General features: G+C 73.1%; 47 protein-coding genes, 1 tRNA gene, 2 pseudogenes and 1 riboswitch (2 of these 51 running past the window's edge). Of the genes and pseudogenes, 18 read left to right on the top strand and 32 right to left on the bottom strand.

Annotated elements, in window-relative coordinates:
- On the bottom strand, window positions 1–103 hold the 5' end (the start) of the coding sequence (locus ACIQVT_RS16060; protein WP_356817472.1) for an STAS domain-containing protein. Its footprint begins 275 nt before the window's first position; only the first 103 of its 378 coding nucleotides appear in the window; the start codon lies at window positions 101–103; its stop codon lies off the left edge, out of view.
- A 248-nt stretch (window positions 104–351) separates the two neighbouring features.
- Between ACIQVT_RS16060 and ACIQVT_RS16055 the strand changes: the two genes are divergently transcribed.
- Entirely contained in the window at window positions 352–1,248 is an 897-nt protein-coding gene (locus ACIQVT_RS16055) for an RNA polymerase sigma factor SigF (protein ID WP_403752836.1), read from the top strand.
- 168 nt (window positions 1,249–1,416) lie between these two features.
- Entirely contained in the window at window positions 1,417–2,382 is a 966-nt protein-coding gene (locus tag ACIQVT_RS16050) for a DMT family transporter (protein ID WP_403752833.1), read from the top strand.
- Window positions 2,383–2,411: 29 nt separating this feature from the next.
- Here ACIQVT_RS16050 and hutI read toward each other — a convergent pair whose 3' ends face one another.
- Genes hutI through hutU form a run of 4 tightly spaced genes read right to left on the bottom strand, consistent with a single transcriptional unit; the run spans window position 2,412 to window position 7,859 of the window.
- On the bottom strand, window positions 2,412–3,584 hold the full coding sequence (hutI, locus tag ACIQVT_RS16045) for an imidazolonepropionase (RefSeq protein ID WP_403752830.1): 1,173 nt from the start codon (window positions 3,582–3,584) through the stop codon (window positions 2,412–2,414).
- A gap of 29 nt (window positions 3,585–3,613) precedes the next feature.
- The gene (locus ACIQVT_RS16040; protein ID WP_403752827.1) at window positions 3,614–4,951 is read right to left on the bottom strand and encodes a formimidoylglutamate deiminase; all 1,338 of its coding nucleotides are present in this window, start codon (window positions 4,949–4,951) and stop codon (window positions 3,614–3,616) included.
- Entirely contained in the window at window positions 4,948–6,150 is a 1,203-nt protein-coding gene (locus tag ACIQVT_RS16035) for an allantoate amidohydrolase (RefSeq protein WP_403753004.1), read from the bottom strand. Before ACIQVT_RS16035 ends, ACIQVT_RS16040 begins: the two co-directional genes overlap by 4 nt.
- A 44-nt stretch (window positions 6,151–6,194) precedes the next feature.
- Window positions 6,195–7,859: a urocanate hydratase gene (gene hutU, locus ACIQVT_RS16030; RefSeq protein WP_403752824.1), complete on the bottom strand. Its 1,665-nt coding sequence runs from the start codon at window positions 7,857–7,859 to the stop codon at window positions 6,195–6,197.
- Between the two features lie 326 nt (window positions 7,860–8,185).
- Here hutU and ACIQVT_RS16025 point away from each other — a divergent pair, with 326 nt between their 5' ends.
- The 4 genes from ACIQVT_RS16025 to ACIQVT_RS16010 are packed head-to-tail and all read left to right on the top strand — an operon-like array spanning window position 8,186 to window position 10,299.
- The gene (locus tag ACIQVT_RS16025; RefSeq protein ID WP_121788415.1) at window positions 8,186–8,569 is read left to right on the top strand and encodes a hypothetical protein; all 384 of its coding nucleotides are present in this window, start codon (window positions 8,186–8,188) and stop codon (window positions 8,567–8,569) included.
- Window positions 8,566–9,366, top strand: coding sequence for a transcriptional regulator (locus tag ACIQVT_RS16020; protein WP_403752820.1), 801 nt, complete (start codon window positions 8,566–8,568; stop codon window positions 9,364–9,366). The genes ACIQVT_RS16025 and ACIQVT_RS16020 overlap by 4 nt, the downstream gene beginning before the upstream one ends.
- 31 nt (window positions 9,367–9,397) lie before the next feature.
- Window positions 9,398–9,904: a roadblock/LC7 domain-containing protein gene (locus tag ACIQVT_RS16015; RefSeq protein WP_403752817.1), complete on the top strand. Its 507-nt coding sequence runs from the start codon at window positions 9,398–9,400 to the stop codon at window positions 9,902–9,904.
- 20 nt (window positions 9,905–9,924) lie between these two features.
- Window positions 9,925–10,299, top strand: coding sequence for a hypothetical protein (locus ACIQVT_RS16010; protein WP_121788412.1), 375 nt, complete (start codon window positions 9,925–9,927; stop codon window positions 10,297–10,299).
- Between the two features lie 7 nt (window positions 10,300–10,306).
- Here ACIQVT_RS16010 and ACIQVT_RS16005 read toward each other — a convergent pair whose 3' ends face one another.
- The gene (locus ACIQVT_RS16005; protein ID WP_403752813.1) at window positions 10,307–10,891 is read right to left on the bottom strand and encodes a hypothetical protein; all 585 of its coding nucleotides are present in this window, start codon (window positions 10,889–10,891) and stop codon (window positions 10,307–10,309) included.
- Between the two features lie 97 nt (window positions 10,892–10,988).
- Entirely contained in the window at window positions 10,989–11,831 is an 843-nt protein-coding gene (locus tag ACIQVT_RS16000) for a MurR/RpiR family transcriptional regulator (protein ID WP_403752810.1), read from the bottom strand.
- Window positions 11,832–12,007: 176 nt separating this feature from the next.
- Between ACIQVT_RS16000 and ACIQVT_RS15995 the strand changes: the two genes are divergently transcribed.
- Window positions 12,008–12,430 (top strand): hypothetical protein, encoded by a 423-nt coding sequence (locus tag ACIQVT_RS15995; protein WP_403752807.1) that lies wholly within the window; start codon window positions 12,008–12,010, stop codon window positions 12,428–12,430.
- Window positions 12,431–12,801: 371 nt separating this feature from the next.
- Here ACIQVT_RS15995 and ACIQVT_RS15990 read toward each other — a convergent pair whose 3' ends face one another.
- Window positions 12,802–14,193, bottom strand: coding sequence for a cystathionine beta-synthase (locus tag ACIQVT_RS15990; RefSeq protein WP_403752804.1), 1,392 nt, complete (start codon window positions 14,191–14,193; stop codon window positions 12,802–12,804).
- A gap of 161 nt (window positions 14,194–14,354) precedes the next feature.
- Between ACIQVT_RS15990 and ACIQVT_RS15985 the strand changes: the two genes are divergently transcribed.
- The 3 genes from ACIQVT_RS15985 to ACIQVT_RS15975 all read left to right on the top strand — a co-directional run bounded on the left by ACIQVT_RS15985 (window position 14,355) and on the right by ACIQVT_RS15975 (window position 17,863).
- Window positions 14,355–15,374: an SGNH/GDSL hydrolase family protein gene (locus tag ACIQVT_RS15985; protein ID WP_403752800.1), complete on the top strand. Its 1,020-nt coding sequence runs from the start codon at window positions 14,355–14,357 to the stop codon at window positions 15,372–15,374.
- 195 nt (window positions 15,375–15,569) lie between these two features.
- Window positions 15,570–16,787: an acetyl-CoA C-acetyltransferase gene (locus ACIQVT_RS15980; protein WP_403752797.1), complete on the top strand. Its 1,218-nt coding sequence runs from the start codon at window positions 15,570–15,572 to the stop codon at window positions 16,785–16,787.
- A gap of 293 nt (window positions 16,788–17,080) precedes the next feature.
- Window positions 17,081–17,863, top strand: coding sequence for a hypothetical protein (locus tag ACIQVT_RS15975; RefSeq protein ID WP_403753001.1), 783 nt, complete (start codon window positions 17,081–17,083; stop codon window positions 17,861–17,863).
- 6 nt (window positions 17,864–17,869) lie between these two features.
- Here the strand turns inward: ACIQVT_RS15975 and ACIQVT_RS15970 are convergent, their stop codons facing one another.
- A complete protein-coding gene (locus tag ACIQVT_RS15970; protein WP_403752794.1) occupies window positions 17,870–18,181 on the bottom strand; it encodes a hypothetical protein in 312 nt (103 codons plus the stop codon).
- Window positions 18,182–18,280: 99 nt separating this feature from the next.
- Between ACIQVT_RS15970 and ACIQVT_RS15965 the strand changes: the two genes are divergently transcribed.
- A complete protein-coding gene (locus ACIQVT_RS15965) occupies window positions 18,281–18,511 on the top strand; it encodes a DUF4287 domain-containing protein (protein ID WP_356817497.1) in 231 nt (76 codons plus the stop codon).
- 112 nt (window positions 18,512–18,623) lie between these two features.
- Here ACIQVT_RS15965 and ACIQVT_RS15960 read toward each other — a convergent pair whose 3' ends face one another.
- On the bottom strand, window positions 18,624–19,481 hold the full coding sequence (locus ACIQVT_RS15960; RefSeq protein ID WP_403752790.1) for a Bax inhibitor-1/YccA family protein: 858 nt from the start codon (window positions 19,479–19,481) through the stop codon (window positions 18,624–18,626).
- A gap of 297 nt (window positions 19,482–19,778) precedes the next feature.
- Window positions 19,779–19,862, bottom strand: a tRNA-Leu gene (locus ACIQVT_RS15955).
- Between the two features lie 416 nt (window positions 19,863–20,278).
- Here ACIQVT_RS15955 and ACIQVT_RS15950 point away from each other — a divergent pair.
- Entirely contained in the window at window positions 20,279–21,079 is an 801-nt protein-coding gene (locus tag ACIQVT_RS15950; RefSeq protein ID WP_403752787.1) for an ABC transporter ATP-binding protein, read from the top strand.
- Window positions 21,079–23,607 (top strand): ABC transporter permease, encoded by a 2,529-nt coding sequence (locus tag ACIQVT_RS15945; protein WP_403752784.1) that lies wholly within the window; start codon window positions 21,079–21,081, stop codon window positions 23,605–23,607. The genes ACIQVT_RS15950 and ACIQVT_RS15945 overlap by 1 nt, the downstream gene beginning before the upstream one ends.
- A gap of 59 nt (window positions 23,608–23,666) precedes the next feature.
- On the opposite strand, the gene ACIQVT_RS15940 is transcribed toward ACIQVT_RS15945, so the two are convergent.
- Both ACIQVT_RS15940 and ACIQVT_RS15935 read right to left on the bottom strand, forming a co-directional pair.
- On the bottom strand, window positions 23,667–24,965 hold the full coding sequence (locus tag ACIQVT_RS15940) for a class I SAM-dependent methyltransferase (RefSeq protein ID WP_403752780.1): 1,299 nt from the start codon (window positions 24,963–24,965) through the stop codon (window positions 23,667–23,669).
- A gap of 1,098 nt (window positions 24,966–26,063) precedes the next feature.
- Window positions 26,064–27,443, bottom strand: coding sequence for an NAD(P)/FAD-dependent oxidoreductase (locus ACIQVT_RS15935; RefSeq protein ID WP_403752777.1), 1,380 nt, complete (start codon window positions 27,441–27,443; stop codon window positions 26,064–26,066).
- 492 nt (window positions 27,444–27,935) lie between these two features.
- On the opposite strand from ACIQVT_RS15935, the pseudogene ACIQVT_RS15930 reads away from it, so the two are divergent.
- Window positions 27,936–28,001, top strand: a pseudogene (locus tag ACIQVT_RS15930) (prevent-host-death protein); the annotation flags it as partial.
- Between the two features lie 21 nt (window positions 28,002–28,022).
- Window positions 28,023–28,169 (top strand): annotated as a pseudogene (locus ACIQVT_RS15925) (type II toxin-antitoxin system RelE/ParE family toxin); the annotation flags it as partial.
- A gap of 2 nt (window positions 28,170–28,171) precedes the next feature.
- Here the strand turns inward: ACIQVT_RS15925 and ACIQVT_RS15920 are convergent.
- From ACIQVT_RS15920 to ACIQVT_RS15860, 13 genes are all read right to left on the bottom strand, one after another.
- Window positions 28,172–29,140, bottom strand: a complete 969-nt coding sequence (locus ACIQVT_RS15920; protein WP_403752774.1) for an exopolyphosphatase — start codon at window positions 29,138–29,140, stop codon at window positions 28,172–28,174.
- Window positions 29,137–29,673, bottom strand: a complete 537-nt coding sequence (locus ACIQVT_RS15915) for a DUF501 domain-containing protein (protein WP_403752771.1) — start codon at window positions 29,671–29,673, stop codon at window positions 29,137–29,139. Before ACIQVT_RS15915 ends, ACIQVT_RS15920 begins: the two co-directional genes overlap by 4 nt.
- 50 nt (window positions 29,674–29,723) lie before the next feature.
- The gene (locus ACIQVT_RS15910) at window positions 29,724–30,200 is read right to left on the bottom strand and encodes a septum formation initiator family protein (protein WP_403752768.1); all 477 of its coding nucleotides are present in this window, start codon (window positions 30,198–30,200) and stop codon (window positions 29,724–29,726) included.
- Between the two features lie 117 nt (window positions 30,201–30,317).
- Window positions 30,318–31,607 (bottom strand): phosphopyruvate hydratase, encoded by a 1,290-nt coding sequence (gene eno / locus ACIQVT_RS15905; RefSeq protein WP_403752765.1) that lies wholly within the window; start codon window positions 31,605–31,607, stop codon window positions 30,318–30,320.
- 362 nt (window positions 31,608–31,969) lie between these two features.
- Entirely contained in the window at window positions 31,970–32,707 is a 738-nt protein-coding gene (locus tag ACIQVT_RS15900; protein ID WP_403752762.1) for a transglycosylase family protein, read from the bottom strand.
- Window positions 32,708–32,711: 4 nt separating this feature from the next.
- A riboswitch (cyclic di-AMP (ydaO/yuaA leader) is annotated at window positions 32,712–32,887 on the bottom strand.
- A 182-nt stretch (window positions 32,888–33,069) separates the two neighbouring features.
- On the bottom strand, window positions 33,070–34,167 hold the full coding sequence (locus ACIQVT_RS15895) for a transglycosylase family protein (RefSeq protein WP_403752759.1): 1,098 nt from the start codon (window positions 34,165–34,167) through the stop codon (window positions 33,070–33,072).
- 173 nt (window positions 34,168–34,340) lie between these two features.
- A complete protein-coding gene (locus tag ACIQVT_RS15890) occupies window positions 34,341–35,612 on the bottom strand; it encodes a cytochrome P450 (RefSeq protein WP_403752756.1) in 1,272 nt (423 codons plus the stop codon).
- 873 nt (window positions 35,613–36,485) lie between these two features.
- Window positions 36,486–37,469: a nucleoside triphosphate pyrophosphohydrolase gene (locus ACIQVT_RS15885; protein WP_403752753.1), complete on the bottom strand. Its 984-nt coding sequence runs from the start codon at window positions 37,467–37,469 to the stop codon at window positions 36,486–36,488.
- 148 nt (window positions 37,470–37,617) lie between these two features.
- On the bottom strand, window positions 37,618–38,268 hold the full coding sequence (locus ACIQVT_RS15880) for a SurA N-terminal domain-containing protein (RefSeq protein ID WP_403752750.1): 651 nt from the start codon (window positions 38,266–38,268) through the stop codon (window positions 37,618–37,620).
- A 182-nt stretch (window positions 38,269–38,450) separates the two neighbouring features.
- Window positions 38,451–39,278 carry a glycoside hydrolase domain-containing protein gene (locus ACIQVT_RS15875; protein ID WP_403752747.1) on the bottom strand — a complete coding sequence of 276 codons (828 nt, stop codon included), beginning with the start codon at window positions 39,276–39,278 and terminating at the stop codon, window positions 38,451–38,453.
- A 142-nt stretch (window positions 39,279–39,420) separates the two neighbouring features.
- Window positions 39,421–40,914, bottom strand: a complete 1,494-nt coding sequence (locus ACIQVT_RS15870) for a protein kinase (protein ID WP_403752998.1) — start codon at window positions 40,912–40,914, stop codon at window positions 39,421–39,423.
- 38 nt (window positions 40,915–40,952) lie between these two features.
- A complete protein-coding gene (locus ACIQVT_RS15865; RefSeq protein WP_403752744.1) occupies window positions 40,953–41,603 on the bottom strand; it encodes a hypothetical protein in 651 nt (216 codons plus the stop codon).
- Window positions 41,604–41,763: 160 nt separating this feature from the next.
- Window positions 41,764–44,295, bottom strand: coding sequence for an N-6 DNA methylase (locus tag ACIQVT_RS15860; protein ID WP_403752741.1), 2,532 nt, complete (start codon window positions 44,293–44,295; stop codon window positions 41,764–41,766).
- Between the two features lie 222 nt (window positions 44,296–44,517).
- Between ACIQVT_RS15860 and ACIQVT_RS15855 the strand changes: the two genes are divergently transcribed.
- A complete protein-coding gene (locus tag ACIQVT_RS15855) occupies window positions 44,518–45,231 on the top strand; it encodes a hypothetical protein (RefSeq protein ID WP_403752738.1) in 714 nt (237 codons plus the stop codon).
- 175 nt (window positions 45,232–45,406) lie between these two features.
- Here ACIQVT_RS15855 and ACIQVT_RS15850 read toward each other — a convergent pair whose 3' ends face one another.
- Both ACIQVT_RS15850 and mfd read right to left on the bottom strand, forming a co-directional pair.
- Window positions 45,407–46,123 (bottom strand): HNH endonuclease family protein, encoded by a 717-nt coding sequence (locus ACIQVT_RS15850; RefSeq protein ID WP_403752735.1) that lies wholly within the window; start codon window positions 46,121–46,123, stop codon window positions 45,407–45,409.
- Window positions 46,124–46,293: 170 nt separating this feature from the next.
- Window positions 46,294–49,824, bottom strand: coding sequence for a transcription-repair coupling factor (gene mfd / locus ACIQVT_RS15845; protein ID WP_403752732.1), 3,531 nt, complete (start codon window positions 49,822–49,824; stop codon window positions 46,294–46,296).
- 145 nt (window positions 49,825–49,969) lie between these two features.
- On the opposite strand from mfd, the gene ACIQVT_RS15840 reads away from it, so the two are divergent.
- On the top strand, window positions 49,970–50,242 hold the full coding sequence (locus ACIQVT_RS15840; RefSeq protein WP_403752729.1) for a hypothetical protein: 273 nt from the start codon (window positions 49,970–49,972) through the stop codon (window positions 50,240–50,242).
- A gap of 95 nt (window positions 50,243–50,337) precedes the next feature.
- Here ACIQVT_RS15840 and ACIQVT_RS15835 read toward each other — a convergent pair whose 3' ends face one another.
- Both ACIQVT_RS15835 and ACIQVT_RS15830 read right to left on the bottom strand, forming a co-directional pair.
- Entirely contained in the window at window positions 50,338–52,923 is a 2,586-nt protein-coding gene (locus tag ACIQVT_RS15835; RefSeq protein ID WP_403752726.1) for an ABC transporter permease, read from the bottom strand.
- Window positions 52,920–53,708: an ABC transporter ATP-binding protein gene (locus ACIQVT_RS15830; protein WP_403752723.1), complete on the bottom strand. Its 789-nt coding sequence runs from the start codon at window positions 53,706–53,708 to the stop codon at window positions 52,920–52,922. Before ACIQVT_RS15830 ends, ACIQVT_RS15835 begins: the two co-directional genes overlap by 4 nt.
- Window positions 53,709–54,151: 443 nt before the next feature.
- On the opposite strand from ACIQVT_RS15830, the gene ACIQVT_RS15825 reads away from it, so the two are divergent.
- Entirely contained in the window at window positions 54,152–55,648 is a 1,497-nt protein-coding gene (locus ACIQVT_RS15825; protein ID WP_403752720.1) for an MFS transporter, read from the top strand.
- Between the two features lie 40 nt (window positions 55,649–55,688).
- Here the strand turns inward: ACIQVT_RS15825 and ACIQVT_RS15820 are convergent, their stop codons facing one another.
- Both ACIQVT_RS15820 and ACIQVT_RS15815 read right to left on the bottom strand, forming a co-directional pair.
- Window positions 55,689–56,576, bottom strand: a complete 888-nt coding sequence (locus ACIQVT_RS15820) for a cellulose-binding protein (RefSeq protein ID WP_403752717.1) — start codon at window positions 56,574–56,576, stop codon at window positions 55,689–55,691.
- Window positions 56,577–56,789: 213 nt separating this feature from the next.
- Window positions 56,790–56,794: the 3' end of an SUKH-4 family immunity protein gene (locus ACIQVT_RS15815; protein ID WP_403752714.1), read on the bottom strand. Its footprint extends 2,605 nt past the window's final position; 5 of the gene's 2,610 nt are visible here — the last part of the coding sequence; the start codon falls outside the window, past its right edge — the gene reads right to left on this strand; its stop codon occupies window positions 56,790–56,792.

Here is a 56,794-nt window from a genome sequence, read left to right as displayed (position 1 = left end):
GGTCCAGCTCGCCGGCCGGTGTCACTACGGCGCTGGAGCCCTCTTCCCGCACCTCCACCAGAAGCCGGCCCGACTGTGCGCTGCCGACCGTCCCGTGGTCCATGCCGTCTCTCTCTCCCGAGGTCGTGGCTGCTGATGCCCTCGAACATTACGCCTTCCCCGCGCACTCCGACACCCGAACAACCGCGCACAAACGGACATATCACAACAGAAGACACTTGCGACTCGCTCGGTGCACCGGGTAGGGCTAGTAAGGACACACATCCCTACACGCCGGCTTCGGAGGCGCCGCACACCGTAGTGCACGCACTGGCTTCGGCAGCCTTATGCCGAGAACGATGGAGGACACCCATGTCACCCCGGCTCGACGCATCGCATACCCCCATGGCGACGTCGACACCCCCACCGGAACAACTGGATCATCCCATCGGCACCCCCGGCCTTCCCGAGGGTTTCCCCGAGATCCCCCCGTACGACGAGATCGGCCCGGTCGACGCGCGGGCACTGTCCAAGACCCTCTTCGAGCGCCTGGAATCGCTGGAGGAAGGGACGCGGGAGCACGCGTACGTCCGCAACACGCTCGTCGAGCTGAACCTCGCGCTGGTGAAGTTCGCCGCCTCCCGCTTCCGCTCCCGCAGCGAGCCGATGGAGGACATCGTCCAGGTCGGCACGATCGGTCTGATCAAGGCGATCGACCGCTTCGAGCTGGCCCGCGGTGTGGAATTTCCCACATTCGCGATGCCGACCATCATCGGCGAGATCAAGCGCTTCTTCCGCGACACCTCGTGGTCCGTGCGCGTCCCGCGCCGGCTCCAGGAGCTGCGGCTCGACCTCGCCAAGGCGGGGGACGAGCTGGCGCAGAAGCTGGACCGCGCGCCGACGGTCGCGGAGCTCGCCGAGCGCCTCGGCCTGACCGCCGAGGAGGTCGTCGAGGGCATGGCCGCCTCGAACGCCTACACCGCCTCCTCGCTGGACGCGCAGCCCGACGAGGACGACTCCGAGGGCGCGCTCGCGGACCGCATCGGGTACGAGGACCACGGGCTGGAGGGCATCGAGTACATCGAGTCGCTGAAGCCACTGATCGCCGGGCTGCCCTCGCGCGACCGGACGATCCTGTCGCTGCGGTTCGTGGCGAACATGACGCAGTCGGAGATCGGTGAGGAACTCGGCATCTCGCAGATGCACGTGTCCCGGCTGCTGTCGCGCACGCTGGTCCGGCTGCGCAGGGGACTGACCGCGGAGGAGTGACCTCCGAGTGACCTCCGCGCACCGCGGGAGCGGCCCGGCCGACGCGCCGGGCCGCTCGCGTGTCCGGCTCCGGACGGCCTTCTCCGGGTGCGGGGTACCCGGCCGGGCGGTCGTCATGCCGCCGGGGTACGTACTGTCGTCGGGCCACGTCCCTACGTCCCCCGGAGGATGCCCATGCCCGTCACCGCGGCCCGCGGCGGCCGGCTGACCGATCTGCCCGTCCTGCTGATCGCGGTGGTGTGGGGTTCCAGCTACCTGGCCGCCAAGGGCGTCACCACACAACGGACGGTGCTCGCCGTGCTGGTGCTGCGGTTCGCCGTGGCCGTGCCGGTGCTCGTCGTGGCCGGCCGGCGGCGGCTGCGCGCGCTGAGCGCGGCCCAGGTGCGCGGTGGGGCGCTGCTGGGGCTGCTCCTCGCCGTGATCTTCCTGCTGGAGACGTACGGGGTGGTGCGCACCTCGGCGACCAACGCGGGTCTGATCATCAGCCTCACCATGGTCCTCACCCCGCTCGCGGAGAGCGCGGTGCGCGGGGTCCGGCTGCCCGGGTCCTTCCTGGCGGCGGCCGGGCTGTCGGTGCTCGGGGTGGCCCTGCTGACCGTGGGCGCGGGGTTCACCGCCCCGAACGGCGGCGACCTGCTGATGCTCGGGGCCGCCGCGGCCCGTACCGCGCACGTCCTGGCCATGTCCCGCCTGGAGTCGGTGCGCGGGGCGGACGCGCTGTCGCTGACGACGGTTCAGCTGGGCGGCGCGCTCGTGGTGTTCGCCGTGCTGACGGCGGTGCCGGGCACCGGTGCCCCGCCCTGGTCGGCCGCGGCCGCTTTCGACGGCGGGGACTGGCTGGGGCTGCTGTACCTGTCCGCGTTCTGCACGCTGCTCGCGTTCTTCGTGCAGATGTGGGCGGTCCGGCGGACGTCCCCGTCGCGGGTCAGCCTGCTGCTCGGCACCGAGCCGGTGTGGGCCGCGGCCGTCGGCATCGCCCTGGGCGGGGACCGGCCGGGCCCGCTCGGGTACCTCGGCGCGGTGCTGGTGCTCGCGGGTACGGCGTGGGGCCGCCTGCCGGCCGGGCGGGGGGAACGCGCCGGCACGGGCGCGCCCGGCGTCGTCGCGGACGCCGCCGCGACGGAGCCCGCCTGACGGGTCCGCGGGGTCACCGCGGACCCCGGTCAGACGACGCGTACGCCTCCGCGCCACACCCCGCTGACCAGCGGCACGCCCGGACGGTAGGCCAGGTGGACGTGGCTCGGGGCGTCCAGGAGGGTCAGGTCGGCGCGGGCGCCGGGGGTGAGCCGGCCGATGTCGGTGCGGCGCAGGGCCGCGGCACCGCCCGCCGTGGCCGACCAGACCGCCTCGTCGGGGGTCATCCCCATGTCGCGGACGGCGAGGGCGACGCAGAACGGCACCGACGAGGTGAACGACGAGCCGGGGTTGCAGTCCGTGGACAGGGCGACGGTGACGCCCGCGTCCAGCAGGCGGCGGGCGTCGGGCCACTCCGCTCGGGTGGAGAACTCGGCGCCGGGCAGCAGGGTGGCGACCGTGTTCCCCTGGGCCAGCGCGTCCACGTCCGCGTCGGTGAGGTGGGTGCAGTGGTCGGCGCTGGCCGCGTCCAGTTCGACGGCCAGCTGGACGCCTGGGCCGTGGGAGAGCTGGTTGGCGTGGATCCGCGGGTGCAGACCCCTGGCCCGGCCCGCCGTGAGGATCGCGCGGGCCTGGTCGCCGTCGAAGGCGCCCTGCTCGCAGAACACGTCGATCCAGCGGGCGTGCGGGGCGCAGGCGTCCAGCATCTCGCCGGTGACCAGGGCGACGTAGGCCGCCGGGTCGTCGGCGTGGTCCGGGGGGACGATGTGCGCGCCGAGGTAGGTGACCTCGTCGGTGTGCCCGGCCGCGATGCGCAGGGCGCGCGATTCGTCCTCGACGGTCAGGCCGTAGCCCGACTTGGTCTCCAGGGTGGTGGTGCCCTGGCGGAGAGCCTCCGCCAGGTAGCGGGTCAGGTTCGCCTCCAGCTCCGCGTCGGTCGCGGCCCGGGTGGCGGCGACCGTGGTGCGGATGCCGCCCGCGGTGTAGGAGCGGCCGGACATGCGGGCGTTGAACTCCTGCGTGCGGTCGCCGGCGAAGACCAGGTGGGAGTGGGAGTCCACGAACCCCGGCAGCACCGCCCGGCCGCCGGCGTCGACCCGGTTGTCGGCGGCGGGTGCTTCGCCCGCCGCACCGGTCCACGCGACGCGGTCGCCGTCGATGACGACGGCCGCGTCCCGGACCAGGCCCAGGGGGGAGCCGTCCAGGGAGGGGTCGTTGGTGACGAGCGTGGCGATGTTGGTGATGACGGTGCTGCTGCTCATGGTGTCGTCCTCGTAAGGGTCGGCGGTCCTCAGCCGCGCAGGGCTTCGACGGCGGCGGCCAGCGCCCGCGGCACGTCCGGTACGAGCGTGTGCGCGCCGTTGCGTACGACGTGCCGGCCGCCCACGACCGTGTGCCGTACGTCCGCCGCGCCCGCCGCGAAGACGGCCGTCTCGGCGCCGAGCCTGGGCGGCGGTCCGGCCGTCCTGACCGAGTCCAGGGCGATCGTCGTCAGGTCGGCGAGCGCGCCGGGCTCGATGGTGCCGGCGTCGGCCCAGCCCAGGGCGGCGTGGCCGTCGGCGGTGGCGGCCCGCAGCAGTGCCGCGGCGGTCCAGTGGCCCCGGGTGCGGGTGCGCAGCCGCTCGTCCAGCTCCATCGCGCGCGCCTCTTCGAGCAGGTCGATGACGGCGTGGCTGTCGGAGCCGAGGGAGAGCGGGGAGCCGGCCCGCTGGAGCGCGGCGGCCGGGCCGATGCCGTCGGCCAGGTCGCGTTCGGTGGTGGGGCACATGCAGGTGCCGGTGCCCGAGCCGCCGAGCAGGGCGATGTCCTCGTCGGTGAGGTGGGTGTTGTGCACGCCGGTGGTGCGCGGCCCGAGCACGCCGTGGTCGGCGAGCAGCCGGGTGGGCGTGCGGCCGTGGGCGGCCAGACAGGCGTCGTTCTCGGCGGTCTGCTCCGACAGGTGCACGTGCAGCGGGGAGCGGCGCTCCTCGGCCCACCGTGCCACGGTCGCCAGCTGCCCGGCGGGCACGGCCCGTACGGAGTGGACCGCCGCCCCGATCCGGGCGTGGTCGCGCTCCCGGAGCTCCGCGCAGCGCGCCGCCCAGGCCTCCGCGTCACCGTCGGAGAAGCGCAGCTGGTGGTGGCCGGGCGGCTGCCCGAAACCGGCGGAGAGGTAGCAGGTGTCGAGGAGGGTGATGCGGATGCCGGCCTCGCCGGCGGCGGCGATCAGCGCCTCGCCCATGGCGTTGGGGTCGGCGTAGGGGGTGCCGCCGGGCGCGTGGTGCACGTAGTGGAACTCGCCGACGCAGGTGATGCCGGCGAGGGCCATCTCGGCGTACACCGCGCGGGCCAGGGCGTGGTAGGTGTCCGGGGTCAACCGGTCGGCGACGGAGTACATCACCTCGCGCCACGTCCAGAAGGTGCCGCTGCCGACCTGGACGGTGCCGCGCAGGGCCCGGTGGAATGCGTGGCTGTGGGCGTTGGCCAGGCCGGGCAGGGTCAGCCCGCGCAGCACCTCGGCGCCGGGCGGCGGGGCGGGGGTCGCGGTGCGGACGGCGGTGACGCGGCCCCGCGCCACCTCGACCGTCACGCCCGGTTCGACCCGGTCGCCCAGCCAGGCGTGCTCCAGCCAGTAGGTTCCCTCGGTCACCGGCAGGCCAGTCCTTCCAGTACGTCGGCGAGTGCGCGCACCCCGGCCACGCAGTCGTCCTCGGCCGCGTTCTCGGCCGGGGAGTGCGAGACACCGGTGGGGTTGCGCACGAACAGCATGGCGGTCGGGATGCTCCCGGACAGGATTCCGGCGTCGTGTCCGGCGCCGGTTCCGAGGACGGGCACCGTCAGGCCGGTGTCCCGGCCCAGGATGCGGCCGAGCTCGTCCCGCAGGGCGTGGTCGAACTCGACGACCGGGGTGAAGGACTCCCGGACGACGTCGAGGTCGACGCCGTGCGCGGCGGCGTACTCGCGGGCGGCCTTCTCCACTCCCCCGACGACCGTGTCCAGGGTCTCCTGGTCGGCGGCGCGGGAGTCGAGCCAGCCGCGCACCAGCGAGGGGATGGCGTTGACGCCGTTCGGTTCGACGGAGATCTTGCCGAAGGTGGCGACGGCGCCGGCGAGTTCCGCCTCGCGGCGGGCGGCGAGCACGGTCTCGGCGTAGGACTGCATCGGGTCGCGGCGGTCGGCCAGCCGGGTGGTGCCGGCGTGGTTGGCCTCACCGCGGAAGTCGAACCGCCAGCGGCCGTGCGGCCAGATGGCGCTGGCGATGCCGACCGGGTCGCCGGACAGGTCCAGCGCGCGGCCCTGTTCGACGTGGAGTTCGACGAAGGCGCCGATGCGGGCCAGCCGCTCGGGGTCGGCGCCGATGGCGTCGGGGTCGTACCCGGCGGCCTCCATGGCGCGCGGCAGGCTGACCCCGTCGCCGTCGGTGAGCCGGTGGGCCTGCTCGACGGTCAGTTGCCCGGCGGTCAGCCGGGAGCCGACGCAGGCGAGCCCGAACCGGGCGCCCTCCTCGTCCCCGAAGTTGACGACGGCCAGCGGCCGGGTGAACTCGACGCCCTTGCGGCGCAGTTCGTCCAGGGCGGCGAAGGAGGACACCACGCCGAGGGGCCCGTCGAAGGCGCCGCCGTCCGGTACCGAGTCCAGGTGCGAGCCGGTGACGACGGCGTCCCCGGCTGCCGGATCGCCCAGCCAGGCCCACTGGTTGCCGTTCCGGTCGACCTCGTGGGTCAGCCCCCGGGCGCGGGCCTGCTCCTGGAACCAGGCCCGGCAGTCGGCGTCGGCGCCGGTCCAGGCGTAGCGGCGGTAGCCCCGGGAGCCGGGGTCTCGGCCGACGGGGAGCAGCTCCGCCCACATCTCGTGGAAGGAGCTGCCCACGACCGGCTCGGCAGAGCGCTGGGTCACGCCTCGTCACCCTCGCGCATCGGCACCCGGACGCCGCGCTCGGCGGCCACCGACTCGGCGATGTCGTACCCGGCGTCCACGTGCCGGATGACGCCCATGCCCGGGTCGTTGGTGAGGACGCGGCGGATCTTCTCGCCGCCCAGCTTCGTGCCGTCGGCCACGGTGACCTGCCCGGCGTGGATGGACCGGCCCATGCCCACGCCGCCGCCGTGGTGGAGGGAGACCCAGGAGGCGCCCGAGGCGACGTTGACCATGGCGTTCAGCAGCGGCCAGTCGGCGATGGCGTCGGAGCCGTCGAGCATGGCCTCGGTCTCGCGGTAGGGGGAGGCGACGGAGCCGCAGTCCAGGTGGTCGCGGCCGATGGCCAGCGGGGCGGCCAGTTCGCCGCTCGCCACCATGTCGTTGAAGCGCTCGCCGGCCTTGTCGCGCTCGCCGTAGCCGAGCCAGCAGATACGGGCGGGCAGGCCCTGGAAGTGGACGCGCTCGCCGGCCATCTTGATCCAGCGGGCCAGGGACTCGTTCTCCGGGAACAGCTCCAGGAGCGCCTTGTCGGTCTTGGCGATGTCGGCGGGGTCGCCGGAGAGGGCGGCCCAGCGGAAGGGGCCCTTGCCCTCGCAGAACAGGGGCCGGATGTAGGCGGGGACGAAGCCGGGGAAGGCGAAGGCGCGGTCGTAGCCGGCGAGCCGGGCCTCGCCGCGGATGGAGTTGCCGTAGTCGAAGACCTCGGCGCCGGCGTCCATGAAGCCGACCATGGCCTCGACGTGGCGGGCCATCGACTCGCGGGCCCGGGTGGTGAAGCCGGCCGGGTCCTTGGCGGCGGCGTCGGCCATGTCCTCGAAGGCGATGCCGGCGGGCAGGTAGGCCAGCGGGTCGTGGGCGGAGGTCTGGTCGGTGACGATGTCGATGGGCGCGTCCATGGCGAGGAGCTGCGGGACCAGTTCGGCCGCGTTGCCGAGGACGCCGATGGACAGCGGGCGGCGGGCGTCACGGGCCTCGACGGCCAGCTGGAGCGCGTGGTCGAGGCTGTCGGCCCGGACGTCGAGGTAGCGGTGCTCGATGCGGCGCTCGATGGCGCGCGGGTCGCAGTCGACGCAGATCGCGACGCCGTCGTTCATGGTCACGGCGAGGGGCTGGGCGCCGCCCATGCCGCCGAGACCGGCCGTGAGGGTGATGGTCCCGGCGAGGGTGCCGCCGAACTTCTTCGCGGCGACGGCGGCGAAGGTCTCGTAGGTGCCCTGGAGGATGCCCTGGGTGCCGATGTAGATCCAGGAGCCGGCGGTCATCTGGCCGTACATGGTCAGGCCGAGGGCCTCCAGGCGGCGGAACTCCTCCCAGTTGGCCCAGTCGCCGACGAGGTTGGAGTTGGCGATGAGGACGCGCGGGGCCCACTCGTGGGTCTGCATCACGCCGACCGGGCGGCCGGACTGGACCAGCATGGTCTCGTCCTGCTTGAGCGTGCGCAGGGTGCGCACCATGGCGTCGAAGGAGCGCCAGTCGCGGGCGGCCTTGCCGGTGCCGCCGTAGACGACGAGCTTGTCGGGGTGCTCGGCGACCTCGGGGTCGAGGTTGTTCTGGAGCATGCGCAGGGCGGCCTCCTGCTGCCATCCCAGCGTGCTCAGTTCCGTGCCGCGCGGTGCTCGTACGGGGCGGGGTCCCGACATCGTCTGCCTCCTCCGGTGCCTACGTCTATTCACATCCTGTCTGCCTGAATAGAGCTAGTCAATACATCGGGGGCGCCGGCTCCCCGGGGTGGCGGAGTCGCCGTGGGGGCGCACGCCTTCGCCCGCACCACCTTCCGAGCGCCCGTGCGCCGTTGACAGGCCCCCCACCGCCGGTGATCGACTCCTGCGTCACAGAGGTCAACCGACCCACGCTAGTGCGCCCCGCGCATGTTCCAGCGGAAAATGCCAAACGCATCACCTCCCGCACACACGTTGCGTAGTGTCTCTGTCACTCAGCCGGAGTCACAGGCGGGAGGGGAGCCACGGTGCCCGGAATCGACGAGTGCCTGCTGGAAGCGATGCGGTTACCGGGTGCCCGGGGAGCCGCGCTGGTGGACTGGACCAGCGGACTGGCCCTAGGGACCGTCGGGGAGGCACCCGGCGGCGACCACGAGACGACCGCCGCCGAGGCCGCCGAACTGGCCCGCATGGCCACCGAGCACGGCACCTTCGCGGCGCGCGGGGACGACCTGCTCCCCGTGGAGGACGTGATCATCAGCAACGGTGACAGCTACCACCTGCTGCGCTTCCTGGACACGTCCTTCGACAGCAGCGTCTTCCTGCACCTGTGGCTCGGCCGGGAGGAGGGCAACCTCGCGCTCGCCCGGATCAGGCTCGGCGAGATGGCCGCCCGGCTGGTGCTCGGATGACCATGGTCCGGACACCACCCCCGCCCCTGCCGGTGCGGGACACCACCGGCCCGCGCGCGCTGTCGCCGATGCTGACCCGGCTGGCCGAGGAGCGCGCCACCGGCGTCCTGCTCCGCGAGTACGGGACCCTGTACCTCGCCGAGGGCCGGGTGGTGCACGCCGAGAGCCCCCTCGCCCCCGGTCTCGACGTGCTCCTCACCGCCCACGGCACCCTCGCCACCACCGCCTGGCAGTGGGCCGCCGCCCGCACCCCGGGTCCCCCGCAGGCCGCCGGACTCCTGCTCGAATCCGGGCTGCTGCCCGCGGGCGCGCTGGAACTGTGCCACCTGGACGCCCTGTACGACGCCGGGTACTTCGCGCTGGCCCCGAGCGGCACCCCCGGCCGGTTCCGCTACGAAAGCACCCCCAGACCCGGCCCGCTGCCCTCCGTCCCGGTCGTCGCGCTGGAACGCGAGACGCTGCGCCGCCGCCTGCTGCTGCACCGCCTCTGGCCCGACCCGGCCGTCGACGGCACCCCCCTGCTCCGCGCCGACCCGGCCGCGGCCGCCCCGCTCACGCCCCGGCAGCGGGCGGTCCTGGACCGCGTGGACGGCGTCCGCTCGGCCGTCGAGATCGCCCGGAACCTGGGGCGGCAGGCCTTCCACACGCTCGTCGACGTACGCCGGCTCGCGGCGGCCGGCCACGTGGTCCCGGCGGTCCCCGGGGGCGCACGGCCCGCCCCGCCGCCCCCGCCGCCGGTCACCGACCCCGACATCGCGCTGCTGAAGAGGCTCAGGGATGCGCTGGAGGCACTTTGAACGGCACCGCCCCGCCGAGAGGAGAGAGCTGATGGTGTCCGAGGAGGACCTCCGCGCCGTCCTGGAGGAACTGCACCGGCTGCGCACCCGGGTGCCCCAGCTCACCGGCGCCCTGGCGGCCGGCGTCGACGGTCTCGTCGTCGCCCACGACACCCCCGGGGTCGACCCGGAGGGCCTGTCGGCGCTCACCGCGGCCGCGCTCGGCGTCGCCGTCCGGGTCACCGACACCACCGGGCACGGCGGCTTCCGCGAGCTGCTGGTGCGCGGCGAACGGGGCTACGTCGCCACCTACGCGGCCGGCCGCACCGCCGTGCTGACCCTGCTCGCCCAGGACCGGGTCAACGTCGGCCGGCTGCACCTGGAGGGCCGCCGGTCCGGAGCGCGCGTCGGGGAGCTGCTCGACGCCGCCGAGGCCGCGGCCCGGGCCGCCCGCCCGGCCCGCCGGCCGCCCGGCGCCGTCAGCTCCGTGCCCCCGGCCCGCGCCCGCCCGACCCCCCGCCCCACGAGCGCCGAGACGCGCACCGCAACCGACAGCTGAACGATCCGAGAGGACTCACCATGGCCAACACCGAGACCGCGCTGAAAGAGGCGCTGACCTCCATCGAGGGCGCCACCGGCGTCGCGCTCGTCGACTACACCAGCGGGATGGCGCTGGGCACGATGGGCGGCAGCAAGACCTTCGACCTGAACGTGGCCGCCGCCGGCAACACCGACGTGATCCGCGCCAAGATGCGCACGATGGAGATGCTGGGCCTCAAGGGCGGCATCGAGGACATCCTCATCACCCTGTCGGACCAGTACCACCTGATCCGCCTGCTCAACAGCCGCGGCGGCAACGGCCTCTTCCTCTACCTGGTCCTCGACTCGGGCCGGGCCAACCTGGCGATGGCCCGGCACCAGCTGAAGCGGATCGAGGAGGAGCTGGAGGTCTGACGGCGGCTCAGACCGGTGCCGCGGTACGGCGGCGGGCCCCGCCCGGGGCCGCGTCGCCGGCCGCCACGCCCGTGCCCCGCAGCCCCTTGACGCCCTTGCCGGCCGGGCGTCCGCCGTACCGGTCGAGCCAGTCGACGCGCACCCACAGCAGCGTCTGCCCGGTCCGCTCCAGCCGCCCGAGCCACGCGGCCTTCAGCCACAGCCCGGTACCGAGCCCGGCCAGCAGCAGGCCGCCGGCCACGGGCACCGCGAAGGCGGAGCCGACGGCGGCGGCACCGCCGAGCAACAGCCACCAGCGGTGCCCCCGGCGCCAGTCGCGCGCGGTCACCGCCCGGTCCCGCAGGACGTCGTACTTGCCGGCGCGGACCGCGCCGCGGGCGAGGGCGGCGTAGCGGCCCCGGCGGGCGAGCGCCACACCGGCCGCGCCGAGCAGGAAGAGCGCCGCCCCGGCGAGGACGCCGATCCGGCGTCCGGTCAGTCCCTGCGGTACGGCGCCGATCCCCGCGGCGAGCGCACCGGTCCACCAGAGCGGAGCGGCCCCCGCCCGTACGACGACGGCCACCCGGGCCAGTCCCTGTCCTCCGCGCGCCACGTCAGCCTCCCGTGTCACGTTGCAGTGAGCGCCTGTGTCGTCCAGGGAAGCTAACGGCAGAAAGTGAGACGAGTCTGAGAGAGGCCGTCCGCGGTCCTCACTCCACGAACAGCCCGCGGGCAGCCGCGCCCGCGTCGAACTCCTCCAGGCGGGCCTGGGCGTCCGGCAGGCCGTCGCAGACCGCCTCCAGCAGCACCCGGCCCAGCAGCATCGGCGCGCACGCGGTGTCGAAGGCCAGCCCGGTGCCGACGGCGGCGGGCAGCAGCAGGTCGGAGTATTTCGCGACGGGCGCGAACGCGGAGTCGGCGACGGTGACGACGGTCAGGCCCGCGTCCCGGGCGTAGGCGAGGGTGTCCACGACCTCACGGGGGTGCCGGGGCAGCGCGAAGCACAGCAGGGCGGTGGCGCCGGCGCGGACGGCGGCGTCGACACGGTCCTGGATCATGGTGCCGCCCTCGTGGAGCAGCCGGACGTCCGGGTGCACCTTGGCGGCGAAGTAGGCGAAGCCGTAGGCCTGGGAGGCGGCGGCGCGCAGTCCGAGCACCGGCAGCGGGCGGGACGCCGCCAGTATCCGGCCGGCCCGCTGCACCGGGCCCGGGTCGGCGAGCAGTTCGGCGAGGTGCCGGAGGTTCTCGATCTCGGCCTCGACGGCCTGCTGGTACTCGTTGAAGGCGCCGGCCCCGGAGACCGGTTCGGCGGGCACGACCTCGCGCAGGTGCCTGCGCAGCGCCGGATAGCCGTCGAAGCCGAGGGCGACCGCGAACCGGGTCACCGACGGCTGGCTGACCCCGGCCAGGTCGGCCAGTTCCACGCTGGACAGGAAGGGCACGTCGGCGGCCCGGCGCACCATGCTGTGCGCGATGCGGCGCTGGGTCGGCGTGAGCCGGTGGCCCTCGAAGAGCGCCTGCAACCGGTTGGCCGGGCTGTCGGTCGCACTCATGACGTACTCCCCCTCGCGAGTCCTCGACGCCCCGGGAGAGTACAGCGCCGGGGCACGGACACACACCAGCCGCTTATTCAGAATGCGTGCCACTGCATACCGTTATACATCGCGGGGGTCCGGACCGGGGGCTAGCCCCAGTGCGGCACAGGCCGACGCTCCCTAGGCTGACCCGCATGGACACACTCGATCCGCGAGGCACCGACCTCGGGAAGGACCTCGCCGCCACGGTGCGGGCCCGCAGGGAGCTGGGCGACGACTACGACTCCGTACTGGTCGACTCCTTCCTGGAGAAGGTCGAACAGCGGATCGACGACGCGGTGGACCGCCGGGTGCGGCGCAGGCTGGCCGAGCAGGACATGGCGGCGGCGCGGGACAGCCGACGGCCGAGACCGGCCGACTCCTGGGCCGAGCGCTACGGCTTCGCCCTGATCACGCTGGTCCTGGCGATCCCGCTGACCGCGATCTCCGCCTCCCTCACCGGGCTGCCCGGGATGGTGGTCGTCTGGCTCGGCATCGTCGGCGTCAACGTGGTGCAGGCGGTCCGGCTGAACCCCGGGCTCTTCCCCGGCCGCGACCGGTCCACCGACGACGACTGACCGGCCCCGGACCGGGGCCGGGGCCGGCGCAGTGAGCGGGCGGAAGTCTGTCGCGGGGACCGCCGCACCCCCGTTGCCGGGGGGCGGGACGACGGCGGTCCCCGCGAGGGACGCGGGCCGGGTCAGGCCGGGCCCCCGCGTCCGTGGCGTCCAGGGAGGTCCGGGAGCCGCTCCGGAGGTCCATGGCGCCGTTCGGTGCCGGTCCGGGCGGGAAGCCTCTCCCCGGGCCCGAAGCCCGGGAGGCGCTTCCACCACCCCTGCCGACACCCCTTACTGTGCCGGGCCCGTGTTAAGCGGGTGCTGCGCGCACGTGACACCCGCGTACCACTTGCGCGAACCCTCCCGCCGGCGCGCGCGGGGCGCCGGGCGTGCTACTTGGCGCCGCCCTTGGCCAGGAAGGCCAGCAGGTCCTGGCGGCTGATCACACCGGTGGGCTTGCCCTCGACGAGGACGATCGCCGCGTCGGCCGCGCCGAGCACCGACATCAGGTCGCCGACCGGCTCGCCCGAACCGACCTGGGGCAGCGGCGCCGACATGTGCTTCTCCAGCGGGTCCTCCAGCGAGGCGCGCTGGCTGAACAGGGCGTCCAGCAGCTCGCGCTCCACCACCGAGCCGACGACCTCGGCGGCCATCACGTCCGGGTGGCCGGCGCCCGGCTTGACGACCGGCATCTGCGAGACGCCGTACTCGCGCAGCACCTCGATGGCCTGGCCGACGGTCTCCTCCGGGTGCATGTGCACCAGGGAGGGGATGGTGCCGTGCGCCTTGTCGCTGAGGACGTCGGCGACGCGGGCGCTCGGGCCCTCGTCCTCCAGGAAGCCGTAGTCGGCCATCCACTCGTCGTTGAAGATCTTGCTGAGGTAGCCGCGGCCGCTGTCCGGCAGCAGGACGACCACGACGTCGTCCGGGCCGAGCCGCTGGGCGACCTCCAACGCGGCGACGACGGCCATGCCGCAGGAGCCGCCCACCAGCAGGCCCTCCTCCTTGGCCAGCCGGCGGGTCATCTGGAAGGAGTCCTTGTCGGAGACGGCGACGATCTCGTCCGCGACGGTGCGGTCGTAGGCGGTCGGCCAGAAGTCCTCACCGACGCCCTCGACCAGGTACGGCCGCCCGGAGCCGCCCGAGTACACGGAGCCCTCGGGGTCGGCGCCGATCACCTTGACCGCGCCACCGCTGGCCTCCTTCAGGTACCGCCCGGTGCCGGAGATCGTGCCGCCGGTGCCGACGCCCGCCACGAAGTGGGTGATCTTCCCCTCGGTCTGTTCCCACAGCTCGGGGCCGGTCGAGTGATAGTGCGAGAGCGGGTTGTTGGGGTTGGAGTACTGGTCGGGCTTCCACGCGCCCGGCGTCTCACGGACGAGGCGGTCGGAGACGTTGTAGTACGAGTCCGGGTGCTCCGGGGCCACCGCGGTCGGGCACACCACGACCTCGGCGCCGTACGCGCGCAGCACGTTGATCTTGTCGGTGCTCACCTTGTCGGGGCACACGAAGATGCACTTGTACCCCTTCTGCTGCGCGACGATGGCCAGCCCGACACCGGTGTTGCCACTGGTCGGCTCGACGATCGTGCCACCCGGCTTCAGCTCCCCGCTCCGCTCCGCGGCCTCGATCATGCGCAGGGCGATGCGGTCCTTCACGGAACCGCCCGGGTTGAAGTACTCCACCTTGGCCAGGACGGTCGCCTGGATGCCCTTGGTGACGCTGTTGAGCCTCAGCAGCGGGGTGTTGCCGACGAGACTGATCATCGAGTCGTGGAATCGCACCGTTGTCTCCGGTTGCTTGCGCAAAATGTGGTCGTAAGTGGTCCCGCCAGCCTAAGGCCCCCGGACGAACCGGGGCAGTCGTTCACTCCCCGTCGAGATTGGCGGACCGTCTGTACGGGGCAAGGAGTGGGTGTACGGCTACGAGGAGGTGGCGGCGACGCATGACGAGCATGTCCAGGGCGAGAGTGGCCCGGCGCATCGCGGCCGGAGCGGCGTACGGCGGGGGCGGGGTCGGCCTGGTCGGCGCGGCGGTCGTCGGCCTGGTGCTGACCGAACTGCGGCTGGCCCGACGCCACGTCGGCAACGGCGGCAGCGGCCGGGTGCCGGTGGCCGACGGGTTGTACGGCCACGCGTACGACATCCCCGGCGAACCTCCCCTGCGCCTGACCATGCTCGGGGACTCCACCGCCGCCGGGCAGGGCGTGCACCGGGCCGGCCAGACACCGGGGGCGCTGCTGGCCTCGGGCCTGGCGGCGGTGGCGGAGCGGCCGGTGGAGCTGCGGAACGTGGCGCTGCCCGGGGCCCGGTCCGACGACCTCGACCGGCAGGTGGCGCTCGTGCTGTCGTCCCTGTTCCCGGTCCCGGACGTCTGCGTGATCATGATCGGGGCGAACGACGTCACCCACCGGATGCCCGCGACCCGCTCGGTACGGCACCTGTCGGCGGCGGTACGGCGGCTGCGCACCGCCGGCGCCGAGGTGGTGGTCGGCACCTGCCCCGACCTCGGCACCATCGAGCCGGTGCAGCAGCCGCTGCGCTGGCTGGCCCGGCGGGCCTCCCGACAGCTCGCGGCGGCGCAGACGATCGGGGCGGTGGAACAGGGGGGCCGCACGGTGTCGCTGGGAGACCTCCTCGGCCCCGAGTTCGAGGCGAACCCGCGGGAGCTGTTCGGCCCGGACAACTACCACCCGTCGGCCGAGGGGTACGCGACGGCCGCGATGGCGGTGCTGCCGACGGTGTGCGCGACGCTCGGCCTGTGGCCCGCGGACGAGGAACGGCCGGACGCGTCGCGCCGCGAGGGGTTCCTGCCGGTCGCCCGGGCGGCGGCCGAGGCCGCGTCGGAGGCCGGCACGGAGGTGACGGCGGCGATGCCGGCGGGGCCCCGCGGGCCGTGGGCCCTCCTCAAGCGCAGGCGCCGCCGCCGGGTCCCGGAGGCCGAACCGGCCCGCCCCGCCCCCTGAAGTGGCACGGCCGGGACGTGGTGGCTGCCGGCCGTGGGGCTGTTCCTCCGGTCGGCGTGCTGGCGTTGACTGACCAAGCAAGCGCTTAGACAATTGCGGTCAGTGTCACACCGCCGTACCGGTGACCTGGGCCATACGGGCGGGTAACTTCCCAACCGGCCCTGCCCGATCCCGTCCCGTCCCACTGGAGCCGTGATGCCCGAAGCCGTCATCGTCTCGACCGCCCGCTCCCCCATCGGCCGCGCGAACAAGGGCTCCCTGAAGGACCTGCGCCCCGACGACCTGACCGCCACGATCATCCAGGCGGCGCTCGCCAAGGTCCCCGAACTGAACCCCGAGGACATCGACGACCTGATGCTCGGCTGCGGCCTGCCCGGTGGCGAGCAGGGCCACAACCTCGGCCGGATCGTCGCCGTACAGATGGGCATGGACCACCTGCCGGGCTGCACGGTCACCCGCTACTGCTCCTCCTCGCTCCAGACCTCGCGGATGGCGCTGCACGCCATCAAGGCCGGTGAGGGCGACGTGTTCATCTCGGCCGGTGTCGAGATGGTCTCCCGCTACGTCAACGGCAGCTCCGACATGCCGGGCACCCACAACCCGCTGTTCGCCGACGCCGAGGCCCGTACCGTCGAGGTCGCCCAGCAGGAGGGCAGCACCTGGCACGACCCGCGCGAGGACGGCCTGCTGCCCGACCCGTACATCGCGATGGGCCAGACCGCCGAGAACCTCGCCCGCTCCAAGGGCGTCAGCCGCCGGGAGATGGACGAGTTCGGCGTCCGCTCGCAGAACCTCGCCGAGGAAGCGATCAAGAACGGCTTCTGGGAGCGCGAGATCACCCCGGTGACCCTGCCCGACGGCACGGTCGTCAGCAAGGACGACGGCCCGCGCGCCGGCGTCACCCTGGAGGCCGTGTCGGGCCTCAAGCCCGTCTTCCGCCCCGACGGCCTGGTCACCGCCGGCAACTGCTGCCCGCTCAACGACGGCGCCGCCGCGCTGGTCATCATGTCCGACACCAAGGCGCGCGAGCTGGGCCTGACGCCGCTCGCCCGGATCGTGTCCACCGGCGTCTCCGGCCTCTCCCCCGAGATCATGGGGCTCGGCCCGGTCGACGCCAGCCGGCAGGCGCTGCGCCGCGCCGGTCTCACCATCGACGACATCGACCTGGTCGAGATCAACGAGGCCTTCGCCGCCCAGGTGATCCCCTCCTACCAGGAGCTCGGCATCGACCTGGACAAGCTGAACGTCAACGGCGGCGCCATCGCCGTCGGCCACCCCTTCGGCATGACCGGCGCCCGCATCACCGGCACGCTCATCAACTCCCTCCAGTGGCACGACAAGCAGTTCGGCCTGGAGACGATGTGCGTCGGCGGCGGCCAGGGCATGGCGATGGTCATCGAGCGCCTCAGCTGACACACCGTCCGTGACGGCGCGCGCACGTCACGTCGCGTGAGGGCCCGGGACCGAGGGGACACCAAGGTTCTGGGCCTTTCCGTGATCCAATCTCCCCCAGGATGTGACCTATCTCGCTCGCCGGGGTCATCACCCCAGGTCAGAGCCGGTCAGGGGGTGGCACCGCCGGGTCACATCGCCAAGTTCCTGTCCGTTTCGTGACGTTACGCACTGACAGTTGGATAGTCCGCCCTTCAAGCTGATGTAGGAAGTCGGGGGGACGAGTCTGAACCGGGAGTACGTCAGTGAGCGCCATGCCGATCGCCCTGCTGCTCACCACGGCCGCGACGGGCGCCGTGGGCGTCGCCGTCCTGCGCACCGTGCTGAAGCTGCGCCGCCAGCTCACGGAGCTCCAGCGGCAGCTGGCCGGGACCCAGGTGACGGGCGCACGCGCCCTGCTGCCGAACGCCCGCACCAGCGCGGACGCCGACCAGATACGCGCGGCGGTCGCCGAGGCGCTCGCCGAGGAACGCGAGCGGGAGCTGGCCGAGGCCCGCGCCTTCTGGGCGGCGCAGGAGACCCGTGACGTCTCCGACGCCCCGTCGCTGCTGGGTCTGCCCGAGATGGATCTGTTCATGCCCCGGCAGGCCGACTTCCTCGGCCTGGAGCCGCTGGAGCCGGTGTCGGAGCCGACCGCGGACGCCGACGAGTTCGGCGGGGAGTCCCCGGAGCTGGCCGCGGCCCGCCGCCGTCACCCCTCGCACCCGGACTTCGTGCCGGTGCAGTCCCCGGCGGTCGACGGCCACGAGCGCACGGCGGCCGCCCTGGAGCAGCTGGCCGCCGACCGCGTGGCCCTGTCCGACGTCCGCCCGGGCCCGCTGGGCACGCTCGACGTCTACGTCTTCGCCGACGGCACCACCCTGTGCATGACCCCGGGCCACCGTGAGACGGCCGAACGGCTGGCGGCGGCCCTGACAGCGGGCGAGGCCCCGTTCCTGCTGGGCGGTTCCGGCATCTCCGGCGCCTACACCCTGACCTTCGCCTGCGGCGAGGACATGCTCTACATCCTGGCCGACCGGGTCATCGCCTCCTTCTGACGCCGTTCAGACCCCGGCGCGCTGCCGGGCCTCCTCCACCAGCCGTACCGCCTCGGCGATCTGTTCGTCGTCCCGCGCCGCCACCGCGAGGTCGTGCGCGGCGACGAGGATCTGGTCGGCGGCGGCGAACATGCCGGCGTCCGGCATCTCCCGGACCTCGGCGCCCGGCTCCTCCAGCAGCTGGGCCCGCCGGGACAGCTCCCGGGCGGCGGCCAGCGCCTCGGCGGCGGCCCCTCTCTGGAGCCGGCTCTGCGGTGCGGCCCGCAGACGGTCGGCGAAGTGATCCACTGCTCGGCTCAACGGCGTCGTATCAACCACGCGCCGAGCGTAACGCGCCGCACTGTTGCCAATACGCGCACGCTCGGGCACGGTGACGGGAAGGACCGGCTCACATCCCCTTTGCGTCCGGAGGCGCCGATGTCCCATGTCTTGTCCGAAGAGACCCACCGCAACATCCTCGCCCGCATTCCGCACTGCACCGGCCGTGAGGTCTCCGACTGGCTGCGCACCGTCGAAGAAGGCCCCGCCCTGTTCCGTTTCGAGGAGAAGGTCAGCTGGCTCCGGCACGAGTACGACCTCGCGTACGGCCACGCGAAGGCGCTCGTGCACGAGTACGACCTGAGGAGGGCGGCCCGCAAGCTGCTCTAGCCCGCGGCACCGGCACCGGCACCGGCACCGGCACCGGCGCGGGAGACGGCGAAGGGCCCCGGAACGGGTCCGGGGCCCTTCGCGTACCGGCCGGCGGGGTCCGCCGGCCGGGTCAGTCGTTGCTGCTGAAGATCGCCACCAGGCGCAGCATCTCCACGTAGATCCACACGAGGGTCATGGTGAGGCCGAACGCGGCGAGCCAGGACTCCTCGCGCGGGGCGCCGTAGGCGATGCCGTCCTCGATCTGCTTGAAGTCGAGGGTCAGGAAGAACGCGCCGAGCAGGATCGCGATGACGCCGACGATCGCGCCGAGCGGACCGAAGCTGCGCAGCCCGCCGTCGGCGGCGACGCCGAACGCGACCAGCAGCAGGTTGACCGCCATGACGACCATGAAGGCGATCGCGATGGCGATGCCGATGCGGGCGTAGCGGGCGGTGACGCGGATCCAGCCGGCCTTGTAGACCAGCAGGGTCGCGGCCGAGACCGCCATGGTGCCGAGCACCGCCTGGAACGGGGCGCCGCTCCAGCGGCTGTTGTACATCTCGCTGAGCACGCCGAGGAACACGCCCTCGAAGGCGGCGTAGCCGAGGATCAGCGCGGGCGACGGGGTGCGCTTGAAGCTCTGCACCATGGCCAGGACGAACGCGACCAGCGCCGAGCCGACGGCCAGGCCGTAGCTGGTGGTGGAGACCGGCAGCAGCGCCCAGGCGAGGACGGCGCCGACGGCGACCGTGCCGAGCGTGAGGGCCGAGCGGACGACGACGTCGTCCATGGTCATCCGGTCGGTGGTGACCGGGGCGTGCGGCGGGGCGCCCTGCTGGACGTCGGTCTGCGCGTAGGGGTTCTGGGCGTACGGGTTCTGCGCGTAGGGGTTGCCCGCGTACCCGGCCTGCGGTGCGGTGCCGAAGCCGGCGTAGCCGTTGTCACGGCTGAACCCCCGGCGCGAGAAGACCGGGTTACTGCTCCTCATTTCACTCCTCCATGGCTGCCGTGCGCAGCCTTGGCTCAAGAGTAATGGATTGGCAAAGGATCGACCATGATACTTGAGGAGGATCTTTCCCCTGCCGTGCTGACCCACACGCTACGCGTCGGACGGGTTCCCGGCCACGGACGACGGCACGCCGTGACAAGACCGTCGCCCGGCCGAGGGGAAGCCGAGGGGAAAGGGATGCGCGGGCCTGCCCGCGGCGGCCGCGGAGCCGGGCGCCGGGACGGTCGCGCTCCGCGCCTCCCCCGGTGGGGACGCGCGACGCAGAAGGACGGAAGGTGCCCGGAGCCGGACTTGAACCGGCACGCCCGCGAAGGGGCAGCGAGGTTTAAGCTCGCCGTGTCTGCTTTCCACCATCCGGGCCGGCCATGGGCTCCGCTTCGAGAGTCCGAGCCTATCGGCACCCGTCCCCCGGACAGCGGTGCGTCGGACCTATGTTGTCTTATTTTATTGGCGCCTGAGGGTGCATCAGCCCAGGGAATGCGCCGTCCGCACGTGCCAACAGCCTGACCTGCCGTCCGGGCGCCCGTACGCGAAATGACGGAATTTCACCGTCCGAACGAGGGCGGCCCACCTGTTCGACGACCATCGGCCGGCGGCTCACGGGCCGGCCCGCCTCTCAGGGTCGTCCGTCCTCCCCAGGTATGACACGAGCGTCTCCCGTCCGACCCGAGTCGCCCCCCGGAACCGGAACAGCGGCTGACTACACGCCCGCTCCGCGCCCCGACGATGGACAGGTCCCCTCGCACAGACGCCGTCCCGACAGGAGCACCACTCCCGTGACCACCACACCCACCGCCGGCCGGGCCACCGCCGTGGCCGCACGCGCCACGGAGCTGTCGAAGACCTACGGGCAGGGTGAGACCCGTGTGGTCGCCCTGGACCGGGTCTCCGTCGGCTTCCGGCAGGCCGAGTTCACCGCGATCATGGGTCCGTCCGGCTCCGGCAAGTCCACGCTGATGCACTGCGTGGCCGGCCTGGACACCTTCTCCTCGGGGTCGGTGCGCATCGGTGACACCGAGCTGGGCTCCCTGAAGGACAAGCAGCTCACCAAGTTGCGCCGCGACAAGATCGGCTTCATCTTCCAGGCGTTCAACCTGCTGCCGACGCTGACCGCCCTGGAGAACATCACCCTCCCCATGGACATCGCCGGGCGGAAGCCGGACAGGGCGTGGCTGGACCGGGTCATCACGATGGTCGGGCTGTCCGACCGGCTGGGCCACCGGCCCTCCCAGCTCTCCGGCGGCCAGCAGCAGCGCGTGGCCGTCGCCCGGGCGCTCGCCTCCCGGCCGGAGATCATCTTCGGGGACGAGCCGACCGGGAACCTGGACTCGCGCGCCGGTGCCGAGGTCCTCGGCTTCCTGCGCAACTCCGTGCGCGAGCTGGGCCAGACGGTGGTCATGGTGACCCACGACCCGGTGGCCGCCGCCTACGCCGACCGCGTGATCTTCCTGGCCGACGGGCGGATCGTCGACGAGATGCGCGACCCCACCGCCGGCGGCGTGCTCGACCTCATGCGCGGCCTGCCCGGGGGCGGCGCGCAGACCGCCGGGTCCGACGCGAAGGGCCGTACCCGCTGATGTTCCGCACCGCCCTGCGCAACGTCCTCGCGCACAAGGCCCGCCTGCTGATGACCGTGCTCGCCGTCATGCTCGGCGTGGCCTTCGTCGCCGGGACGCTGGTCTTCACCGACACCATCTCCGACGCCTACCAGAAGAGCTCCGCCAAGGGCTTCGACCTGGTCGACGTCGCCGTACGGCCCGGGTACCAGGAGTCCGAGGGCAACAAGGTCGGCAGGACGTCCGAGCTGACCCCGGCCCTGCTCGACAAGGCCGCCCACGTCCCCGGGGCCGCCTCCGCCACCGGTGTCGTCACCGGGTTCACCGCCCTCGCCGGCAAGGACGGCAAGCTCGTCGGCGGCGACTGGCAGTCCGCCGGCGGCAACTACTGGGGCACGAAGGACCCCCGCTACCCGCTGGTCGGCGGCCGGGCGCCGCACGGCAGGGGCGAGGTGCTGATCGACTCGGCGACCGCGCGGCGGACCGGCTACACGGTCGGTGACCGGGTGCGGCTGTCCGTCGACGGCCCGGTGCTCACCGCGGTCGTCAGCGGCGTCTTCACCACCGACGACGGCAACGTGGCCGCGGGCGGCACCCTCGTCCTGTTCGACACCCCGACCGCGCAGACGCTGTTCGGCAAGAAGGGCACGTACGACGAGATCGACGTGCGGGCCGCGGCCGGCACGGACCAGCGGACGCTGCGGGCGGCGCTGGACCGGGCCCTGCCCGCCCACCGGGTGGAGACCACGACGGGCCAGAAGCTCGCCGACGACCAGGCGCGGGCCATCTCCGCCTCGATGAGCGGTCTGCGGCAGCTGCTGCTGGTGTTCGCCGGTATCGCCCTGTTCGTCGGCACGTTCATCATCGCCAACACCTTCACCATGCTGGTCGCCCAGCGCACCCGGGAGCTGGCCCTGATGCGGGCCGTCGGCGCTTCCCGCCGGCAGATCACCCGCTCGGTGCTGGCCGAGGCGTTCGCGGTCGGCGCGGTCGCCGGTGTCGCCGGCCTGGCCGCCGGGGTCGGCATCGGCGCGGGCCTGCGCGCGCTGCTCGGCTCGTTCGGCGCGAGCGTGCCCGACGGCCCGCTGGTGGTCGCTCCCGGCACGGTGGCGGCCGCCCTCGCGGTCGGCGTCCTGGTCACCGTGCTCGCCGCCTGGCTGCCCGGCCGCCGGGCAGCGAAGATCCCGCCGGTCGCCGCCATGAACAGCGTGCACGCCAAGGCCACCACCAAGTCGCTGGTGCTGCGCAACTCGCTGGGCGCGGTGTGCGCCGGCGCCGGTGTCGCGCTGGTCCTCGTCGGCACGACGATGGACGCCGACGCGGCGCAGGCTCCGATGGGGCTGGGCGCGGTCCTGCTGATCCTCGGGGTGTTCGTCCTGACCCCGCTGCTGTCCCGCCCGCTGATCGCGGCCGCCGCCCCGGTCCTGCGTGTCTTCGGGGTGGCGGGCAAGCTGGCCCGCCAGAACTCGGTGCGCAACCCGCGCCGTACCGCCGCCACGGCCTCGGCGCTGATGATCGGCCTGACCCTGATCACCGGGATGACGGTGATGGCGGGCAGCCTCCAGACCTCGATCGACAAGATGGCCGGCGCGGCGATCCGCGCGGACTACGTCGTCTCCATGGCCAACCGCGGCCCGCTCTCCCCCGACGTGGCGCGCCGGCTGGCCGCCGCCGACGGGGTCACCGCCAGCAGCCCGCTGCGCAACGGCGAGTCGCGGATCGACGGCGAGACGGAGTTCCTGACCGGCGTCGACGGCGCGGCCATCGGCCGGCTCACCGACCTGAAGGTGACCGACGGTTCGTTCACCGTGGGCGGCACGCGGGTCGTCGTGGACCGGGACGCGGCCGACGTGCACGGCTGGCGGGCCGGCTCCCGGTTCACCGCGCACTTCGAGGACGGCGGAACGCGGCGGCTGACGGTCGCCGGGGTGTACGAGGGCAACGACCTGCTCAGCGGCATCCTCCTGGACGACGCGGTCCTCACCCCGCACCTGCGCGACCCGGCCGACATGCAGGTCATGGTCAAGACCGCGGGCGGCGCGTCCGGCGCGGCCAAGGACCGGCTGGAGAAGGTGCTCGGCTCCAACCCGGCGATCAAGGTGCAGGACCGGCAGGACATCTCCGACGACATCGCGAAGACGTTCACGCTCATCCTGAACATGGTCTACGGGCTGCTCGCCATGGCGGTGATCGTCGCCGTGCTCGGGGTCGTCAACACGCTGGCCATGTCGGTCTTCGAGCGGGCGCAGGAGATCGGCATGCTCCGCGCGATCGGCCTGGACCGCAAGGCGGTCAAGCGGATGGTCCGCCTGGAGTCCCTGGTCATCTCCCTGTTCGGCGGGGTGCTGGGCATCGGGCTGGGCGTGTTCTTCGGCTGGGCGGCCGGGGAGCTGCTGGGCACGAAGATGCCGACGTACGAACTGGTGCTGCCCTGGGGCCGGATGGCGGTGTTCCTGCTGCTGGCGGGGGTGGTCGGCGTGCTGGCCGCGCTGTGGCCGGCCCGCCGCGCCGCCCGGCTGAACATGCTGGCGGCCATCAAGGCCGAGTAGCGGTACGGCCGCGGGCCCCGTCCCGTCCCCGTGGGGGCGGGACGGGGCCCTTCACCGTGTCAGGCGTGCCAGGTGCGGGTGCGCAGCGGCAGCCCGGAGGCACCCGACTCGGGGGTGCGGACGGCCAGGACCTGGTTGACGCCGATGCGGTTGCGCTCGAAGGCGAGCGCGCAGGCGGCCATGTACAGGCGCCAGACGCGGGCCCGGCCGTAACCGGCGAGGCCGACCGACCGGTCCCAGCCGGCCTCCAGGTTGTCGACCCACCGACGCAGGGTGCGGGCGTAGTGCTCGCGGATCGACTCCACGTCCCGGACCTCGAAGCCGGCCCGTTCCAGCTGGGTGACGGTGGTGCCGACGGGGGCGAGTTCGCCGTCGGGGAAGACGTAGGCGTCGATGAACCCGTCCGGCCGGTACGCCGACTCGTCGAGCTGCGGGCGGCGGGCGATCTGGTGGTTGAGCAGCCGTCCCCCGGGGCGCAGCAGCGCGTACAGCCGGCGCGCGTACTCCAGGTACCGTTCCGCGCCGACGTGTTCGGCCATCCCGATGGAGGAGATCGCGTCGAAGGGGCCGTCCGTGACGTCCCGGTAGTCCTGGACGCGGATCTCCACCCGGTCGGTCAGGCCCTCCTCGGCGACGCGCTTGCGGGCGTACGCCGCCTGCTCCTGCGACAGGGTGACCCCGAGGACGCTCACCCCGTGCTCGCGGGCCGCGTGGACGGCCATGGAGCCCCAGCCGCAGCCGACGTCCAGCAGCCGCTGACCCGGCTTCAGACCGAGCTTGGCCGAGACCAGTTCGAGCTTGTCGCGCTGGGCGGACTCCAGGGTGGCGCCGCTGCCGGGCTCCCAGTACGCGCAGGAGTACACCATCGAGGGGCCGAGGACCAGCTCGTAGAAGTCGTTGCCGACGTCGTAGTGGTGGCTGATGGCGCGTCGGTCGGTGCGCCGGGTGTGCAGGCCCCGGCGCGGTCTGCGGACCTCCTCGCGCGGCGGGGCGGGTGGCAGGGGCGGGCCGGCCAGCCGCAGCAGCTCGCGGGTGGCGGCCCGGACGGCGGGGTCGCGTACGGCCTCGACCAGGCCCCGGGCGTCCTCCCCGCGCTCCCAGACCAGGCCCGCCATCGACTCCAGCGCGGTGTACAGGTCACCCTCGACGTCCAGGTCGCCGGAGACCCAGGCGCGGGCGAGACCCACCTCGCCCGGTTTGAACAGCATGCGGCGCAGGGCGCGGCGGTTGCGGATCACGAGCGCCGGGGCGTCGGGCGGCCCGGCCTGTGAGCCGTCCCAGGCCCGCACCCGTAGCGGGAGCGGGGCTCCCAGCATCTGCTCGGCAAGACTCGTCAGCCGCGTCGCGGCGTCGGCCATGGCGCACACCTCCGTGAGGGGAAATCGGCCCGTACCGTCTGCTTCCGTTCCTGGCAAACCATCGCGCACATCGCCGCCATTCCCCTTCGTACGCCCTCGCCGACACGCGGGCCGTGGAGTGCGCGCGCCGGGGCGCGACCGGCTCACAGGGGGCGGCGCACGACGGACAGGGCGTCCAACGCCTCCTCGCGGCCACGGTCGTGCGGTACCGGTCGGCCGCCCGCCCGTCCGCGTCACCGGTCAGGCGGCCCTCCTCGGCCGCGACCGTCGACCTGGCGTACTTCGTCCGGTCCTTCCTGCGGACCTCACGGTGGAGGCGGCTCAGCGTGCCGTCCACCGGCCGCCGCACCACCGCGCGGCGGCCGTCGCGATGCGCACCGCCGTGTCGTCGTTCTCTTAGGGGTCGTCCCGCACGGCGTCGGGCCCCCGGTCGGCCGGTGACAGGGCCACCCGGCGGGTGATGTCCCGGGCGTGCCGGCGGTCGACATGCCCCGGCCGCCGTGCCGGGCCGGCATCACCGCGGCCACCGTCGGCGACGACCACCACCGCAGCCGCACCGGCCGGCGCGCCGGGCCGGCGCCACAGGGGCGCAGGGGAAGCGGGGGCCGACGGCGGGCGGCCCCGGCGGGCCGGACGGCGGGCCGGCGGTCGCGCAGATGGACGCGCAGCGCGAGGAGGTCCGCCGGGTCGAAGGAGCGGCTGGTCGCCGAGGCGGAGGCGCTGTGGGGTTCGGCGGACCGGGGTCCGACGGCGGCCCGTCACCGCGAGTTGATGGCGGAGTGGAAGGCAGCGGGACGCGGAGCGGTCGGAGAACCTGGAGCTGAAGGAGGAGCTGGCCGAGGAGGCCGACAAGCTCCTGCCGGTACAGGAGCTGAAGGCACCGGCGGACCGGGAGGCGGTGGGACGCTCACCCGCGTCGGGTACCACCGGGTGCGTCCGCCGGGACGGCGCCGGGCGCGGAGATCACCTGTCCGACGGCGAGAACCGCCGGCCCGGCCGCGCGCACGCGGCGACGGGAGCCGCCCGGGTACGCCGAAGGGGCCGCCCGCACCACGGATGGCGGGCGGCCCCTTCGGGCGGTACGGGAGGGTCCCGAGGTCAGGAGGCCTTGGCCTTCTCCTCGGTCTTGGCGGCGGCGACCGGCGCCGGCTTGGCGGCCTCGTAGAACTCCTCGCGCGGGTTCTCCATGGCGCCCAGGGAGACGACCTCGCGCTTGAGGAACATGCCGAGGGTCCAGTCGGCGAAGACGCGGATCTTGCGGTTCCAGGTCGGCATCGCCAGACCGTGGTAGCCACGGTGCATGTACCAGGCGAGGCGGCCCTTGACCTTGATCTTCATCTTGCCCATGACGATCATCGCCACGCCCTTGTGCAGGCCGAGACCGGCGACCGCACCCTTGTTGGCGTGCTCGTACTCCTTCTGCGGGAAGCCCCGCATACCGGAGATCACGTTGTCGCCGAGGACGCGGGCCTGGCGCAGCGCGTGCTGGGCGTTCGGCGGGCACCAGGCGTTCTCGTTGCCCGCCTTGCGGCCGACGAGGTCCGGGACCTGGGCGTTGTCACCGGCGGCCCAGATGTAGTTCGTGCCCTTGACCTGGAGCGTGGGCTCGCAGTCGACGTGGCCGCGGGGGCCGAGGGGCAGGCCGAAGCGGGACAGGGCCGGGTTCGGCTTGACGCCGGCGGTCCAGACGATGGTGTTGGAGTCGACCTCGAGGCCGTTCTTCAGCACGACGTGGCCGTCGACGCAGGAGTCCATCGAGGTGGAGAGGTAGATCTCCACGCCGCGGCTCTCCAGGTGCTCCTTGCCGTACTGGCCGAGCTTGGGGCCGACCTCGGGGAGGATCTTGTCGGCGGCGTCGACGAGGACGAAGCGCATGTCCTCGCGCGACACGTTCTTGTAGTACTTGGCCGCGTCCCGGGCCATGTCCTCGACCTCGCCGATGGTCTCCGCGCCCGCGAAGCCACCGCCGATGAAGACGAAGGTGAGCGCCTTGCGGCGGATCTCCTCGTCGTCGGTGGAGTCGGCCTTGTCCAGCTGCTCCAGGACGTGGTTGCGCAGGCCGATGGACTCCTCGATGCCCTTCATGCCGATGCCCTGCTCGGCGAGGCCGGGGATCGGGAAGGTGCGGGAGACCGCGCCCATCGCGATGACCAGGTAGTCGAACGGCAGCTCGTACGCCTCGCCCACGAGCGGGGCGATCGTGGCGACCTTGCGGTCCTGGTCGATGGTGGTGACCCGACCGGTGAGGACCTCCGCCTTCGGCAGCACGCGTCGCAGCGGGACGACGACGTGCCGAGGGGAGATGCTGCCGGCGGCGGCTTCGGGGAGGAAGGGCTGGTAGGTCATGTACGACCGGGGGTCGACGACCGTGACGGTCGCCTCGCCGTAGCGCATCTTCTTGAGGATGCGCCGAGCTGCGTACAGGCCTACGTACCCACCGCCTACTACGAGGATCCTGGGACGCTCCGTGGTGCTCATGCCATCGAGTATCCACCCGCCGCCGGGGGGTCGCTCGTGCGCCCCTTCACAAGCTCTGACGGGGCCTGTGTTAAACTCCGCGGCTCACGTGACGCAGGTCATGCGGACGAGGGGGAACCGCGGGGTGGCCGGAGCCGTTGTCAATGCCGCGTGAGCTGCCTCTCCGGGGTGACGCGAGGGCTGTGAGGCCGACCCGGGACGAGTGCACCGCGACCGTCGGGGGCACTCCCACACCCCCCATCTGAACACGTTCAAACGGCTCTTGGGGCCCCGGAAGGGCCTATGGACCCCGACTGGGGGCGCGGCACCCGGGAATTCCTTGTGAAGAACTTCACGAACCTTTTCGCGCACCTACGACACAGGGCCCCTCGCGGGACCCTCGAAGCCGCTCAAACGTTATCCAGCCTGCTCAGCAGATGGCTACCGTTCGGTAATAAAAGAGAGCTACGCCACCGCCGAGCCCGAGTACACGCAGATGCGTACACCGATCTCATGACTGAGAACAGCGTGACCGTACGGGAAGCCCGCGCGCACCTCGCCGACCACATCAACCGGGCCTAGGAAGGCCTTCCGACCGTCATCAGAAGTACGCCTTCCGGCTCACCACGGCAGCTCCGGGCCATCAGCCGGCCCGACGCCATGCGCGTCCTGACCGCGCTGACCGCGCTCGGCGAAGACCCTTACCGAGAGGACGCCGACGTCAAGAAGCTCACCGGCCCTGTAGGCGATCAGGCCAAGGACCAGGCGATGCCGTCGAGGATGTCGTGCTCGCTCACCACGACCTCCTCCGCGCCGGTCCGCTCCATGATCGCGAGCAGGACGAGCGCGCCCGCGCCGATGACGTCGACCCGGCCCGGGTGCATGGACGGGATCGCGGCGCGCTCGGCGTGCGTGGCACCCAGCAGCCACCCGGTGATCTCGCGGACCCGGTCACGGGAGATCCGGGAGTGGTGGATGCGCGCCGAGTCGTAGGCGGGCAGCTCCTGGGCGATCGCGGACACCGTCGTGACGGAACCGGCCAGGCCCACCAGGGTGCGCGCCTCGCCGAGCGGGACCGTCCGCTCCGCGAGGTCCAGGGCGGCCTCGATGTCGGCCCGCATGGCGGCCACCTGCCGCTCGGTGGGCGGGTCGGCGACCCGGCCGTCACGCACCAGGTGCCGCTCGGTCATCCGCACGCAGCCCACGTCCACGGACCGCGCGGCGCGGACGTGGTCGTCGCCGACGACGAACTCGGTGGATCCGCCGCCGATGTCCACCACCAGGTAGGGCCGGGCCAGGTCGTCACGGCCGCGCAGCTCGCGCGTCGCCCCGGTGAAGGAGAACTCGGCCTCCTGGCCGCCGGTGATGACCTCCGGCTCCACCCCGAGGATGTCCACGACACCCCGGACGAAGTCCGCCCGGTTCTCCGCGTCCCGGGAGGCGGAGGTGGCGACGAAGCGGACGCGTTCGGCGCCGAGCTCCTTGATGACGTCCGCGTACTCGCGGCACGCGGCGAAGGTCCGCTCCAGCGCCTCGGGGGCGAGCCGGCCGGTGCGGTCGACGCCCTGGCCCAGCCGCACGATCGTCATCCGGCGGTCCAGTTCGGCCAGTTCGGCCGGCCCGCCCGCGTCGAGGGCACCGCCGGTGGTGTCGGGGGCGTCGGCGACCAGCAGACGGATGGAGTTGGTGCCGCAGTCGACGGCGGCGACGCGGGTCACTTCGCGTCCCCCTCGGTGTCGTCGAGCGTCACGCAGGCGCCCTTGCGCCACCACTCCGGCAGCATCGCCAGCGCCTCGTCACCGAGCGGGTTGACGCCCGGACCGGCGGCCAGCGAGTGGCCGACGAGCACGTGCAGGCACTTGACCCGGTCCGGCATGCCGCCCGCGCTCGGGAAGCCCTGGAGGACCTCGATCGCGTCCCGGCGCCGGATGTAGTCCTCGTGCGCGGCCCGGTAGGCGGCGGCCAGTTCGGGATCGCGCTGGAGCCGTTCGGTCATCTCCTTCATGACGCCGTTCGCCTCCAGCGTGCCGATGGCGGAGGACGCCTTCGGGCACGTCAGGTAGTACAGCGTGGGGAAGGGGGTGCCGTCGGGCAGGCGCGGTGCCGTCTCCACGACGTCCGGCTGACCGCAGGGGCAGCGGTGCGCGATGGCCCTCAGACCCCGCGGCGGGCGGCCCAGCTGCTGCTTGAAGGCCTCGACGTCCGCATCGGTGGGCTCGGTGCGCGGAGTGGGCGGCGGAGGGGTTTCCATGACTGCTTCCAGGGTGGCTTTCTCGTCGTTGTGCCGGTCTTGACGCCGGCTCACTGGTCGGAGGCGTCGGACTTGTCGACGCCGTCCCAGACGTTGGCGTACCAGGGCCGGTGGGCGGCCCTGAGGTCGGCGCGGGACTGCTTGGCCGCGCCCGGGTCGATGACGACGTACCCGGTCTCGCCGGGCAGCACGTAGTGCAGCCGGTCGCGGATCTGCTGCTCGGCGTAGGCGTCGTCCTGCCAGCGCGCCTTGAGGTCGCGCAGCTGTTCGACGCGCTCGCGGGCCTGCTGCTGCCGCCGCTGCACGTCGGCGATCTCCGCGCGCTGGGAGACGTACTGCCGCATCGGGTAGGCGAGGGCGACGACCAGCGAGCACAGCACGAGCGCGAGCAGGGCGGCGCGGCCGGTGAGCCGGGAGCGGCGCGCCTGCCGTTTCGTCTGGGAGCGGTAGACGCGGGCCGCCGTCTGCTCGCCGAGCACCCGCAGCCTGGTCGCGGTGGAGAACCGGTCACGGTCCTTCACGGCCATTGTTTCCCGCCTCCCGTCACACGCGCGTACGTCCCCGGACACGGTACGGGACCGGGTACGGGGACGTACGTACGACTGGCTAGGACATAGCCCGGGCAGGCTCAGCCCCGGTGGCGCCTACTGGTTCGCGAAACGGAACCGGGGGAAGGCCGAGCGGCCCGCGTACACCGCGGCGTCGTCGAGGATCTCCTCGATGCGCAGCAGCTGGTTGTACTTGGCGACGCGCTCGGACCGGGCCGGGGCGCCGGTCTTGATCTGGCCGCAGTTGGTGGCGACGGCCAGGTCGGCGATGGTGACGTCCTCGGTCTCGCCGGAGCGGTGGGACATCATGCACTTGTAGCCGCTGCGCTGGGCCAGCTCGACGGCGTCCAGCGTCTCGGTCAGCGAGCCGATCTGGTTGACCTTGACCAGCAGGGCGTTGGCGGCGCCGTCCTCGATGCCCCGGGCGAGGCGCTCGGGGTTGGTGACGAACAGGTCGTCGCCGACCAGCTGCACCTTGTCGCCGAGCTGGTCGGTGATGGTCTTCCAGCCCTCCCAGTCGTCCTCGAACAGCGGGTCCTCGATGGAGACCAGCGGGTACGCCTCGACCAGCTCGGCGTAGTACTCGGTCATCTCCTGGGCGGTGCGGTTCTTGCCCTCGAAGACGTACGAGCCGTCCTTGTAGAACTCGGAGGCGGCGACGTCCAGGGCCAGCGCGATCTGCTCGCCGGGGGTGTAGCCGGCCTCCTTGATCGCCTCGAGGATGAGGTCGAGGGCCTCGCGGTTGGAGCCGAGGTTCGGGGCGAAGCCGCCCTCGTCGCCGAGACCGGTGGACAGGCCCTTGTTCTTCAGGACCTTCTTCAGGGTGTGGTAGACCTCGGCACCCCAGCGCAGGGCCTCGGAGAAGGACTCCGCGCCGATCGGGGCGATCATGAACTCCTGGATGTCCACGTTGGAGTCGGCGTGCGAGCCGCCGTTCAGGATGTTCATCATCGGCACCGGCAGCAGGTGCGCGTTCGGGCCGCCCAGGTAGCGGAAGAGCGGCAGGTCGCTGGCCTCGGAGGCGGCGTGGGCGACGGCGAGCGAGACGCCGAGGATGGCGTTGGCGCCGAGGGAGCCCTTGTTGTCGGTGGCGTCCAGGTCGAACATGGCCTGGTCGATGAGGCGCTGCTCGGTGGCGTCGTAGCCGACCAGCTCGGGGCCGATCTGCTCGATCACGGCGAGGACGGCCTTCTCGACGCCCTTGCCCTGGTACCGGTTGGGGTCACCGTCGCGCAGCTCGATGGCCTCGAAGGCGCCCGTCGAGGCGCCGGACGGGACGGCGGCACGACCCGTGCTGCCGTCGTCGAGGCCGACCTCGACCTCGACCGTGGGGTTGCCTCGGGAGTCCAGGATTTCCCGGGCTACGACGACGTCGATGGACGGCACGAGCATCTCCTTCTTGGATGTGACGCTGGAAGTGCGGGGCTGTGTGCCTTACGGCTGTGCCTTGCGACTAGAGCCTAACCGTCTCCGGGGCGCCGGCCACCGACCGACCGCCCCGTGGACAAGGCGACCGTACCTTTTGTTTCAGGTCGAAACAAAGGGGGTCGGGGAAACCCGGCCGGATACAACGGGGAGACCCGGCCGGAGAGAGGGGACCGGCGGCAGCGAAAAACCCCGCCCCGGCGCGTACGGGGGAACGCGCGCCGGGGCGGGGAGTCCGTGGGGACGGGGGCGCCCCCGCGCCGGACCCCCGGCACGCGGGCCGGGGGCGGGAGGGGGCTGTGGCTCCGCGCGGAGCCGGGGGGTCACTTCAGGTGGAGCTGCTGACCCGGGTAGATGAGGTTGGCGTCCTCGACGATGTCCTTGTTCAGCCGGAACAGCTTCTCCCAGCCGCCCTGCACGTGCTTCGCGGCGGCGATGGAGCTGAGGGTGTCGCCGGTGACGACCTTGTACTCGCCGTCGCCCTTCTTGACCTTCTGGCCGGTCGGGGTGGTGACGGTCTTGCTCTTGCTCGGGCTCGGCGTCTGGCTCGGGGCCTGGCTCGGGCTCTTGCTCGCGGAGGTGGCCGGGCGCTCGGCGGAGCGGGAGGCGGCCTGCTGGTCGCTGGAGCGGGTCGTGTCGGTGGTACCGGCCGAACCCGAGGTGGTGGTCGGGGCGGAGCCGCCGGTGGACGCGCCCGACAGGCCCGTGCCGCAGACCGGCCAGGCACCCTTGCCCTGCGCGGCCAGCACCTTCTCGGCGACGGCGATCTGCTGCGCCTTGCCGGCCTTGTCGGCCGTGGCGGCGTACTGCGTGCCGCCGTACGCGGCCCAGGTGGAGGCGGAGAACTGGAGACCGCCGTAGTAACCGTTGCCGGTGTTGATGGCCCAGTTGCCGCCGGACTCGCACTGGGCGACGGTGTCCCACTCGGAGGTGGTGGCGGCGGAGGCGGTGCCGGTCGCCATCAGCGGGGCGGCGACGGCGGCGCCGGTGACACCGGCGAGCGTGATGGCCCGGACGGCCTTGGACGGACGACGGTGCTTGCCCTTGGCGGAAAACAGCATGGATCTATCCCCTCACCGACGCCTGCGAGGTGAGCTGTCGGGTTCGGGCCGGTTGAGTTGCCCGGCCGCACCCACGCTGTGCGCGGTGCGGCTTCACCCCCAGCCGGTGCCAGCCTCTTCGACTGCTGGTCCCGGCACTTACCTTGGGTCCCCCGCTCCTGCCTGCGGCGCATGACGCGACGACTGTTCCCGGGCAACCGCTGGCAGGATTCGGCGTTGCGGAAGCCGGGGCCCGTGGTGACGAGCGATCTCGACCGTAGACACGTGATCGCCGGAATTTCAAAGACGATCAAGGCTTCTGAGACTCATCCCACACCTTCGCCAAAACGGACATCAGCCGCGATATGGGGCGTCAACTCCCGCTAGTCGGCGTCCGTTTCGTCCGTGACTTCAAGGGTCTGACCGGCACTGATGTGGTTCGGGTCGGTGCCGATGGCCTTCTTGTTTCCGGTATAGAGCGCGCGCCAGCCCCCGTCGACGTCGAGGGAGTCGGCGATGGACGCGAGGGTGTCGCCCTCACGGACCGTGTAGGTGTCCGGCGCGGGAGAGGCGTGGCGGCCGGAGAGTGCCGGGCTTTGACCGTTTGTCACGTTTTCGTCCGCGTTGGCCCCACGATGGCGCCCGCTCGTGCCGAGACTGCCGGTGTCGACCAGGCTCCAGGAACCGGCGGCCTGCTGAGGGTTGTCCACCTCACCGGCGTCCGGGACGGCCGTGGGCGAGCCGCCGACCCCCCGCGGCGCACCGGCGTCCGGTACGGCGCGCTTGTCGGACTTGGGGGCGTCACTCCCCTTGGACCCGGTCGTCCCGCCGACACCCTTGCCCGGCTTCGCGGTCGGCGTACCCGCCTTGTCCGAGGAGGAGCCGCCCTTCGAACCGGAGTTGGCGGACGAGCCGGTACCGGTGGAGGACGGCGAATCCGGCGAACCGGACGTACCGGAGGCATCGGATGTGTCGTTCGTCCCGTTCGCGCCGTCCGTCCCGGTGGAACCGGTCGGGTCCGGTGTGCCGGACGAGCCCTCGGTGCCGCCGGTGTCACCGGAACCACCGGAGCCGCCGACGCCCGTGTCCACGTCCACCGAGCCCGAGTCGGAGGTCAGCCCGGACAGCAGGGCGCAGGTCGCCCAGGGAGTGGTCCCCCGGCCGGCGAGGATCTTCTCGGCGACGGCGATCTGCTGGGAGCGGCTGGCCTGGTCGGCGCTGGCCGCGTACTCGGTGCCGCCGTATCTGGCCCAGTCGTCCTGCGAGATCTGGAGGCCGCCGAAATATCCGTTGCCGGTGTCCGCGCTCCAGGAGCCGCCGCTCTCGCATTCGGCCACCTTGTCCCACGTGGTGCCGTCGGCCGCGTTGGCGCTCGCGGCGCCGAGGAGCGGAATGGCGATGGCGGAGCCGGTCACGCCGGCCGCCACGAGGAGCGCCGGAGCCTGACGGGGGCGACGGTGTCGGCCGTTCCCGGAGAGCATGCAGAAGCCTTTCGAGCGACAGCTGGACCGGCGCGGCGAAACCGTGCCCGCCGCGCTGAGGGGTGAACGTATCGGCAGACGATCACTTGTCACAAGTTAATGCCGCACAGATCACGTGAAGATCACAAAGTTGAACGTCTGTCATTTCCCGTGCGGTGGGGGCGGGGCGGTCCTCAGCCGGTGGGTGTGAACTCCACCGGCAGGGTGCGCAGACCGCGCATGATGAGCCCGCCGCGCCAGCGCAACTCGGCCGGGTCCGCGGCGAGACGCAGGTCCGGCAGGCGGGTGAGCAGGGTGGCGAGCGCGGTCTGGCCCTCCAGCCGGGCGAGCGGCGCGCCCAGGCAGTAGTGGATGCCGTGGCCGTAACCGAGGTGCTGGTTGTCGCGGCGGGCGAGGTCGAGCACGTCCGGGCCGGCGAACCGGGCCGGGTCCCGGTCCGCCGCGGCCAGGACGACGAGCACCGGATCGCCCGGCGCGATGTCCTGCCCGCCGACGGTGAGCGGCTCGGTGGCGAACCGCCAGGTCGCCAGCTCCACCGGGCCGTCGTAGCGGAGCAGTTCCTCCACGCCGGTCTCCAGCAGGTCCCGCTCCCCGCGCGCCAGGGACTCCTGGAGCAGGCCGCGCTGCTCGGGGTGGGTGAGCAGCGCGTAGGTGCCGTTGCCGATGAGGTTCACCGTCGTCTCGAAACCGGCGAACAGCAGGATGAAGGCCATCGCGGCGGCCTCGTTCTCCGTGAGGTGCTCGCCGTGGTCGGAGGCGCGGATCAGGCCGGAGATCAGGTCCTCGCCGGGCGCCGGCTCGGCGGGCAGCGCCGCGCGCTTGCGGTGGATCAGCTCGGCGAGGTAGCCGCGCATCTTCTTCACCGACCGGGCGACCCCGCCCCGGGGCCCGCCGCCGTGCCGGATCATCATGCCCGCCCAGTCCCGGAAGTCGTCCTGGTCCTCGGGCGGGACACCGAGCAGGTCGCAGATGGCGTAGATGGGCAGCGGGAACGCGAACTCGTGGATGAGATCGGCGGACCCGGTCGCCGCGAACCGGTCGATGAGCCGGTCGGTCAGCTCCTGCACCCGGGGCGCGAACTCCGCGACCCGGCGCGGGGTGAACGCCTTGCTGACCAGCCTGCGCAGCCGGGTGTGGTCCGGCGGGTCGATGTTCAGCAGGTGCGTCATCAGTTCGGCCTTGCGCTCGCCGGGGATGCCGGTCTTGCCCCTGGCGTGCGCGGGCTCGTCGTGGTGCGCCGGGTTCTTGCTCAGCCGCTGGTCGGCCAGGGCCTGCCGGGCGTCGGCGTACCGGGTGACGAGCCACGCCTCGACCCCGCTCGGCAACCGCGTGCGGTGCACGGGGGCGTGCTCGCGCAGCCAGGCGTAGGCGGGATAGGGATCGGTGGCGAACTCCCACGTGAAGAGCGCGGGCGCCGGGCCGTCGGGGCGGAGCTGGTCGGTCACTCCCCGACGGTATCCGCCCCACGGGCCAGCGCACGGCGGGGGCAGGCACGAGCGCCTCCGGCGGGGTGGTGAGGTGCGGTGAGGTGAGTGGGGTGGGTGAAGTGGGGTGGGGGAATGTGCGGCGGCTGTTCTCCGGCCCAGGGGCGGTGGCGTGCGGCAGAGGGTGGTGGGTGGGGCGGAGGTTCCCCGGTCCCGGGGAGACGGGGGTGGGCCGGGGTAGGACAGGTGCGGGTGTGGGTGCGGGTACGGCGGACGTCGCCCCAAGGGCTTGGGGAGGCAGGCGTACGGCGGGTGCGGTGGCCGGTACCCCAGGACGCGGGGCGACAGGGCACGTGGCGGGCGTGGCCGGCCGTTGCCGGGCGCTGGGAAAGCGGAGGGGCGTGGGGTGGGCGGCGGATCGAGGAGCTGTTGCCCCGGCGCTGGGGAGGCGGAGGGGCGTAGGACGGGTGGCGGATAGAGGGAACGCTGCCCCGACCGCGGGGATGCGGGGGGCAAGGCACGGGATGCAGGGGGCAAGGCGCACGGCAGGTGTGACGGCCGTTCCCCCCGGCCTCGGGAACGCAGGGGTGAGGGGCGTACCGCTGGTGCGGTGGCCGTTGGCCCAGGCGACGCGAGGGCACAGGGCGCGCGGCAGGTCCGGCAACCGTGCCCCCGGCCCCCCGGCCCCGAGCGACGAGAGGCACACGGCGTATGCCGGGCGCGGCGGCCGGCGCCGGGGCGCCGTGGTCACCGCGAGCGGGCGGTGCTGGCGCCGGGGTCTGTGAGTTCGGCGGGGTGGTGACCGTGCCGGTTCCGGGGGCTCCGTCGGTCCCGGGCGCCGGGATCTCGGGCCTCAGGTGTGAAGGCCGTGCCGTTTCACCGGGCGCGGCGGGGTCAGGACGGTAGGCCCTCGGCGGTGCGTATCGCGTCCCGGTACGCCCGGGCGGCCGCTCGCAGTGCCGCCTCCGGGTCGATGCCGGCCGCCTCGGCGCGCGCCGCCAGCGCCAGCAGTTCGTACCCGATGCCCTCGCCCCGCGGCAGCGGTACGTCCAGGCCTGCCGTGCGGGCGCGGGAGGCGAGCTTCGCGGCCAGGGCCAGGCCGGGCTGGCCGAGCGGGACACCGTCCGTGGCCGAGGCGCGCCGCTTCTCCTCGGCCTTGGTGCGCAGCCAGTGCTCCTTGACGTCCTCCGGGGTCTCGGCCGTCTCGTCGCCGAAGACGTGCGGGTGGCGGTGGACGAGCTTGGCGACGATGCCGCCGGCGACGTCGTCGACGGAGAACGGCGCGTCCGGGTGCTCCTCGGCGATCCGGGAGTGGAAGACGACTTGGAGGAGGACGTCGCCCAGCTCCTCGCGCAGTTCCTCGCGGTCACCGGCCTCGATCGCCTCGACCAGTTCGTACGCCTCCTCGATGCCGTACTTGGCGAGGCCCTCATGGGTCTGCCGGGAGGACCACGGGCACTCAGCGCGGATGCGGTCCATGACCTGCACGAGGTCCAGGAGCCGGGCGCCGGGCAGGTCGTAGGAGGCGGGCAGCAGCTCCAGGTCCGGCATGGCGGTCCGGCCGCCGCCGGCCAGCCGGGCCAGGCCGTCGGTGAGGGCCGGCTCGCCCTCACCGGTGGCCACGACCACCACCGTCCGCCCGCCGGCGCAGGCGTCGACCAGCTCCTGCGCGGTGGGCGACGTAGGCGTCACCGTTATCCCCGCCTCCCGCAGGTACGGCAGCTGCGGGTGGGCGCCGTCCGCGCAGAGCACGGCGTCGGCGGCGCGCAGGACCTGCCAGGCGGGCCAGGAGAGCAGACCGGGGGCGACGCGGTGGCTGGTGGTGAGCAGGACGACACGGCCGGGGGCGGCAGCGGTCTCGCGGCGGGATTCGTTCACGATCCGAACGTAACCCACGGCGCGGGCGAACGGATCGCGTTGTCCACAGGCCCGAAGAGTCCTGTGATCGTATGACCGACCAGCCCAGCCCCTCGACCAACCGGCCCGGGCAGCCGACCGGTCGGTCCAGCCCCCTCGACCGGCCGGCCTAGGCCGTGGCCGGCTGTCCGTCCGCCGAGGTGACCTCGCGGACCCACGGCGTCCGGGCGTCCACGCGGCTGCTCTTCTGCACGTCCCAGGTGCCGTAGCGCGGGTTGAGGTCGACGTGCAGTTCCCGGGACGCCGCGGACAGGGTCTTCCAGAACTCCGGCCTGCTGGTGTCGGTGCCCAGCTTCGCGGCGAGCTTCTGCGCCTCCAGCTGGAGGCGCAGGTTGTCGTCGAGGCGTTCCGGGGCGATGCCGTACTTCTGGAGCCAGGCCGTCTCCAGGCCCTTGGCGCCACCGGTCTGCTGCTCCAGCCCCGCACGCATCTGCTGGATCTCCTTGCGGGTGACCGTGACCCCCTCGTCCTGGGCGGCGCGGTGCAGCACCCGGTCGAGGACCATGTTGTGCAGCGTGTCGCGGGTGAGGCTGCTGGTGGAGGAGACGACCTGCTGGTACTGGGCGTCGTCCGTCACCGCGGCCCGCTGCGCCGCGCGGACCTCGCCGACCCTGTTCTCCAGCTGGGCGACGGTGATCCGCCCGCCCCCGACGACGGCCGCGGCGCCCGGGTGCGCGTCGTTTCCGCAGGCGGTCAGCAGGGGTGCCGCGGCGGCGATCGCGGCGGTGAGGACGAGCGCGGTGCGACGGCGGCGGTGCAAGGAAACCTCCAGGGGAGATTGCAATGACTTGCGATGATCGATGGTAGGCAGTGGGCAGCTCGCGGCCAACCCATTCGACCAACGATTCACGCGCCCTTCGGGCACCGCCGCCCGCCACGCCTTCCGCCGCCGGTCCGTGCGCGGGTCCGTGCGACAGTCCGGGCACCGCCCCGGGCGACGGGTCAGCCGACGAGCGCCACGGGCGCGTCCCACGCGTCCCGGTCGACGGTCAGCGTGACGCCGCCGTGCGACTCCTTGCTGTTGACCAGGTACTGGTGGGCGCGGCTGTGCTGGGTGAACCGTGTGGCACCCCACGGCCAGTCCGCGGTCGTCGTGTTCTGCTTGTCCCACAGCGCGTACCAGAGGTTGCCCGGCAGGTCGGTACTGTCCTTGGCGGTGGCGATCGCCTTGGCGCTGGAGCTGCTGAAGCCGTAGTAGCCGGCCCGGTACGTCTTGGCGTGCAGGCCCTTGTCGAAGGCGCGCACGTACGTCAGCACGGCGTCGTTGCACGACTTGTTCGTGATGTCGTACGCCTCCATGTCGAGGTAGACCGCGCTGCCCGCCTTCATGCCGAGCGCGGACGCCTTGGCCACGGCGTCGGTGGCGTCCTTCGCACCGAGCGAGGCGGCCGTGGCGGCGGTCAGCTTCTCCGGGTTGGCACCCGACTGGCACGGCGGCTGGGCGCCGACGTACAGCGGGATGAGCTTCCAGCCGAGGGAGTTGACCGACTTGACCCAGGAGGCGGTGAGGTTGGGCTGGGCGCAGCCGCGGTTCCTGCCGCCCACATAGACGGCCGCCGCGCCGTAGAAGCCCGTGTGCCAGGCCTTCATGGTGGACAGCGAGGGCGCGGTGCACGTGTCGAACGCGCGGCCGGTGAAGGTCTTCTGCGCCGGCCAGGTCGTGGCGGCCATGGACGCCTGGGCGGCTATCCCGGCCCCGGCGACGACGGCCGCGCCGACCACCGCCCACGTGATGTACCTGCGCTTCTTGGACTGCCGGTGGCCGGCCATGTAACCCCACCCCTGATGATGTGATCCCGCACACGCGCGCGTGCCTGTCGGAAACGGGGCGCGGGGTACCGGGGCGGCGGGTCCGCCGCCGGGAGAACCGCGCGCCCGGAGAGCCCGGGCAGCACCCGGGCGAACACACAATCTACCCGCGCACCTGCCCCAGCCACTGGAGGGTCCGCCGGACCTCCACCGCCGTGGGGTGGCCCGGGCCGTGCAGGCGTTCCACGTCCATCAGCAGCCGTGCGAGCGTGTCGTGGGCGGCCGGCCGGTCGCCGAGGGCGAGCAGCAGGTGGCCGATGCGCCGGCGCACCTCGTGGGCGAGCCCCGGGTCCCCGGAGACGTACTGGTTCTCGTAGTACGGCAGGAGGGCGCGGTACTCGGCGAGCGCCGCCGCGGGTTCGCCCAGCTGCTCCAGGCACTGCGCGGCCTCGTAGCGGTAGCGCAGGGACTGCGGGTCGGCTCGGCCGGCCTCGGCGGCGCGTTCGTCGGCGAGCCGGCGCAGTTCGGGCAGCGCGCGCCGGTACTGGCCGTCGTCCATGAGCGTGGCCGCGTACTGCTTGCGCAGCGTGCGGACGACCGGGGAGTGCTCACCGTGCTGCTGCGCGGCGGCCGGCAGGATCGCGCCCAGGATGTCGACGGCCTGGGTGATCCGGCCCTCCCCCAGCAGCCGTTTGACGTCGTCGACGGCGGCCGCGACATCCGGTTTCCCGGCCACCGGCGGCGCCGGCGCGGCGGGGGCGGGCTGGGGCGCGGGCGTCCGGGCCCGGTCCGGCCAGGGGGCGTGCGGGCGCAGGAAGGGGCGGGTGGGATCCAGTGGCGCGCCGGTGGGCATCCCGCGCGCGGGCAGCAGCGGCGCCAGGTCCTCGTACACCTCCTGCGCGGAGCCGGGCCGGTGCTGCGGGTCCTTCGCCAGCAGCCGCAGCACCAGGGCCTCCAGCGCCTCGGGGACCTCGGGGCGGATCCGGCGCACCGGCAGCGGGGGCTCGTACAGGTGCCGGTGCAGCACGCCGAGCGCCGTGGAACCGGCGAACGGCACGTCACCGCTGAGCAGTTCGTGCATCAGCACGCCCAGTGCGTACAGGTCGGTGTACGGGCCGACCGCGCCGCCCATCGCCTGTTCGGGCGCCATGTAGGCGGGCGACCCGATCGGGGAGCCGGTGTGGGTGAGGCGGGTGGTGTCGGTGTCCATGACCGAGGCGACGCCCAGGTCCAGGACGGTGACCGTGCCGTCCTGGCGGACCATGACGTTGCGCGGTTTGAGGTCCCGGTGCACGATCGGCACGGCGTGCACGGCGCTCAGTACGGCGCACAGCTGCGCGGCCACCGCGACCGCCCACTGCCACGGGTACGGGTCGTGCTCGGCGAGGTGGTCGGAGAGGTCGGCGCCGTCGACGTACTGCATGACGAGGAACAGCTCCTCGTCCTCGGTGCCCGCGTCGTGCACCGTCACCAGGCCGGGGTGCGCCACCTGCGCGGTCACCCGGCACTCGCGCAGGAAGCGGCGGCGCAGTTCGTCCGCCTCCTGACCGGCCACCCTGTCGGGCCGCAGCAGCTTCACCGCCACACGCCGGTCCAGTCGCCGGTCGTACGCCGTCCAGACCTGGCCCATGCCGCCCTGGCCGATGAGCGTCGCCAGCTCGTAGCGGCCCGCGACGACACGTCCGGTCGTCACGCTCACCGTCCGCCCTCGTGACCGTCGTGCCGGCGGAGGTAGTCGCTCAGCTCGTCCAGCTCGGCCCGCACCTGGTCGATCCGCGCGGGCGCCGGGCGCTGCGGCACCGGCGGCACGGTGTGCGGGGCGATCGGGTGCGCGGGGGTGGGATGGGTCGGCGTGGGACGGGTCGGGGCCGGGTGGACCGGGGTCGGGTGGGGCGTCGCCACGGGCACGGTCGCCGCGTTGTACGGCGTCACCGCGGCCGGGTAGCCGTACGCCGGGGCCTGCCGCCCCTGGTACGCCTGCTGTTGCGCCCGGTAGGCCTGCCGCCGGACCTGGAAGTGACGGATGTCCGCCGCCAGGTAGTACACCGTCGTGGCCACGAGCGCGCCGAGCACCAGCAGGATGCCCGTGTAACCGCCGGCCGTGTGGACGTCGTCGCCGGGCTCCGCCCCCAGCAGCGCGATGCCGACGATGTCGGCCACCAGCACCGCCACGAACAGCACCCAGTCCAGCGGCCGACGGGTGACGGCCGCCAGCCGGAGCAGCATCGTCCACGCCAGGAAACCGATGGTGAGGATCCCGAGCGCCACGAACACCACGCGCAGGAGAACCAGCCAACCGGTGTGCGGCGGCTGTTTCACCGGCTGTCCGTAGCCGTGGCCTTGCATGGCTGCTCCTGGTGCCTGAAGTGGGCGTCCGCGCCCGCCCGGCGGCCTCCGCGGGGCGGACGGACACCGGTCGTGCGCATGTCGCTTCGAGCATATGGCCCGGCGGGGACGAGCGGTCCGGGTTGTACCGAACCGTTGTCCTACCGCCACCCGCCCCGGATCAGCCGGGCGTGACCGTACCGTCGGTCAGACCGTCGTACATCCCGCGCACGAGCTGCTCCCCGAGTCGGCTCGCGTGCCGCAGGGCCCGCTCGAACTCGTCCAGCGCGCGGAACCGCGCCCCGTAGCGCCGCTGTTCCTCCAGCGGGAGCCGGGGCAGCTGCATCCGGCGCACGTCCAGCCGGGTCGCGGTGGAGGCGTAGCTGCTGGCCTGGCGGTTGTTGGCCGTACCGCGCAGGAAACCGGCGAGGAACCAGGGGTCGAGCGCCGTGCGGTCGGGGCGCAGGAGCACCAGGTTGCGCCCCAGCGCGGCACCCGCCGACCCCTCGTCGATCACCCGCGCCACCGACCCCCCGCCCAGTACCGGTACGACGATGTCACCGGCCTCGGTCAGCACGGCCTCCTCCTCGCTCTCCGGGAGCGTGCCCGAGGGCGCCGTCCCGGCGAGGACGTCGTGGTCGGTGAGGACGGGCACGCGCGCGTGCCCGCCGTTCCCGCCCGTGCGCAGCACCAGCGCGCCCCCGCGCGCGAGTTCACCGATGGTGGTGACAGGGCGGCGCGCGGCCGGCGCGGGGTCGGCCGGTGCGGGATCGACGGTTACCGGGTCGGCCGGTGTCGGGGCGACCGACGCGGGGTGTTCCGGTGCCGGCGCCGGTGCCGGGGAGAGGTCGGCGGTCAGGCGCAGGGTCTCGGCGAGCCGCTCGCGCACCTCGGCGAGCCGCACCGTGCCGTCGGCCGCCGCCGGTGGCGGCAGGTGGCGGGCGGGGGCCAGGTCCACGTCCTCGCCGAGGAGCTCGATCACCGGCACGGAACGGGCGAGCCCCGGCCGCTCCTCCAGACGACCGGCCCGTCCGAACACACGCCACGCGTCCAGCACCGCCTCCCGGACCGCCGCCCAGTCCGGACCGCCGCGCCCCCCGGCGGCGAACCTCCCGGTGTCCACGAGCAGCACCTCCGGCGCCACCGGCGTGCGGTCCGGCCGCCGCAGCACCCACAGGTGCAGCGGGATGTTGTACGGCGGCGCGGCACCGACCGGCAGCGCGACCACGGCCCTGAGCGCGCCCCGGCGCAGCAGGTCGGCGCGGATACGGCGCCCGGAGCGGCGGGACGCGGCGGCCGGCGGCATCAGCAGGACGGCCGTGCCGCCGTCGGTCAGCCGGGCCAGCGCATGCTGGACCCAGGCCAGCTCGGACTCGGTGCGCGCCGGGAAGCCGTATTCCCAGCGGGGGTCGTAGGCGAGTTCGTCGTGGCCCCAGTTCCGCTCGTTGAACGGCGGGTGGCACAGGACCGCGTCCGCGCGCAGCTCCGGGTGGGCGTCGGCGCGCAGGCTGTCGCCCACGGCACCGCGTACGGCGGCCCGGGTGTGCAGCGCGAGCCGCAGCGCGCTGAGCGCGGCGAGTTCGGGGGCGCTGTCCTGGGCGTACAGCTCCTGCCCGGGGCGGGTGTCCACGGCGCGCAGCAGGGCACCGGTGCCGCAGGCCGGGTCCAGGACGGTACGGGCCGGGCCGGCGAGGTCGGCCATGAGACCGGCCAGCTCGGCGGGGGTGAGCGTGTACTGGCGGGGGTTGGCGTCCAGGTGCCGCCCCAGCAGGAACTCGAACGCCTGCCGGGCCCCCACCTCGGCGGCCAGTTCGGCGACACCCCGCAGGAAGGGGACGGAGGGGAGGAGCTGGGGACCGGTGGGGGTGCGGAGGGCGGGGGCGGGGGCGGGGGCGGGGGCCGCGGGAGTGTTGCCGGCAGGGGTGTGGGGGTTGGCGGGAGTGGGCACGGTGGGGCCGTCGACGGGCGGCCTGCTGTGAACATCCGGGGCGGCGTTCACGGTCGACGAGGCCGATGACGGGTTCACGGGCGCGGGGGCCGGTGAGGCGTACACAGGCGGCGCGGTCGACGCCGGGTTCACAGGTGGCGGCGTCGACGGTGCGTTCACGGACTCGGCGATCGGTTCGCCGTTCACAGGCGGCGCGCCCGGTGGCTTGTTCACAGGTGGCGCGCTCGAGGCGGCGCCCACAGGCGGTGCGGCCAGCACCGCGTTCACAGACGGCGGCGTCAGCGGAGGGTTCACAGCGGTTGGCATGGCGGCACTGTTCACACCTCCGCCGACCGGTCCGGCTCCCCGCCCCACGGCCTTCCCGCCGAAGCGCGGTGTCAGCACCTGCTCCAGCGCGCCCGGCAGCATCGCGGCGAGCCGGGCGTCGGAGCCGGCGCTCGCGTCGAGCCAGACGGTGGGGCGTTCGTGGATCAGCAGGAGCGCGCGGCCGGCGTGGGCCAGGGCCGTCAACTGCCCCTCGGGGTGGCCGGCGAGTTGCTGCCAGACCCGTTCGCGCAGCGGTACCTCGGCCAGTTTCCCCTGCGCGCGCAGCCAGGCTTCGACCTCGGCGAGCGCGAAGGACGGGCTGGTCTCTGTGCCGCCGACCGGCTTGGGGAAGTCCGCGTGCCGGCGGCGCCAGTTGCTCACCGCGGCGCGGCCCACCCCCGCGAGCCGTGCGATGCCGGCCGCGGTCAGCTCTGTCGCGTCTGTCGTGTGGTCGTGCACGGCTGTCGCTCCCCCTTGTGCCCCTGTGTGCATCGAGCATACCGACGTACACAAGATCCGAACCTTCACGGCGTGAACGCAAGAGCAACATCATCTCGTGTTGACTCGGTTCACAAGCTTTGATCTTATGGGGTCCGCCGGACGAGCGATCGCTTCACCGCCGTTCGCGATTCCCGCCACCCCCCGCTCCACTTGTTCTACCCACCGTTCCGAAGGACTGTCATGCGTCTCTCGTCCCGTGTCGTCTCCCTGCTCGCGGTCGCGGCACTCCCCCTGGCCCTGTCGGCCTGCTCCTCCGGTTCGTCCTCCGACACCGCGAGCGCCAAGCCGACCAAGGCGAAGAACACGAACGCCGGTCTGCTCACCGGTACGCAGCTCAAGGGCGTGCTGGCGCCCGCGTCGGTCGTCCCGGCCGGGTTCACGGCCGAGGCGGACGGCTCCTCGGACAGCGGCGGCGAGTTCGTCTCCGCGTCCACCAGGAGCACGGCGAAGCCGGACTGCACCCGGCTGGAGGCCACCTCGTGGATACAGGTGTCCGGTTACAAGGGCGGCGCGTCCTTCGCGCAGAACGACTACGTGAACCAGGACAAGACCGAGGAAGTGGCCCAGGAGGTCGACGTGTTCCGGGGTGACACGGCGAAGACGGTGATGAAGAGCCTGGAGTCCGTGGCCAAGGAGTGCGCGTCCTTCACGGACACCGACGCGCACGCCACGGTGAAGGTCGCCGGGCGGTCCACGGCGGGGCTGGGCGACGAGGCGTACACGATGACGCTGACCAGCGGCGCCTGGGAGAACGGCACCACGCTCATCGCCACCCGTTCCGGCAACGCCGTGGTCACCGTGCTGTCGACGGCGGGCTCCGACGACGGTGCCGCGATCGCGAAGAAGGTGACGGTCCGGGTCCTGGGGTCCCTGAAGGACAAGTCGGCCGCGTGATCCAACGGCCCCGGTGGCCGGGCACCACTGCGGCGCCCGGCCACCGGGCCCACGCACCGGGTCCTCCACCGGGTCCACCACCGGGTCCACACACCGGCTGCGCCACCGGTCCCACGCGCCGGCTCCGCCCCCCGGTCCCGCCCACCGGGCCGGGCGGGGCCGGGGCCGCGAATCGTCAGCGGGCGCGGAAGCGTTTCGGCGCGCTGGTCGGGTTGCCGCCGGTGGGGAGTTTCTGGTCCGGGCAGGTGGCCAGCACCTTGCGCATCGCGGCCTTCTCGGCGGAGGTCACCCACAGGCCGTACTTCTTCTTGACGGCGACCTGGGCGGCGACGTAGGTGCAGCGGTAGCCCTTGTTCGGGGGGAGCCAGGTGGCCGCGTCGCCGTCGCCCTTGCCGCGGTTGGTGCTCGCGTCGACCGCGAGGAGGTTGAGGGGGTCGTTCGCCAGGGCTATGCGCTTGCCGGGCTCCCAGTACTTGGCGCCCTTCTGCCAGGCGTCCGAGAGGGCCACGACATGGTCGATGTCGACCTGACTGCGGCCGCGCCGGTACGTGATCTCCTTGCCGGAGTAGGGGTCGGACGCCAGCAGCCCGTACGTGACCTTGCAGCCGCCGCCCGTGAACCGGACCTTCTCCAGGTCGCGTTTGAGTATGTCGTCGCGGGTGTCGCAGGAGTTGGAGTCGGTGTCCGCCCAGGCGGTGCCGAACCGCTCCCGGGAGTAACCGGTCTTCGGCGCGCGGCCCTTGACGGTCAGTGAGCCGGCGGCGGCCATGGCCGGGCCCCCGCCTCCGGCCGGCTGCGGTCCGCCGGACCCCTTAGTCTGCTCGACCTTGCAGCCGGTCACGGCGACCAGTACGGCCGCGGCGATGACCGTCCCGCCCCTCAGACGTGTCACGGTGCGTCCCCTTGCTCACCCTGGTCCGCCGTCCGGGTACGGGCGGATCGCTGGGCCCACGGTAACGCCCCTGCGCCGCGCACCGGATGGGGCGTGAAGGGGCGTTCACCGGACGACCGGGACGAAAGGGGAGCGTGGCGCGAGGAGTGCCCGCGCCCGCCCCCCGCCGGTCAGCTCAGGACCGAGGTGAGGAACTCGCCCACCCAGCCGAGCAGTTCGCGTCCGACCACCGGCTTGCCGCCGACCTTGGCGGTCTTGGGGCGCGGGACCAGGATCTGGTGGGCGGTGGGCTTGATGACCGTGCCGGGGTAGAGCCGCTTGAGCCGCAGTTCCTGCGACTCGCGCAGTTCGACCGGCGCGAAGCGGATGTTGGTGCCCTGGAGGACGATCTCGCCGACGCCGCTCGCGCGGGCGAGCATGCGCAGCGCGGCCACCAGCAGCAGGTTCTCCACCGGCTCGGGCAGCTTGCCGTAGCGGTCGGTGAGTTCCTCGCGGACGGCCTTGATGTCCTCCTCGCTGTTGGCGGAGGCGATGGCCCGGTAGGCCTGGAGGCGCAGCCGCTCGCCGGGGGCGTAGTCGTGCGGGACGTGGGCGTCGACGGGCAGCTCGATCTTGACCTCGAGCGGCGGCTCCTCCTCGGTGCCGCCGGTCTCCAGCTGGCGGCGGTAGTCGGCGACGGCCTCGCCGACCATGCGGACGTACAGGTCGAAGCCGACGCCGGCGATGTGTCCGGACTGCTCGCCGCCGAGCAGGTTGCCGGCGCCGCGGATCTCCAGGTCCTTCATCGCGACGTACATGCCGGCGCCCATCTCCGTGTGCTGGGCGATCGTCGCGAGCCGCTCGTGGGCGGTCTCCGTCAACGGCTTCTCCGGCGGGTACAGGAAGTAGGCGTAGCCGCGCTCGCGGCCCCGGCCGACCCGGCCGCGCAGCTGGTGCAGCTGGGACAGGCCGAAGGTGTCGCCGCGTTCGACGATCAGGGTGTTGGCGTTGGAGATGTCGATGCCGGATTCGACGATCGTGGTCGAGACGAGGACATCGAACCGCTTCTCCCAGAAGTCGACGACGACCTGTTCCAGGGCCGCCTCGGACATCTGGCCGTGGGCGGTGGCGATGCGGGCCTCGGGGACGATCTCGCGCAGTTTCGCCGCCGCGCGGTCGATGGACTCGACGCGGTTGTGGATGTAGAAGACCTGGCCCTCGCGCAGGAGTTCGCGGCGGATGGCGGCGCCGATCTGCCGCTCCTCGTACGGTCCGACGAAGGTGAGCACGGGGTGGCGCTCCTCCGGCGGGGTGGTGATCGTGGACATCTCGCGGATGCCGGTGACCGCCATCTCCAGGGTGCGGGGGATGGGTGTGGCCGACATGGTGAGCACGTCGACGTTGGCGCGGAGCTTCTTCAGCTGCTCCTTGTGCTCGACGCCGAAACGCTGTTCCTCGTCGACGATGACCAGGCCGAGGTCCTTGAACTTGGTCTCGGAGGAGAACAGGCGGTGGGTGCCGATGACGAGGTCCACCGAGCCTTCCTTCAGCCCCTCCAGGACGGCCTTGGCCTCGGTGTCGCTCTGGAAGCGGGAGAGCGCCCGCACGTTGACCGGGAACTGCCCGTACCGCTCGGAGAACGTGCCGAAGTGCTGCTGCACCAGCAGGGTCGTGGGCACCAGGACGGCGACCTGCTTGCCGTCCTGTACGGCCTTGAAGGCGGCCCGTACGGCGATCTCGGTCTTGCCGTAGCCGACGTCGCCGCAGACCAGGCGGTCCATGGGGACGGACTTCTCCATGTCCTCCTTGACCTCGGCGATGGTGGTGAGCTGGTCGGGGGTCTCCGCGTAGGGGAAGGCGTCCTCCAGCTCGCGCTGCCAGGGGGTGTCGGAGCCGAAGGCGTGGCCGGGGGCGGCCATGCGGGCGCTGTACAGCTTGATCAGGTCGGCCGCGATCTCCTTGACGGCTTTCTTGGCGCGCGCCTTGGTCTTCGTCCAGTCGGCGCCGCCGAGGCGGTGCAGGGTGGGTGCCTCGCCGCCGACGTACTTGGTGATCTGCTCCAGCTGGTCGGTCGGGATGTACAGCCGGTCGCCGGGCTGGCCGCGTTTGGCGGGCGCGTACTCGACGACGAGGTACTCGCGGGTGGCGCCCTGGACGGTGCGCTGGACCATCTCGATGTAGCGGCCGACGCCGTGCTGTTCGTGGACGATGTAGTCGCCCGGTTCCAGGGTGAGCGGGTCGATGGTCTTGCGGCGGCGGGCCGGCATGCGGGCGCCGTCGCGGCTCGCGGTGCGCTGGCCGGACAGGTCGGTCTCGGTGAGTACGGCGAGCTTCAGTGCCGGGTCGACGAAGCCGTACTCGACGCAGCCGCAGGAGACGTGCACGACGGACGGGCTGAGGGTGGCGAGGTCGGAGTCCAGGCGGGCGGCGATGCCCTCGCCGCCGAGCACCTCGACCGTGCGGGCGGCCGGGCCGTGTCCCTCGGTGACGAACACCGTGCGCCAGCCGTCGGCGAGCCAGCCCTTGGTGTCGGCGAGGGCCCGGGCGGTGTCGCCGCGGTAGGTCTCGGGGGCGTGCATGCCGAGTTTGAGGGTGTCGGCGTCCGGTTCCAGGTCGGCCGCGAACGGGGACACCGACCACCACATCATGCCCAGCTCGCGCGCGCGGTCACGGACGTCGGCGAGGGACCACAGGGAGGCGGCGCCGACGTCGATGGGGGCCTCGCCGCCACCGGCGGTGGCCGCCCAGGAGGCCTGGAGGAACTCCTGGGAGGTGGCCACGAGGTCGGCGGAGCGGGTGCGGACCCGCTCGGGGTCGCAGACGACGGCCATCGCGCCGGCGGGCAGCACGTCGAGGAGCAGCTCCATGTCGTCCACCAGGACCGGCGCGAGGGACTCCATGCCCTCCACCGCGATGCCCTCGGCGATCTTGCCGAGCAGCTCGCCCAGCTCGGGGTGGTCCTCGGCGAGGGCGCGCGCCCGCTCGCGGACCTCGTCGGTGAGGAGCAGCTCGCGGCAGGGGGGTGCCCACAGGCCGTGCTCGGCGACCTCGAGGGAGCGCTGGTCGGCGACCTTGAAGTAGCGGATCTCCTCGATGTCGTCGCCCCAGAACTCGATGCGCAGGGGGTGTTCCTCGGTGGGCGGGAACACGTCGAGGATGCCGCCGCGCACGGCGAACTCGCCGCGCTTCTCGACCAGCTCCACGCGCGCGTAGGCGGCGGCCGCGAGGGCTTCGACGATCTCGTTCAGGTCGGCGGTCCGGCCGGTGCGCAGGGACACCGGTTCCAGGTCGCCCAGTCCCTTGACCTGCGGCTGGAGCACGGAGCGCACGGGTGCGACGACGACGGAGACGGGGCCGGTCTCGGGGTCGTCCGTGCTGGGGTGGGCGAGGCGCCGCAGCACGGCGAGGCGGCGTCCGACGGTGTCGCTGCGGGGGCTGAGCCGCTCGTGCGGGAGGGTCTCCCAGGAGGGGTACTCCACCACGCCCTCGGGGGGCAGCAGCGAGCGCAGGGCCGCCGCGAGGTCCTCGGCCTCGCGGCCGGTCGCCGTGACGGCCAGCACCGGGCGGCCGGTCTCGCGGGCCAGGGCGGCGACCGTGAAGGGGCGGGCCGCCGGGGGGCCGACGAGGTCGACGTGCGTGCGGTTGCCGTCCGCTGCCGCGCCGATCGCTTCCGCGAGGGCGGGGTCCTTGACGACGGCGTCGAGCAGACCGTGCAGGCTCATGGGGCCTTCCATCCGGGCAGGGGCAACACAGACAGCCCGACACGTCTCACGGGCCGGGGCTGCCCAGCCTACGACGCCGACGGCGGCGACGCCGCGCCCGGACACCCCCGGTGCCCTGCCCCGCCGGGCGGGCGCAGCAGACGGGTTGTCCGGACGACGTCCACCGGACGGGTCCACGCCCTCACTGCCCGCGCCCCCCACCCCGACGGCACCGACCGACACCGGACCGCCGCTCACCCCGCCGGCCGTCTCCCGGTGTCTCCACGCCGCCGGGCAGGCCCTCCTCAGGGACCTGTACAGCGCCTGCAACTACAAGCCGTGGGCGGACCCCCTGCCCGCCTCGGAGCGCAAGAGGCTGAAGGCGGCCTGCCGCAAGGCCGCGGAGAAGTACTACGGCGCGGTCAGCGCCGCCGGCTGATCCACCGGCGTCCCCCGGGGCCGGACGCACGCACCGGAACGGCGGGGCGCGGAGGAGATCTCCGCGCCCCGCCGTCCTGCTGTCCGGCCGTCCCGTCAGTCGGTGGCGATGGCGCGCAGCACGTTCATCCGCGCCGCCCGGAACGCGGGCACGAGGGCCGCGAGCAGGCCCACGAAGGCCGAGCCGACGAAGACGCCGGTGATCGTCGGCCAGGGGATCTCCAGGATCTTCAGGCCCTCCATGGCGAGGAGCCGCTGGGCGGTCGCGCCCCAGCTCATGCCGAGGCCGAGGCCGAGCAGCGCGCCGAAGACGGCGATCACGACCGACTCCAGGCGGATCATGCGGCGCAGCTGGCGGCGGGAGAGGCCGATGGCGCGCATGAGGCCGATCTCCCGGGTCCGCTCGACCACGGAGAGCGCCAGGGTGTTCACCACCCCGAGGACCGCGACGATGATCGCGAGGGCCAGCAGGCCGTAGATCATGTTGAGCAGCTGGCCGATCTGGTCCTTGAAGTCCTGCTTGTAGTCGGTCTGGTCGCGCACGGTCAGCTGCGGGAAGTCGTCGTGCAGCGCGGCCTTGAGCGCCTTGTAGGCGGCGGCCTGCCGTCCGTCCTCGGCGGTGGCGAGGATCATCTCGTCGAGCGGCATCCGGTCGGCGGGGACGTACTTGGCGAGCGTGGCGGTGGAGGTGTAGACCGCGTCGGGATCGATGAGCGTGTCGCTGCGGGTGATGGCCCGCACCGTGAGGTGGGCGGTGCGGCCGCCCTCGTAGGCGACGGTGATCGTGGAGCCGAGCCGGACGCCGTGGTCCTCGGCGAACTTCTCGGGCACCGACATGGAGTCGGTCCGGTAGGCGTCGCGTACCTCGCCGGCCACGGTCGGGGTCCGTACGTCCTCGGCGTAGGCCGGGTCGACGGCCATGATCACGGTGTGCGGCAGCCGCTTGCCGTCCGGGGTGGTGAACGCGGCCTCGGTCCACCTGTACTCGGTGACGCGCTCCAGGCCGGGGGTGTCCTTGACGGCCCGCACGGCCTGCCGGGCTATGAGCCCGTCCTCCTGGTCGCTGCGGACGATGAAGTCGGCGCCCACGGTCTTGTCCAGCTCGTCACCGGCGGAGGCCACCATGGAGGAGCCGACCACCGACAGGCAGGCCACCAGGGCGAGGCCGATCATGAGGGCGGCGCCGGTGGCGCCGGTGCGGCGCGGGTTGCGCAGCGCGTTGCGCTCGGCCATCCGGCCGACGGGTCCGAAGCCCCGCAGCAGCGCCGCGCCGAGGACGCGGACCAGGCCGGCGGCGAGCAGCGGGCCGATGACGACGAACCCGACGAGGGTGAGCACCACGCCGAGACCCAGCCAGCCCGAGCCGGTGGTGGCCCGGTCGGCGCGGGCGGCGGCGTACAGGCTCCAGGCGCCGGCGGCGGTGAGGAGCAGGCCGATGCCGGCCCGGACGGCGCCGGCCCTGGCGTCGGTGGGGGCGCCGGCGTCGCGCAGGGCGGCCATCGGGGAGACCTTGCCGGCGCGCCGGGCGGGGAGGTAGGCGGCGAGGACGGTGACGACGACGCCGAGCAGCAGGCCGACCGCCGGGGTGGTCCAGACGACGGTCAGGTCGCCGGTGGACAGGTGCATGCCCATGCGCCCCATGGCTTTCATCAGGCCGACGGCGAGGCCGATGCCCGCGCCGATGCCGAGCACGGAGCCGATGACGCCGAGCAGCAGCGCCTCGATGAGCACCGAACGGTTGACCTGCCGGCGGGAGGAGCCGATGGCGCGCATCAGGCCGATCTCCCGGGTGCGCTGGGCGACCAGCATGGAGAAGGTGTTGATGATCAGGAAGATGCCGACCAGCAGGGCGATCCCGGCGAAGCCGAGCATGGCGTACTTCATGACGTCGAGGAAGCTCTCGACGCTCTTCTGGTTGGCGTCGGCGACCTCCTTGGCGGTGCGCACCTGGTAGGTGCGGCCGAGGACGGCGGTGACGTTCTTCTTCAGCTGGGCGTCGCTCACGCCGGCGGCGGCGGTGACGTCGATGTCGGTGTAGACGCCGGTGCGGCCGACGAGGGTGCGCTGGGCGGTCCGGGTGTCGAGGTAGAACAGGGCCGCGCCGGGGTTGGTGACCCGGAAGGCGGCGATGCCGGACACGTGCGCGTGGTGCGTGCCGACGGCCGTGATCAGGCCGATCTCGTCGCCGAGCCGCAGGTGGTGCTTGCCGGCGGTGTCGGCGTCGACCATCACCTGGTCCGGGCCCTCGGGCGCCTTGCCGGAGGTGATCTCCATGGTGCGGGCGTCGTTGCGGTTCCAGCCGCCGACGACGGTGGGGGCGCCGCTGCTCGGTGACAGTTTGTCCTTGTCGGCGTCGACGACGGTCGCCGTGGTGGAGGACACGGTGCCCTCGGCGGACCCGACACCCCGGGCGCCGCGGACCCGGCCGACCACGGAGGCCGGCAGGACGGGCGGTCTGCCGGTGCGGGAGACCGTACGGCCGTCGGCGGAGGAGGTCTTGGCGCTGACCGTGACGTCCGAGGCGGTCGCCTGGAACAGCTTGTCGAAGGTGGTGTTCATCGTGTCGGTGAACACCAGGGTGCCGCAGACGAAGCCCACGGACAGCAGGACGGCGACCGCCGACAGCGCCATGCGTCCCTTGTGCGCGAGGAGGTTGCGCAGCGAGGTCTTCAGGACGGTCATGACGTGCGCCCCCGGGCGTCGAAGTCCTTCATGCGGTCCAGGACCTGGTCGGCCGTCGGGTGGTGCATCTCGTCCACGATGCGGCCGTCGGCGAGGTAGAGCACGCGGTCGGCGTAGGAGGCGGCCACCGGGTCGTGGGTGACCATGACGATGGTCTGGCCCAGTTCGTCCACGGAGCGGCGCAGGAAGCCCAGGATCTCCGCTCCCGCGCGCGAGTCGAGGTTTCCGGTGGGTTCGTCACCGAAGATGATCTCGGGGCGGGCGGCGAGCGCGCGGGCCACGGCGACCCGCTGCTGCTGGCCGCCGGAGAGCTGGGTCGGCCGGTGCCTGAGCCGTCCGGTGAGCCCGACGGTGTCCACCACCCGGTCCAGCCAGGCGCGGTCGGGCCTGCGGCCGGCGATGTCCATGGGCAGCGTGATGTTCTCGATGGCGTTCAGCGTCGGCAGCAGGTTGAACGCCTGGAAGATGAACCCGATGCGGTCCCGGCGCAGCTGGGTGAGTTTCTTGTCCTTCAGCCCGGTGATCTCGGTGTCGTCCAGGTGGATGTGACCGCTGGTCACCGTGTCCAGGCCGGCGAGGCAGTGCATCAGGGTGGACTTGCCGGACCCGGAGGGGCCCATGATCGCCGTGAACCGGCCGCGGGCGATGTCCACGTCGACGTGGTCCAGCGCGACGACGCGGGTCTCGCCGGACCCGTACGCCTTCACGACCTGACGTGCCCGGGCGGCAACGGCCGTACGCCCTCCAGTGCCCCCGTGCCTGGGGATGGTCACAGCCGATGTCACGGTATGTCTCCTATGTCGTCAACAGGTCGGTGAGGTTGCGCCGGTGGGCCGGGCGGCCGTCCTGGGTGTGGTGTCGAGTCTCGCCGCCGGCGGGGTGGCGCGCGCTGGTGCGGGGCCCCGTCTTCGCAGGGGGTAAACCCCACCCCCGCCGGTGCGGTCCGCCGCCCCCCGCGGCGTCGATGCCACATTAGGGATGGCTCCCGGCCGTTCTCGTCCTCCACCGGGACGAGCCCGCCCGGAGCCGGAGGACGGAGGTACCCCTAGGGGTGTTCCACCGCCGGTGGAGCCGTTCCCGGGGGTGGAGCGCGCCTCCCGGTACGGCGGTCCGGCGTCCTCGCCCCGGTCGGGGCCGGGGTCTTGCCCTCCGTGGGAGGCTGTCGTCGGGGCGGCACGTGCAGGGGGCACGCGGTGGTGTCCGGCGCGGACCACGGGAGGGAAGTGCGGTGGGGAGCACGACACCGGCGATACGCGGCGGGGCCGCGCGGCAGTCGGACACCGGCCGGCGGGGCGCGGTGGTCGCCGCCCTGATGCTGGCGATGGCACTGGCGGCCCTCGACTCCACCATCGTCGCCACGGCCGTACCGCAGATCGTGGGCGACCTGGGCGGGTTCTCCGTCTTCTCGTGGCTGTTCTCCGGGTACCTGCTCGCCGTCACCGTCACCCTGCCCGTCTACGGCAAGCTGTCCGACACCTTCGGCCGCAAGCCGGTCCTGGTGGTGGGCGCGGCCGTGTTCCTGCTGGGCTCGCTGCTGTGCGCGGTGGCCTGGAACATGGCGGCGCTGATCGCGTTCCGGCTGGTGCAGGGCCTGGGCGGCGGGGCGCTGCAAGGCACCGTGCAGACCCTGGCCGCCGACCTGTACCCGCTGGCGGAGCGCCCGAGGATCCAGTCCAGGCTGTCCACGGTGTGGGCGGTCGCCGCGGTGGCCGGTCCCGGGGTGGGCGGAGTGCTCGCCGCCTACACCGACTGGCGCTGGATCTTCCTGGTCAACCTGCCGATCGGCGCCGCAGCCCTGTGGCTGATCGTCCGTCACCTGCACGAACCGGAACGGCGGGCGGTGCGCCGCGCCCGCGTGGACTGGGCCGGCGCGCTGGCGGTGTTCGCGTGCGGCGGGGTGCTGCTGACCGCGCTGGTGCAGGGCGGGGTGGCCTGGCCGTGGCTGTCGGCGCCGTCACTGGCCCTGTTCGGCACCGGTCTCGCCCTGGCCGCCGTGGTGGTCGTGGTGGAACGCCGGGCCGCGGAACCGGTGATCCCGGGCTGGGTGTGGCGACGCCGGACGATCGCGGCCGTCAACCTGGCGCTCGGCGCGCTGGGACTGCTCATGGTGGCGCCCGCGGTGTTCCTGCCGACGTACGCGCAGTCGGTGCTCGGGCTCGCGCCGGTGGCCGCCGGGTTCGTGCTGTCGGTGTGGACGCTGAGCTGGCCGGTGACGGCCGCGCTCAGCCAGCACGTCTACCGCAGGATCGGCTTCCGGGACACCGCGCTGCTCGGCATCGGCCTGGCCGCGCTGATCCTGGCCGCGTTCCCCCTCCTGCCGTACCCCGGGGCCTGGTGGCAGCCGACGCTGCTGATGCTGCTGCTCGGCGGGGCGCTGGGACTGTTCCAGCTGCCGCTGATCGTGGGGGTTCAGTCGACGGTGGGCTGGTCGGAGCGGGGCACCACGACCGCGTCGGTGCTCTTCTGCCGGCAGACCGGGCAGACCGTGGGCGCCTCCCTGTTCGGCGCCGTCGCCAACGGCGTGCTGGCCGCCCGGCTGGGCGGGGCGGGCGACCTCGACTCCGTGACGCGGGCGCTGCGCGCCGGTACGGCCCCGGAGGCCACCCGGCGGGCCATCGCGGAGGCGGTGCACGCCGTGTACCTCGGCGCGGCGGCAGCGGCGGCCCTCGCGTTCGTCCTGCTGCTGCTGGTGGCGCCACGACGGTTCCCCGTGCTCGAGGAGTGAGCACCGGCGGCGGCCTACGCGGGGCGGGGCGCGCCGGCCGCTACTCCAGCACCACCCGGCCGGTCAGCGAGATGAGGCTGTCGCGCACGGAGTCCATGTGCGACTGGACGTCCTCCCAGGTCTCACTGTGCTCACGCAGCAGCCGCTCGGTCTCCCCGGCGATGCGCTCCCCGCGCACACGCGCCTCGGCGACGATCTCGGCGGCCCGCGCGTGCGCCTCCTCCTCGCAGCGGCGCGCGGACTCCCGGGCCTCCGCCAGGTCCCGCTCGGCCGCCGCCAGTTCCTCCTCCGCCCGGCTCACCCGTTCGGCGTGCCCGGCGTCCAGCGCGGCCACCCGTCCGGCCTCCTCCCGTTCGGCCTCGGTCCAGCGCTCGGCCTGCTCCCGGGCGTGCTCGGCGAGCATGGCGGTGATGCGCTGCCGGGTCTCCCGCAACTCCCCGAGCGCCCGCCCGCGTCCTTCCTTCACCTCGCGCCGCGCGCCGACCCGGTGGCCGTCCGCCTCGGCGCGCGCGGCGAGGAGGTGCCGGCCGGCCTCCTCGTCGGCCCGGGCGCGGACCGCGTCCGCGGCCTCCCGCGCCTCCCGGCGCACGCCCTCGGCCCGCTCCTCGGCCCGAGCGACCTCCCGCCCGGCCTCCCGCCGCGTGCGTTGCCGCAGCTCGGCACCGGTTTCGACGGCGAGCTGGAACAGGCGCCGCGCGGGCTCCCCGAGCGTCTCGTACGTCTGCGGTTCGAGCTGTGCGACGGTCTCCCGCAGCCGTACGGCCTCCTCCTCCATCTCCCGGGCGAGCACCGTCAGCCGGGCGGCACGCTCCCAGGCGGCGTCCCGGTCCGCGGAGAGCACCTCCAGGTACGCCTCGACCTGGTCGGGGCGGTAGCCGCGCCCCCGGACGGTCCCGAAGCCGTGCGGCGGCATCGCTGCGCTGCTCATCCTGGAACCCCTCTCCACCGGACATGCACGACAGCACGATTCCGCGCACATCTTGATGGATCGGGTGTAAGTGTTCATAACGCGACACTCCGCAGTCACGTCACGGCCGGTCCTCCACACGCCCCGCCGACGGCCCGCCCCGCCCGGGAGAACGCCTCGTGCCCCTCACGCGGGCGCGTGAGGGGCACGAGGGTCGCACCCGGCCGGGTCCCGCTACA

Source organism: Streptomyces sp. NPDC100445, assembly GCF_044759735.1.
In the GTDB taxonomy this organism is placed as follows: Bacteria; Actinomycetota; Actinomycetes; order Streptomycetales; family Streptomycetaceae; genus Streptomyces.
This window is presented reverse-complemented; position numbering and strand designations above follow the sequence as displayed.

Bases quoted from the DNA above. Each gene is read 5' to 3' on its own strand.
- ACIQVT_RS16055 (WP_403752836.1), top strand. From the start codon at position 352: ATGTCACCCCGGCTCGACGCATCGCATACCCCCATGGCGACGTCGACA.
- ACIQVT_RS16050 (WP_403752833.1), top strand. From the start codon at position 1,417: ATGCCCATGCCCGTCACCGCGGCCCGCGGCGGCCGGCTGACCGATCTG.
- hutI (WP_403752830.1), bottom strand. From the start codon at position 3,584: ATGAGCAGCAGCACCGTCATCACCAACATCGCCACGCTCGTCACCAAC.
- ACIQVT_RS16035 (WP_403753004.1), bottom strand. From the start codon at position 6,150: ATGTGGGCGGAGCTGCTCCCCGTCGGCCGAGACCCCGGCTCCCGGGGC.
- hutU (WP_403752824.1), bottom strand. From the start codon at position 7,859: ATGTCGGGACCCCGCCCCGTACGAGCACCGCGCGGCACGGAACTGAGC.
- ACIQVT_RS16020 (WP_403752820.1), top strand. From the start codon at position 8,566: ATGACCATGGTCCGGACACCACCCCCGCCCCTGCCGGTGCGGGACACC.
- ACIQVT_RS16015 (WP_403752817.1), top strand. From the start codon at position 9,398: ATGGTGTCCGAGGAGGACCTCCGCGCCGTCCTGGAGGAACTGCACCGG.
- ACIQVT_RS16010 (WP_121788412.1), top strand. From the start codon at position 9,925: ATGGCCAACACCGAGACCGCGCTGAAAGAGGCGCTGACCTCCATCGAG.
- ACIQVT_RS16000 (WP_403752810.1), bottom strand. From the start codon at position 11,831: ATGAGTGCGACCGACAGCCCGGCCAACCGGTTGCAGGCGCTCTTCGAG.
- ACIQVT_RS15995 (WP_403752807.1), top strand. From the start codon at position 12,008: ATGGACACACTCGATCCGCGAGGCACCGACCTCGGGAAGGACCTCGCC.
- ACIQVT_RS15985 (WP_403752800.1), top strand. From the start codon at position 14,355: ATGACGAGCATGTCCAGGGCGAGAGTGGCCCGGCGCATCGCGGCCGGA.
- ACIQVT_RS15980 (WP_403752797.1), top strand. From the start codon at position 15,570: ATGCCCGAAGCCGTCATCGTCTCGACCGCCCGCTCCCCCATCGGCCGC.
- ACIQVT_RS15975 (WP_403753001.1), top strand. From the start codon at position 17,081: ATGCCGATCGCCCTGCTGCTCACCACGGCCGCGACGGGCGCCGTGGGC.
- ACIQVT_RS15965 (WP_356817497.1), top strand. From the start codon at position 18,281: ATGTCCCATGTCTTGTCCGAAGAGACCCACCGCAACATCCTCGCCCGC.
- ACIQVT_RS15960 (WP_403752790.1), bottom strand. From the start codon at position 19,481: ATGAGGAGCAGTAACCCGGTCTTCTCGCGCCGGGGGTTCAGCCGTGAC.
- ACIQVT_RS15945 (WP_403752784.1), top strand. From the start codon at position 21,079: ATGTTCCGCACCGCCCTGCGCAACGTCCTCGCGCACAAGGCCCGCCTG.
- ACIQVT_RS15940 (WP_403752780.1), bottom strand. From the start codon at position 24,965: ATGGCCGACGCCGCGACGCGGCTGACGAGTCTTGCCGAGCAGATGCTG.
- ACIQVT_RS15935 (WP_403752777.1), bottom strand. From the start codon at position 27,443: ATGAGCACCACGGAGCGTCCCAGGATCCTCGTAGTAGGCGGTGGGTAC.
- ACIQVT_RS15915 (WP_403752771.1), bottom strand. From the start codon at position 29,673: ATGGAAACCCCTCCGCCGCCCACTCCGCGCACCGAGCCCACCGATGCG.
- ACIQVT_RS15910 (WP_403752768.1), bottom strand. From the start codon at position 30,200: ATGGCCGTGAAGGACCGTGACCGGTTCTCCACCGCGACCAGGCTGCGG.
- ACIQVT_RS15900 (WP_403752762.1), bottom strand. From the start codon at position 32,707: ATGCTGTTTTCCGCCAAGGGCAAGCACCGTCGTCCGTCCAAGGCCGTC.
- ACIQVT_RS15895 (WP_403752759.1), bottom strand. From the start codon at position 34,167: ATGCTCTCCGGGAACGGCCGACACCGTCGCCCCCGTCAGGCTCCGGCG.
- ACIQVT_RS15875 (WP_403752747.1), bottom strand. From the start codon at position 39,278: ATGGCCGGCCACCGGCAGTCCAAGAAGCGCAGGTACATCACGTGGGCG.
- ACIQVT_RS15865 (WP_403752744.1), bottom strand. From the start codon at position 41,603: ATGCAAGGCCACGGCTACGGACAGCCGGTGAAACAGCCGCCGCACACC.
- ACIQVT_RS15855 (WP_403752738.1), top strand. From the start codon at position 44,518: ATGCGTCTCTCGTCCCGTGTCGTCTCCCTGCTCGCGGTCGCGGCACTC.
- mfd (WP_403752732.1), bottom strand. From the start codon at position 49,824: ATGAGCCTGCACGGTCTGCTCGACGCCGTCGTCAAGGACCCCGCCCTC.
- ACIQVT_RS15835 (WP_403752726.1), bottom strand. From the start codon at position 52,923: ATGACCGTCCTGAAGACCTCGCTGCGCAACCTCCTCGCGCACAAGGGA.
- ACIQVT_RS15820 (WP_403752717.1), bottom strand. From the start codon at position 56,576: ATGAGCAGCGCAGCGATGCCGCCGCACGGCTTCGGGACCGTCCGGGGG.